Source organism: Streptomyces sp. NPDC029164, from assembly GCF_055563995.1.
Map to the genome: position 1 here is coordinate 1 of NZ_JBVHWW010000050.1, position 44,804 is coordinate 44,804.

Below are 44,804 nucleotides of genomic sequence, written 5' to 3' on the forward strand. Positions count from 1 at the left end.
CCCCCCCCCCCCCCCCTCCTCCCCCCCCCCCCCCCCCCCCCCCCCCCCCCCCCCCTCCCCCCCCCCCCCCACCTCCCCCCCCCCCCCCCCCTCGGCCCCCCCCCCCCCCTCCGGCGTACGCGGTGTGGCCCGGTCAGTCGCCGACCTTCTTGGCCGCGCCGAAGGCGGCGAAGCCGCCGAGCCCGAGGAAGACGAAGGACATGAAGTCCGCGCTCTCCTTCCACAGGTCGTTCAGGCCGCCGACGCCGACCTCGCTGAGGACCTCGCCCACGCCGACGTTGCCGTAGTCGGCGATCGCCAGCGCGATGAAGAAGACCTGGCCGAGGTAGACGGCGCCGATGGAGAGCACCGCGGCGATCCCGGGCAGGATCGCGTTGCGGCCGCCCACCTTGCCGGCGGCGAGACCGACGAGGAAGCCGACGCCGATCGCGGCGTAGCCGATCTCGCGGTCGATGGCGTTCATGATGCCGCCGTACGCGCCCGCCGCGACGAGGGCCGCGACGACGGCCGCGACGATGCCGAGACCGAAGTTGCCGGTGCGGGCCGGGGCGGGGGCGGGCGCCGGGCTGAAGGAGTCGGGCGCGGGCGGCGTGAAGTTCTGGCTCATGCGGGAAATCCCCCCCAGGGATTCGTGGGGCACACGTGTCCTGGGGACGTATGTGCGAGATAAGTGACGCCGCAGGCTAGCAGTCCCGTCGGACATTCACAGGGAGGATTTCCCGGCGGTCAGAGGCGGTGGGCCGCGCCGACCGGGCTGGCGCCGCGCGTGTCCAGCAGCAACTGTGCCTTCACGGCGAGACCTTGCAGGTCGTAGGTGCGGTGGTGCTGGAGCAGGATCGTCAGGTCGGCGTTGGCCGCCGCCTCGTACAACGATTCGGCGCGGGGGACCGGCTGGTCCCGGACCCGCCAGCCCGTGATGTACGGGTCGTGGTAGCTGATCAGCGCCCCCAGGTCGAGCAGGCGGCTGGCGATCTCGCGGGCCGGGGAGCCCTCCTGGTCGGCGAGGTCGGGCTTGTAGGTGACGCCCAGGAGCAGGACGCGGGCGCCGCGGGCCGACTTGCCGTGCTCGTTCAGCAGGGTGGCCGAGCGCTGGATGACGTACTGCGGCATCCGGTTGTTGATCTCCTGGGCCAGGCCGACCATGCGCAGGGGGTGGCCGGGGGTGCGGGTGGTGTGGGGGAGGTAGTTCGGGTCGAGGGGGACGCCGTGGCCGCCGACCCCGGGGCCGGGGCGGAAGGCCTGGAACCCGTACGGCTTGGTCTCGGCGCAGCGGATGACGTCCCACAGGTCGACGCCCAGGTCGTGGCAGAGGACCGCCATCTCGTTCATGAGGGCGATGTTGACGTGCCGGTAGTTCGTTTCGAGGAGCTGGACGGTCTCGGCCTCGCGCAGCCCGCGGGCGCGGACCACCTTCTCGGTGAGACGGGCGTAGAAGGCGTGCGCGGACTCGGTGCAGGCGGGGGTGAGGCCGCCGATCACCTTGGGGGTGTTGGCGATGCCGTGGGTCCGGTTGCCGGGGTCGTGGCGGCTGGGGGAGTAGGCCAGGTGGAAGTCCCGGCCGGCCCGCAGGCCCGAGCCCGCTTCGAGGATCGGGCGCAGGCAGTCCTCGGTGACGCCCGGGTGGACGGCGGATTCGAGGATCACGGTGGTGTGCGGGCGCAGCCGCGCGGCGAGCGCGTGGCCGGCCTCGCCGATGGCGGAGAGGTCCAGTGCGCGGTCGGCGCCGAGCTGGGTGGGGGCACAGATGACTGCCGTGCGGACCCGGCCGAGCTCGGCGGGGTTGGTGGTCACCCGGAAGCCGGCCGCCGACATGCGGCGGATCTCGGCGGCGGTGAGGGTGGAGTCCGTGACCGGACCGCTGTCGTAGCCGACCGTCTCGATCCCGGCGGCTACGGCCGCCTGGGCGAGTGGGAGGCCGAGATGGCCGAGTCCGATGACGGCGAGATCTGCGGGCATGGGGGTGCCGTCCCTTCCCTGACATGAGGGGGCTGCCGCGCAAGTTCTCCAGGGGGCAGGGGAGCTGGCGCAATGTCAGACTAGGCGTATATATGACAGATATGTCGCATTCCGGGGTGAAGGTCATCGTTGTGTTGTCCACAGGCGGTGGCTGATGTGGGTGCGGGCGGTCAGAATCATGAAACGGGGGCATGTGAGCGGGATCTCACCCGCACCAACGGGAGGCAGCCGTGAGGACAGCGACACTGGGGCCGGCGCAGCGGGCCGAGGCCCTGGCCCTGATGGCCGAGCGCGAACTGGACGTGCTGGTGGTGGGCGCGGGCGTGGTGGGCGCCGGCACCGCCCTCGACGCGGTCACCCGGGGCCTGTCGACCGGCCTGGTGGAGGCGCGGGACTGGGCGTCGGGCACCTCCAGCCGGTCCAGCAAGCTGATCCACGGCGGCCTGCGGTACCTGGAGATGCTCGACTTCGCCCTGGTACGGGAGGCGCTCAAGGAGCGCGGCCTGCTGCTGGAGCGGCTCGCCCCCCACCTGGTGAAGCCGGTGCCCTTCCTGTACCCCTTGCAGCACAAGGGCTGGGAGCGGCTGTACGCCGGCTCGGGCGTCGCGCTGTACGACGCGATGTCGGTCTCCAGCGGGCACGGGCGCGGCCTGCCCGTGCACCGGCACCTGTCGCGCAAGCGCGCCCTGCGGGTGGCTCCGGCGCTGCGCAAGGACGCGCTGGTGGGGGCCCTGCAGTACTACGACGCCCAGATGGACGACGCGCGGTACGTCACCACCCTGGTGCGCACGGCCACGGCGTACGGCGCGCACTGCGCCAACCGGGCGAGGGTGATCGGCTTCCTGCGCGAGGGCGAACGGGTGGTCGGCGCGCAAGTGCGGGACGTGGAGGGCGGCGGTCAGTACGCCATCCGCGCGAAGCAGGTGGTCAACGCGACGGGGGTGTGGACGGACGACACCCAGGCGCTGATCGGGGAGCGCGGGCAGTTCCACGTACGGGCCTCGAAGGGCATCCACCTGGTCGTGCCGAAGGACCGGATCCATTCCAGCACCGGGCTGATCCTGCGGACCGAGAAGTCGGTGCTGTTCGTCATCCCGTGGGGGCGGCACTGGATCGTGGGGACCACGGACACCGACTGGGACCTGGACAAGGCCCACCCGGCGGCGTCCAGCGCGGACATCGACTACCTGCTGGAGCACGTGAACTCGGTGCTGGCCGTGCCGCTGACACGCGATGACGTCCAGGGCGTGTACGCGGGCCTGCGGCCGCTGCTGGCCGGGGAGTCGGACGCGACGAGCAAGCTCTCGCGCGAGCACACGGTGGCGCACCCGGTGCCGGGGCTGGTGGTGGTGGCGGGCGGCAAGTACACGACGTACCGGGTGATGGCGAAGGACGCCGTCGACGAGGCCGTGCACGGGCTGGACCAGCGGGTGGCGGAGTGCGTGACGGAGGACGTGCCGCTGGTGGGGGCGGAGGGGTACCGGGCGCTGTGGAACGGGCGGGCCAGGATGGCGGCCCGGACGGGGCTTCACGTGGCGCGGGTGGAACACCTGTTGAACCGGTTCGGCTCGCTGACGGAGGAACTGCTGGACCTGATGACCGCCGATCCGGGACTGCGCGAGCCGGTGACCGGGGCGGAGGACTACCTGCGGGCCGAGATCGTGTACGCGGCCTCGCACGAGGGGGCGCGGCACCTGGACGACGTGCTGACGCGGCGGACGCGGATCTCGATCGAGACCTTCGACCGGGGGACGCGGTCGGCGCGGGAGTGCGCGGAGTTGATGGCTCCGGTGCTGGGCTGGGACGAGCAGCAGATCGAGAAGGAAGTGGAACACTACGAGAAGCGGGTGCAGGCGGAGCGGGAGTCGCAGCGCCAGCCGGACGACCAGACGGCGGACGCGGCGCGGCTGGGGGCGCCCGACATCGTTCCGTTGTAACTCCGGAATGCCGGAAGGGGAACCGCGGACCCGGGGGGCCCGTCCGTTGCGGAGTGAGGAACAATGAGGGTTCTGCCGGGGCGGGTTACCGCGGGCCCCGGCCGCCGGGTCGCTCAGCCGCCGGGGCAGGCGGAGCAGTGGCAGGATCGCAGAGGGGACGCATGTCGAAGCCGGAGCACACCGAGTCACCTGCGGGGTCGCCTGCGGCGGCGCCTGACAGTGCGAAGTCTTCGGCTGGCCGCGTGCCTTCCGGGGCGCCTGTGGCGAAGCCTGGCAGGGGGAAGGCCGGGACGCCTGCCGAGTCGCCTGCGGCGAAGCCTGATGCTGCCGGGTCGCCTGCGGCGGGGCCTGATGCTGCCGGGGTGCCGGCGGCGGAGCCTGACGCTGTGAAGGCCGAGCCTTCCGGCGTACCTGCCGAGGCGGCCAAGCCGGGCAGTGAGAAGGCGGAGGCCGGGGGCGCGGCTGCGGCGAAGGCCGAGCCGGAGGACGCGAAGCCCGCGTTGAGCAAGGCCGAGGGCGACCAGCCGGCGGCCGCGAAGCCGAAGCTGAGCAAGGCCGCGCCTGCGGCGAAGGCCGCGCCCGAGCCTGAGGACGCGAAGCCGGCCGCGGCCGAGCCCGAAGACGTGAAGCCCGTGGCTGCCGGGGCCCCGGCTGCGAAGCCGGGGTTGGGGAAGGCCGCGCCCGCCAAGGCGGGCGAAGGGGTCAATCCCGTCGTCGAGAAGGCGGATGCCATGGCGGCCGCCGTCAAGGCCGCGGCGGCGAAGGCGGCCGGGGACGGGCAGGACGAGGGGCGTCTGCTGGCCGGGCGCTACCGGCTGGGTGCCGTGCTCGGCAAGGGCGGGATGGGTACCGTCTGGCGGGCCCAGGACGAGACCCTGGGCCGCACGGTCGCCGTCAAGGAGCTCCGCTTCAGCACCGGGGTCGACGAGGACGAGAAGCGCCGCCTCATCACCCGTACCCTCCGCGAGGCCAAGGCCATTGCCCGGATCCGCAGCGGCGGCGCCGTCACCGTCTACGACGTCGTGGACGAGGACGGCCGGCCGTGGATCGTCATGGAGCTCATCGAGGGCCCCTCGCTCGCCGAGTTCGTACGGGAGAACGGTCCGCTGACGCCCCGTCGCGCCGCCGAGGTCGGCCTCGCCGTGCTCGACGTGCTGCGCGCCGCGCACGGCCAGGGCATCCTGCACCGCGACGTCAAACCCTCCAACGTGCTCATCGCCGGCAACGGCCGTGTCGTCCTCACCGACTTCGGCATCGCGCAGGTCGAGGGCGACCCCTCCGTCACCTCCACCGGCATGCTCGTCGGTGCCCCCTCCTACATCTCCCCCGAGCGTGCCCGCGGCCAGAAGCCCGGCCCGCCCGCCGACATGTGGTCGCTGGGCGGCCTGCTGTACGCCTCCGTCGAGGGAGTACCCCCGTACGACAAGGGGTCCGCGCTCGCCACCCTCACCGCGGTGATGACCGAGCCCGTGGACCCGCCGAAGAACGCCGGCCCGCTGGCCGAGGTCATCTACGGCCTGCTGGTCAAGGACCCCGCGCTGCGGCTCGACGACGCCCGGGCACGGGCCCTGCTCACCGCCGTGATCAACGCGCCCGAGCCGGTGCCGGCCCCCGTGGCCGCCCCGGCCGCCGCCGAGGAGACCCGGCAGATATCGCTCGCGGACGCCAAGGCGGCCGCGGAGAAGGCCGCCGCGGAGAAGGCGGCCGAGAAGGCGGCCGAGAAGGCGGCGAAGAAGGAAGGCGAACGCCGCGAGCGCGAGCAGCGCGAACGCGCCCGCGCCGCACTGAAGTCGGCCCGCAAGGCCGCCACCGTCGCGGCGGCCACGACGGCCGTCTCGGCCGCGGAGCCGCCGAAGGCCAAGCCGTCCCCCGTCGCGGCGCCGCTCACCGACGTCATGCCCCGGCGCACCATCGCGCTCGCGGTAGCCGCCGTGGTCGTGGTGCTGGCGGTGGTCGGCTCGCTGATCGCCTACGCCATGAGCGGTGACGACACGGGCGGCAAGAACGAGGGCAAGGGCGGGCAGCCGAGCGCCTCCACCCCCAACAAGCAGGCTTCCCCGAAGCCCTCGGGGAACACCGGCGATTCGGCCGGCGACAGCAGTGCGGGCACCGGTGCCACAGCCGGTGCCGGCACCGGCACCACCACCGGTACGGGCGGCGAGCCCGGCCAGGGCCAGCAGTCCCCGGCCGCCAGCGCGGGACAGGGTGGCAGCGCGGGCCAGGGCGCCACTTCCGGCGGCGCCGGCGGCGCCGCGCTCCCGGCGGGATACGCCCTGGTGCAGGACTTCGGGTTCCATTTCTCGATGGCGATGCCCGAGGGCTTCAAGCAGATAGACATAGCGGGCGACAACTCCGGCGGCATATACGCCCGCGAAAGCGGCGGTTTCCCGCGGATCCAGGTCGACTACACCAACAAGCCGGGCGACGACGCGCGCCTCGCCTGGACCAACGCGGTCGCCGGTGTGGCCGGCAGCAGCAAGGGATACCGGCAGCTCCGGATCGACCTGGTGGACTACCGGGGCTATCCGACCGTCGCGGACTGGGAGTTCGAGCGGGAGCAGAAGGGGATGAAGGTCCGGGTGCTCAACCGCGGCTTCAAGCTGGACGCGACGCACGGCTACGCCATCATGATCAGCTGCGCCGCCGACCAGTGGGACGGCGCCGAGTGCACCCAGATGCGCAACACCGCTTTCGAGACCTTCCAGCCGCTCGGCTGACCCTGGGACGCGGGCGCCCCCGGCGACGTATCGTGTCAGCGGGGCCATGGGGGGCCCGCCGCACTCGGGGGAGGCGATGTGGAGGAGTACGCGGGCCGGATCCTGGCCGGCCGTTACCGTCTGCCGCTGCCGCCGTCCGACGAGTACGAGCTGGTCGAGACGCGGGCCTTCGACACGCGCAGCGGGCAGGAAGTCCTGGTCCGGCAGGTGCCGTTGCCGGAGGTCGTGGACGCCGAGCTGCTGGACGGGCCGCGGCCCGTCCCGTCGTCGGCGCGCCGCTCGCCCGCCGATCTGCCGGCCGTACGGCGTGCCATCGAGGCGGCGCAGGCGGCGGCCGCGATTCCGGACCATCCCCGGCTGGACCAGGTCTTCGACGTGTTCGCCGAGGGCGAGTCGCTGTGGATAGTGAGCGAACTCGTCCCGGCCAGGCCGCTGGCCGCGCTGATAGCCGATGAACCGCTCAGCCCCTACAGGGCGGCTGAGGTGGCGTCGGACGTCCTGACCGCGCTGCGGGTGCTGCACGCGCACGGCTGGACGCACCGGAACATCACCGTCCGGACCGTGCTGGTGTGCGACGACGGCCGGGTCGTGCTGACGGGCCTGGCGGCCGGCGCGGCGGAGGAGGCCCTGTGCGGCTACGACCCCGTCCCGAGCGCCGCCGACGCCGGCGGCGGAGGGGGCTGGGGTACGGCTCCCGCCCCCGCCCCGAATCCGGCTCCGGGACCGGGGCCCGCCACTCCCTCGGCTCCGGCCCCGACGACCCCGACGGCCGCGACGACCCCGATGCCCGCGCCCGCGCCCCCCGCCCCCGCGCCCGGGCCCGCCCCCGAAGCCTCCGCCGGGTACGCCCCGCTCGTGGCTCCCGGGTACGACACCGGGCCCCGGTACACCGATCACATCACCCCCGGCCGACCGCAGGACCGCCCCGACCTCCAGGCCGCCGCACGGGCCGGGGCCATCGCCGCCTACCGGGCCGGGGCGCGGGCCGCCGCGGCCAAGGCCGGCGAGCAGCGCCAGGCCGATCCCATCGTCGTGCCGGAGCAGCGGCCGCACGGGTCGACCCTCCCGCAGGGGTACTCGTACCCGTACGGCGGCCCGGAGGCGGCCGCACCCGCCCCCTGGCACGGCGCGACCCCCCGCAACCGCCCGGCGCTGCCGGCCCCGCAGGAGCCGGACCCGCAGAATCTGCCGCAGCCACGGGAGTCGCCGGAGCCGGTCCGGCAGGCCCCGGCGGGGCAGGAGCCCCCGGCAGGACCGCAGCCCGGGCCCGGCCCGGAGGCGCACCGCCGGGCCGAAGCCCCGGCGCCGCCGCCCGCGCTGCCCGCCCAACTCGCCCTGCCGCAGGGCTACCACCAGGCCGAAGCCCCGGACCGGCCGGCCCGGGCTCCCGCGCCGGCCGCAGCGCCCGCGGACCCGGACCATCCGCAGCCGGACCGTCCCGGTGCCGGTGCCGGTCCCGGTCTCGCCCCCGCCGCGGGCGGCTGGGCCGGGCCCCGCACCGGGCTGGACGCCGAGCGGGCGCGCCAGACGCGCATGGCCGTCGTCGGCGCCGTCACCGAGCGCTGGGCTCCCGAACAGGCCGGTCCCGTCCTCGGACACTGGCAGCTGGCGCCACCCGTCGGGCCCGCCACCGACCTCTGGGCGCTCGGCGCCCTGCTGTACCGCGCGGTGCAGGGCCACGCCCCGTACCCCGAGGACAGCGTCGCCGAGCTCGTCGACATGGTCTGCGCCGAACCGCCCGCCTTCGCCGAGGAGTGCGGGGCGCTGCGCCCGGTCGTGGAGTCGCTGCTGCGTCAGGACCCGACCGAGCGGCCCGACTTCGAGGAGCTCCGCGGCTGGCTGCGCTCGCTCGTACGGTCCGCCCCCGAGCCGGACGCCGGGTTCGGGGTGCTCCCGATGCCGGAGCCGGATCCCGCGCGGCTGCCCGTCGTACGCCGTCGCGGCGAGGTCCACGGGAGGCACCGCAATCCCGCGGCCGCCCGCAAGCCGCGCGCCCTCGGCCGGACCCTGCTCGTCGGGATCCTCGTCCTGCTGGCCGGTGCCGTGGCGTACGCGATGCTGTTCATGCCCCGCTCCGGCGCTCCGGAGCCACAGGGCGACGCCCGGGGGAGCACCGCGCGGCCGTCGTCGAAGCCGAGCCCCTCGCAGGTGCCCACCGGTACGCCCGAGTCCAAGCCCGCGCCGCAGACCACCGCGCCCGCCTCGTCATCGGCCGCCCCCGCTTCCGCCCCGCCCGGCTACACCACGCAGCAGGACCCGGAGCACTTCGAGATCGCCGTCCCCGAGGGATGGGAGCGGCGCGGGATCAACGAGGCGGGGCAGGTGCGGTACACGAACGGGCCGTTCGTGCTGACGGTGGTCCCCGGCCGGGACAAGGTCCAGGGCAATCCCGACCCGGCGGCATACCAGAAGGACAAGGAGCCGGAGCTGACCCCGTACCGGACGTCCACCTGGTCGACCGTCGGGGACGTCAAGACCACCAAGGTGGGTCAGCAGCTCCAGGCCACGGGCCGGTACACGTGGATCGACGGGACCGGCCGCAACGTCTTCGCCCGCAACTTCGTCGTCGCGCTGGGCGGCAGCTATCACGTCGTCCTGGTCACGGGACCGGAGGACGAGCAGTCCAAGGTCACCGAGGTCTTCGAAAAGGCCACGGCGAGTTACAAGTCGGGCGGATGAGCGGATACTGACGACGGATCAGTACGGCGATTGCGTCACAGTGCCGTCTTTCGGCGGCCGGGCGGTTCCGGCAGCCCCCGTGGGCTCCGTAATCTGGCCTGAAGTGCAGAGAGCGGCGGGATTTCGTGGAACAGCAGACAGGTGGGGGCGCCGTGCTGGCGGGCCGGTACCGGCTCGTCGAGCCGATCGGCCGGGGCGGCATGGGCAAAGTGTGGCGCGCGCATGACGAGCTGCTCCACAGGACCGTCGCGGTCAAGGAACTGACGGCGGGTCTGTACGTCGCCCAGGCGGACCGCGACGTCATGCACGCCCGGACGCAGAAGGAGGCCCGGGCCGCGGCCCGGATCCAGCATCCGGCGGTGGTCGTCGTCCACGACGTGCTGGAGCACGACGACCGGCCGTGGATCGTCATGGAGTACATCGACGGCCCCTCCCTCGCGGAGGCGGCCAAGGCGGCCGGGCGGATCGAGCCCCGCGAGGCGGCCCGGATCGGGCTGCACGTGCTGGGCGCGCTGCGCGCCGCGCACGCGGTCGGTGTACTGCACCGGGACGTGAAGCCGGGCAACGTGCTGCTGGCCAAGGACGGCCGGGTGCTGCTCACGGACTTCGGGATCGCGGCGATCGAGGGCGACTCCTCGATCACGCGGACCGGTGAGATCGTCGGCTCCATCGACTACCTGGCTCCCGAGCGGGTCACCGGTGGGATCCCCGACCCGTCCTCCGACCTGTGGTCGCTGGGCGCCACCCTCTACACGGCGGTGGAGGCCCGCTCGCCGTTCCGCCGTACGTCGCCCATCTCCAGCCTGCAGGCCGTGGTGAACGACGAGCCGCCGGCGCTGCGCCAGGCCGGGGCCCTGGGGCCGGTGATCACGGCCCTGCTGCGCAAGGACCCGGTGCAGCGGCCCACGGCCGACGAGGCCGAGCGGATGCTGCTGGAGGCGATGGAGGGCCGGGCGCCGAAGGCGGCGCAGGCGTACGTGCCGACGCGCGCGGTGACCCAGGACGAACTGGCCCCGGTGCAGGAACCGTTCGCCGGGCAGGCCGCGCCTGCCGCGCCGGCGGAGCGCGGGCACCCGGCCCCGCAGACGACCTCGCAGACGGCCCCGCTGCCGGAACCCGCCGAGACCGCGCCGGTACCCGCACCCGAGGATCCGGGGAACGGCTGGCTCAAGCGGGCCGCGGGCATCGCCCTGGTGGCGGCGCTGCTCGGCGGCGGCGGTGTGTTCGGGGTGCTCAAGTACACCGGTGACTCCGGGAACGGCGGGGGAGCGGACAAGAACGTCAGCGCCCCCGAGGTGAAGGACGGGAACGGCAAGCCGCAGGCGGCGGCCCCGCCGGCCGGCTACAACAAGGTCACCGACCCCCTCGTCGGCTTCACCCTGTTCGTCCCGGAGGGCTGGACGCGCAAGGCCAACGGCGACCAGATCGACTACACCCCGGACGACGGGAAGCACTTCATCCGGATCGCCGCCGACTCCACCCCGGACTACCAGGACCCGTACGCGCACCTGCTCGACCTGGAGAAGCAGGTGGCGAAGCGGACCGACTACAAGAAGGTGCGGCTGAACCAGAACACCTTCCGGGACAGCACCCGGGCGGCGCTCTGGGACTTCAGCTGGACGGAGAAGCAGAACCACCCGGGTCCGCGCAGGGCCAAGGAGCAGATGTACGTCGCCCCGGACGGCACGGAGTACGCCATCTACATGTCGAGCCCGGTCACCGACTGGGCCACGACCGAGCAGCAGTTCGACATCGTGCTCAGCGGCTGGGAGCCGCCCGCCGCGAAGCCCTGATTCCGTCATCCTGCCAGCGATCACTGGCGGAAATGACAAAATCCGGTTACCGGCGGGTACCCAAAGGCTGTCCGGCGCAATACGCTCACCGGCATGACGGACTCGCAGGCCCCGGCCCCCCTCCGCACCGCACCGGAACCCACCAACCCGGTCGCCCCGGCCCCGGCCGGTGCCCGCACCGCCGCCGACGTGGTGACCCCCGACCTGGTCGCCCGGCTGACCCGCGGAGTGCTCGGCTCCGGGCGCACCGCCAACCACACCCCCTTCACCGGGGACCGGCTGGCGGAACTCCCCGAGGCCACCCCCGAGGACGTGGCCGAGGCCTTCGAGCGGGCCCGCGCCGCCCAGCCCGCCTGGGCGGCCGTCCCCGTCGCCAAGCGGGCGGCCGTGCTCCTGCGCTTCCACGACCTGGTCCTGGACCGGCAGGCCGAGGTCCTCGACCTGATCCAGCTGGAGACCGGCAAGGCCCGCCTGCACGCCCACGAGGAGGTCCAGGCGGTCGCCGTCTCGGCCCGCCACTACGGCCGCAAGGCCCCCGGGTACCTGCGCCCCAAGGGCCACACGGGCGCCATGCCCACCCTCACCAAGGTCACCGAGCTGCGCCAGCCCCGCGGGGTCGTCGGCCAGATCGCCCCCTGGAACTACCCCCTGGAGCTGTCGGTCGGCGACGCCCTGCCCGCCTTCGTGGCGGGCAACGCCCTCGTCATGAAGCCCGACACCGAGACCGCCCTGACCGCCCTGTGGGCCCGCGACCTGCTCATCGAGGCCGGGCTGCCCGCCGAGGTCTTCCAGATCGTCCTCGGCGAGGGCCCGGTCGTCGGCCCCGAGGTGGTCCGGCACGCCGACTACGTCTCCTTCACCGGCTCCACCCGCACCGGCCGCGAGGTCGCCCGGGGCGCGGCCGACCGCCTCGTCGGGGTCTCCCTCGAACTCGGCGGGAAGAACGCCATGCTCGTCCTGCACGACGCCGACGTGGAGAAGGCCGCCGCGGGCGCCGTCCGCGCCTGCTTCTCCTCCGCCGGCCAGCTCTGCATCTCCATCGAGCGGCTCTACGTCCACGCCTCGATCGCCGACGCGTTCGTCGAGCGGTTCGCCGCCCGCACCAAGGCCATGCGGCTCGGCAGCTCGCTGGCCTACGGCGCCGACATGGGCTCCCTGGTCGGCGAGCGCCAGCTGGAGACCGTACAGCGGCACGTGGACGAGGCCGTCGCCAAGGGCGCCACCCTCGTGGCCGGCGGCACCGCCCGCCCCGACATCGGCCCGCTCTTCTACGAGCCCACCATCCTCGACGGCGTCGAGGCGCCGATGGCGGTCTGCGGCGAGGAGACCTTCGGCCCGGTCGTCTCGATCTACCGCTTCACCGACGAGGACCAGGCCATCGCCGAGGCCAACGCCACCGCCTACGGCCTGAACTCCAGCGTCTGGACCAAGGATGCCCGCCGCGGCCACTCCGTCGCCGCCCGCCTGCGCACCGGCACCGTCAACATCAACGAGGGCTACGCCCCCGCCTACGGCAGCGCCCAGGCGCCCATGGGCGGCATGAAGGACTCCGGCCTCGGCCGCCGCCACGGCTCCGAGGGCATCCTCAAGTACACCGAGGCCCAGACCGTCGCCCACCAGCGGCTGCTCCCCATGGCGCCCTCGCTGGGCATGGACGACGAGAAGTACGCGGCGTTCATGACCCGCAGCCTCAAGATCATGAAGGCCCTCCGACTGCGCTAAGGGGTATCCGTGTCGCACGACGACGCATCCGACGCCGCATACGACTACGACGTCATCGTCATCGGATCGGGCTTCGGCGGCTCGGTCTCGGCCCTGCGCCTGACCGAGAAGGGCTACCGGGTCGGCGTCCTGGAGGCAGGGCGCCGCTTCACCCGCGAGAGCCTGCCGAAGAACAGCTGGGACCTGCGGAACTACCTGTGGGCCCCGGCCCTCGGGCTGTACGGGATCCAGCGGATCCACCTGCTCGGCAACGTCATGGTCCTCGCGGGCGCCGGCGTGGGCGGCGGCTCGCTCAACTACGCCAACACCCTCTACGTGCCGCCCACCGCCTTCTTCGAGGACCGGCAGTGGGCGTCCATCACCGACTGGCGCGACGAACTCGCCCCGTACTACGACCAGGCCCAGCGGATGCTCGGGGTGCGCCTCAACCCGACCATGACCCCCTCCGACGTCCACCTCAAGGCCGCCGCCGAGCAGATGGGCGTGGCCGACTCCTTCCACATGGCCCCGGTCGGCGTCTTCTTCGGAGACGGTGACGACGCCGAGGGGCACACGAAGGCCCGTCCCGGCCAGGAGGTCCCCGACCCGTACTTCGGCGGCGCCGGCCCGGCCCGCAAGGCCTGCACCGAATGCGGCGAGTGCATGACCGGCTGCCGGCACGGCGCGAAGAACACCCTCAACGAGAACTACCTGCACCTCGCCGAGCGCGCCGGCGCCGTCATCCACCCCATGACGACCGTCACCGCCCTGGCCGACCACCCCGAGGGCGGCTACCGCGTCCGCACGGTCCCCACCGACGGCCGCCGCCGCGGGAAGGCCAAGGTGCTCCGCGCCCGGTACGTGGTCGTCGCGGCGGGCACGTACGGCACGCAGACCCTGCTGCACACGATGAAGGACCGCGGGGAGCTCCCGCGCCTGTCCGAGCGGCTCGGGGAACTGACCCGGACCAACTCCGAGGGCCTGGTCGGCGCGCAGACCGACGACCGCCGCTACCGCAGACGGCACGGCGACGGCCCCGGCAAGGCGCGGCGGGCCGACTTCACCCGGGGCGTGGCGATCACCTCCTCCGTGCACCCCAACGCCGACACCCACATCGAGCCGGTCCGCTACGGCAAGGGCTCCAACGCCATGGGGTTCATGACCATCCTCCAGGTCCCCCACAGCAGGCACCGGGTCCGCGCCTGGCTGGCCCGGACCGCGAAGCACCCCGTGCAGCTGGCCCGTTCGCTGTCCAACCGGCGATGGTCGGAGCGGACCATCATCGGCCTGGTCATGCAGTCCCTGGACAACTCCCTGACCACGTACCGCAAGCCGGGCGGGATCGGGAAGGGCCTGCTCACCGCCCGCCAGGGCCACGGCGCCCCCAACCCGGTGCAGATCGCGGAGGCCACCCAGGCCGCGACCCTGCTGGCCGAGGAGATCAACGGCTTCCCGGGCAGCAACATCGGCGAGCTGATGGGGACCCCGCTGACCGCGCACTTCCTCGGCGGCTGCCCGATCGGGGCGTCGGCGCAGGAGGGCGTGGTGGATCCGTACCACCGGCTCTACGGGCACCCGGGCATCTCGGTGGTGGACGGCTCGGCCGTCTCGGCGAACCTCGGGGTCAATCCGTCGCTGACGATCACGGCACAAGCGGAACGGGCGATGTCGTACTGGCCGAACAAGGGCGAGCAGGATCCGCGGCCCGGACAAGGGGCGGCGTACGTCCGCCTGGAGGCGGTGGAGCCGGCCCGTCCGGCGGTCCCGAAGGAGGCCTTCGGCGCGCTGCGCCTGCCGTTCCTGGCGGTTCCCGAGATCCCGCCGCGCCGGTCATGACAGCGGCGGGTACCGCGCTCCCCCTCCGAGCGCGGTACCCGCCGCGGTACATAGGTGACAGATGTTCAGCCTTGATGGTTGTACCGGAATCTGTCAGGCCGGTCTGTGGCGTCGATCACACAGTGAAGTGTGCAACTGCGACTGATCTTCGTCAGTCAACGGCTGCATGAGAAAGCGCATCTCCTTGCTGGCTGTCTGCGGCCTCGCGGCCGTGGCGCTGGCCACCACTCCCGCACACGCCGCGGACCCCGAATTCCGGCTGGCCGGCCCGGCCGAGACCGGCCTGCGCCCCCACCCCGGCGCCGGCGGCCAGCCGCAGAAGACCTCGGTCGGGTTCCGGGTCCTCAACACCACCGACAAGACCTTCGACCGCCAGAGCACCTTCACGATCGACCTGACCCCGCTCAAGGGCGTCGCCGACGTCACGCTCGCCGAGCACCAGAGCACGGACTGCACGCTCACCGCCACGGCCGTCACCTGCAAGCGCTGGGCGCTGTGGACGGGCGACTCCACCGTCGTGGACCTGAAGCTCAGCGCGGCCAAGGACAGCACGGTCGGCGCGACCGCGGACCTCACGCTGACCGGCAAGGCCGAGGGGGCCACCTTCAAGGCCGCCACCACCAAGGTCCGGGTCGGCGGCCCCGACCTGGTGCTGGAGCCCGCCGCGCTCAAGGCGGAGCAGAAGCCGGGCGACAAGCAGGACCTGCCGGTCATCTTCGCCAACAAGGGCACGGAGCCCGTCCGGGGCGTGGTGCTCGAAGTGCGCACCACGCACGGCATCGGCCTGGTGGAGCGGTACGACAACTGCTCCTACTCCGAGGACACGGGCAGGGACCGGCCGTGGAACACGGGCTGGACCACGGCGCAGTGCCTGCTCGAAGGCGAGTACCTGCCGGGCAAGGTCTACGGGGTCGAGGGCGCGCTGACCCTCAAGGCCGCTCCGCACGCCTTCGTCGACGCGGTGACCTACGCGGTGTACGCGAACGGCGACCAGCCGAAGGCCGACAAGCTCCGCAAGCCGGCCGCCGGCAAGCAGCTGACCCTGAAGGAGCGGGCGCCCAAGGCCTCCGCGCAGGTGGTGGACCTCGACCCCTGGAACAACTTCCAGGAGTTCGACTTCGCGACGCGCAACACCGCCGACCTCGTGGCCACGCCCGTGTCCCTCAAGGGCAAGGCCGGCGAGACGGTGCGGGCCGAGTTCGGCTTCCGCAACAACGGCCCGGCGTGGGTGGCCCACCTGCGTTCCGGTGAGGACGTCGCCCGCACGGACATCGTGATCCCGGCGGGCGCGAGGGTCACCAAGGTGCCGGAGCGCTGCCAGGGGGTCAACGCCGACGGCACCCACCGCGAGCAGACCCTGGGCGCGCCCCGCTACTTCTGCTCCACCGGTCACGTCGTGGGGGAGAAGGAGAACTTCGCCTACCCGTTCGAGCTGAAGATCGAGACGGTCGTCGAGGACGCCAAGGGCTCCGTCTCGGTCGGCCAGTGGACGCCGGGCGGCACCCAGCCCCAGCGGTGGGACCCGAACCACGCCAACAACAAGGCGACCCTCGTGATCAACGCGAAGGGCGGCGGTGCCTCGCCGAGCCCGACGCCCACGGCCTCGGCGACCCCGAGCGCCTCGGCCACCCCGACCGCGACCGCGAGCGCTTCGGCTGCCCCGGGCAGCGGCACCGGCGCGAAGGCGAACGGCAACCTGGCCTCCACCGGCACCTCGGCCGAGACGGTCGCCTTCGGCGGCGCGGCGCTGGTGGCCGCGGGCGGCGCACTGGTCCTGGCGTTCCGGCGCAAGGCCGCCGGGCGCGCGTAACCGCGTACGAAGAAGAACGGCCGGCCCGGGGCGTCCCCAGGGCCGGCCGTCCTCCAAGGGGTGACCGGGCTGCTGTCCCCTGCCGTCCGGTCACGCGAAGGAGCGAGGTCCCACGACGCACGCTCCACGGGGCGTACGTCTCATCGCTCCGGCGGAGCCACGCGTGGTGATGCGGTTCCACGGCTGGCTGCCGCGGTCATCCTCACCAACGAAGCGCCCTGGGGGCGGTCACGGCCCGGACGGGTGACGAACAGCCGTCACACGCGGCCCCGGCAGAGCTCCAGCAGGGTCATGGCGAGGGCGGTGCCGGGCTTTCCGAGAGCATCGCTCCAATGCGAGAGCACCTCCATCTCGCGGGTCAGGTGCACCCGGCGTCCGCCCGACGCGATCCGGGCGTCCTGGATGACCGTCGAGACGGCCATCCGCTCCTGGATCAGCCCGATGATCCGGTCGTCGATGGCGTCGATGCGCGTCCGGGAATCGGCGATCAGCTGCTCGGGGGTGGTGGCGATCGTGGTCATGGTCTTCTCTCCTGTCGGGTGGGGCCCGCAGGTCCGGAGAAACGCCAGAGCGCCCCGGTCCTGTCGGACCGGGGCGCTCTGGGAAGTCAGCGGCTCAAGCGAGCATCACGAGGACCCATGGCGACCGGACCGGCCGGTGCCATAGGTAAAGAGGAAGCTCAGCTGCTTGCGCATGGAACGGATTATTGCCCTTCCGTCCCGCTCCACGCCAACCCGATTCGGATGGTGAGACGAAGAGGGGCTGACGTCCCCCGTTAGAATCGACAAAACAGCCACCTCTTCCGCCGGAAGGCCGCCCCGTGCCAGAAGCACCCTCCGCCGCCCACGACAGCGCCCCGGACACGGTTCTCGTCGTCGACTTCGGCGCCCAGTACGCCCAGCTCATCGCCCGCCGCGTCCGCGAGGCACGGGTCTACAGCGAGATCGTGCCGAGCTCGATGCCCGTCGACGAGATGCTGGCCAAGAATCCCAAGGCGATCATCCTCTCCGGCGGCCCGTCCTCCGTGTACGAGGAGGGCGCCCCGCAGCTCGACCGCGCGATCTTCGAGGCCGGTGTCCCCGTCTTCGGCATGTGCTACGGCTTCCAGCTGATGGCGGTCACCCTCGGCGGCCAGGTCGACAACACCGGTGCCCGTGAGTACGGCCGCACCCCGCTGGCCGTCTCCAAGGCCGGCTCCACCCTCTTCGAGGGCACCCCCGAGAACCAGTCGGTGTGGATGTCCCACGGCGACGCCTGCTCCGGCGCCCCCGAGGGCTTCCACGTCACCGCGTCGACGAACGTCGTCCCGGTCGCGGCCTTCGAGAACGACGAGAAGAAGCTGTACGGCGTGCAGTACCACCCCGAGGTGATGCACTCCACGCACGGCCAGCAGATCCTGGAGCACTTCCTCTACCGCGGCGCCGGCCTCGCCCCCACCTGGACCACCGGCAACATCGTCGAGGAGCAGGTCGCGGCCATCCGCGAGCAGGTCGGCGACAAGCGCGCCATCTGCGGCCTCTCCGGCGGCGTGGACTCGGCGGTCGCCGCGGCCCTCGTGCAGAAGGCCATCGGCAAGCAGCTCACCTGCGTGTACGTCGACCACGGTCTGATGCGCAAGGGCGAGACCGAGCAGGTCGAGAAGGACTTCGTCGCCGCCACCGGTGTGCAGCTGAAGGTCGTCGACGCGCAGGAACGCTTCCTGAACGCGCTCGCCGGCGTCTCCGACCCGGAGACCAAGCGCAAGATCATCGGCCGCGAGTTCATCCGCGTCTTCGAGCAGGCACAGCTGGAGATCCTCCAGGAGGAGGGCCCCGCGGTCGCCTTCCTCGTCCAGGGCACCCTGTACCCGGACGTGGTCGAGTCCGGCGGCGGCACCGGCACCGCGAACATCAAGTCCCACCACAACGTCGGCGGGCTCCCCGACGACATCGAGTTCGAGCTCGTCGAGCCGCTGCGCCAGCTGTTCAAGGACGAGGTCCGGATGGTCGGCCAGGAGCTCGGCCTGCCGGACGAGATCGTCCAGCGCCAGCCCTTCCCGGGCCCCGGCCTCGGCATCCGCATCGTCGGCGAGGTCACCAAGGAGCGCCTGGACCTGCTGCGCGAGGCCGACGCCATCGCCCGCCACGAGCTCACCGCGGCCGGCCTGGACCGCGAGATCTGGCAGTGCCCGGTCGTGCTGCTCGCGGACGTCCGCAGCGTCGGCGTCCAAGGCGACGGCCGCACCTACGGCCACCCGATCGTGCTGCGCCCCGTGTCCTCCGAGGACGCGATGACCGCGGACTGGACGCGCATGCCGTACGAGGTCCTCGCGCGGATCTCCACCCGCATCACCAACGAGGTGCCGGAGGTGAACCGGGTGGTCCTCGACTGCACGAGCAAGCCCCCGGGCACCATCGAGTGGGAGTAGTCCCCACCACCGCCTGAACCGAAGCCGCCGCTCCCTCCGGAGCGGCGGCTTCGTCATATGTATGGCCACTTCGCGGGGGCGCCGGTACTTTGCGCCGCGACCCGAAGGCGACCGTAGGCGAACCCAGGCGAACGTAAGGAGGGCCCCATGCCGGACCGGCCGGTACCCGTGCCCGTGGAGCGGCTCGGTTTCGAGATGCCGCCCGTGCACGCCACCGTCGAGGGGGCGCGCGCCCACCGCAAGGAGCGGCTCGCCGGGGCGCTGCGGCTGCTGGGCCGGCTGGGGTACGAGGACGGGGTGGCCGGGCAGATCACCGCGCGGGATCCGGAGTTCGAGGACTGCTACTGGGTGAACCCGTTCGGGCAGCCCTTCGCCGCGCTCACCGCCGGCGACCTGCTGCTGGTGGACGGGGACGGGCGGGTGGTCCGCGGGGAGCGCCGGGTCAACGAACTGGCCTTCGCCGTGCACGCGGCGGTCCACCGGGAGCGCCCCGAGGTGGTGTCCGTGGTCCGCGCGCAGGCCCCGTACGGCCGCGCCCTCGCGGCGCTGGGCGAGCTGCTGGCCCCGATCACCGAGGAGGCCTGTGCGTTCTACGAGGACCACGCGCTGCTGGACGAGTACGCGGGGGCCGAGTCGGCCGGCCGGATCGCGCTCGCGCTGGGCCCGTACAAGGCGCTGATCCTGCGCAACCGGGGGCTGCTGACGGTCGGGGACTCGGTGGACGCGGCCACGTGGTGGTTCATCGCGGCGGAGCGGGCCGCGCAGGTGCAGCTGATCGCGCGGGCGGCCGGGAAGCCGGTGCTCATCGACCACCGGGCCGCGGTCGCCACCCGGGGGCGGTTCGGGTCCGATCTGGCCGCGTGGGTGAGCTGTCAGCCGCTGCTCCGCGAGGGGGACACGCCGGTGGCGTCAACATCATGAACCGTTAATCACCTGCTCTGACATCGTGCGCAATCCGGAGCACTGCCGCAGTGGTGCACAATTCGCTGGCATCGCACCGTAGTTCAGAGAGGCGGCACGTTCGTGGCTGTCCAAGAGATGTCCAGAGGTATCCATACCACGGCCTGCACCTGCGAGGAGTGCGCACGTGAGGGCCACCGCCGCGCGGTCGCCGCGTTCTTGGAGAAGCGCGACGAGTTCGCCTCCGGGCTGGGCGTGCCCGCCGCCGTGGCCCACTCGCTCGGCGCCTCCCGCCAGTGGGTCTCCGACGAGCTGACCCTGTCGGCCCGTACCGTCGCCGACCGGGGCCGGGAGGCCGGGAACTCCTGGCTGTACCTGTTCTCGCGGCGGGCCGTCCTCGCCGTGTGGATCGCCGCGGGGGTGCTGCTGGTGGTCCAGGTCGCCGCCGCGCTCGGCACCGGCTGGTCCACGGCGCGCACCGCCGGGCTGCTGGCGGCCGTGGTGCTGGCCGGGCTGCTCACGGTCGCCGCCCGCGCCCAGTCGGTGCGCGGCGGGCTGCTGGCCCCGCTGGTCGGTGAGGACAACCGGCTCTCCACGTCCAAGACGGTGCCCACCGCCTGGGTGGTGCTGACGGCGTTCGCCACGCTGCTGCCCGCGCTGCGGCTGGCCGCTTCGGCGCCGGGGCCCGAGCGGCAGGCGCTGTACGCGGGCCTCGCGCTGGACCGGGCGCTGCCGCTGCTGGCGGTGGTGTCGCTGACCTCGGGGGTGGCGGTGCTCGTACGCCGGGTGGTGTCCGTACGGATCATGGGCCAGCGGCTGCAGAAGCTGCCGGCGGACCGGCCGCGCGGAGTGGACCTGCTGACGGACGACGCGGGCCGCGGGAGCTTCCCGGACGCGCAGTACGTGCTCGTCTCGACGGTGGTGCTGGTCTACGCGGCGGCTTCGCTGGCCCGCTTCCCGGACCGGCTGCCGCAGCTGCCCTGGGCGCTGGCCCTGCTGGTGGCGCTGTCGGCGGCGGTGTACCTGGCGGCGAAGTACGCGGAGGGCACCCGCCCGCTCGTGCTGTCGGTGGTGCGCAGACGGGAGCCCGGGGATCTGGACGCGGCCGTCCGCCCCGGGGACGACATCGAGATCCGGGGCGTGGGCTTCGTGCCGCCCGGGGCACAGACGCCGGAGATGCTGGCCCGGCTGGTGGTGCGGATCGGGGCGGTGCACGTGCACGTGCCGCTGGTCCCGGTGCCGGGCGGGTTCACCAACCCCTCCGACACCGTGCTGACGGTGCCGGTCCCGGCGGAAGTGGAACCTGGCCGCATCGAGATTCAGGTGGTCACGGCCGCAGGAGTGGAATCCAACCGCTGCACCGTCGACGTTGCCGAGTGATCGGGGTACACATGTTCCGTGACCCGAACCGATGTTCTTGAAGCCGAAGCCCCTCGTGACACGGTGGGCCTGCGCGAGCTGGCGTCCCGGCACGCGCTGCTGCCCCTGCGGATCTTCCTGGGCGTGACCTTCGTCTACGCGGGGCTGGACAAACTGACCGACTCCGCGTTCCTCTCCGCCAGCGGTGACGGATCCATCGGCGATCTGATGCGCGGGGTGCGCGACACCTCCGCCGTCCCCGCCCTGGTGGACCTGTCGCTGAACTCTCCCGTTGGCTTCGCCGTGGCCCTGGCCATCGGGGAGATCCTGGTGGGCCTCGGGACCCTGGTCGGACTGCTGACCCGAGTCGCGGCCCTCGGCGGAGCGCTGATCGCGCTCAGCCTGTGGCTCACGGTGTCGTGGGCGGTGACCCCGTACTACTACGGCAACGACCTCGTCTACCTGATGGCCTGGATCCCGCTGATCCTCGCCGGGGCCCCCTACCTGTCCCTGGACTCCGTGATCCGCTCGCGCCTGTCCCGGCGTACGGCGTAGGTCACCATCCCGACCAGGGCGGCGAACGAGAGACCGCCCAAGGTCATCGGGACGACGAGGAACCACGGCAGATCGGCCTCGCCGCCCGCGTCGAGGAGGTACAGCACGCCCGCGGCGATGAGGACCAGCCCCGCGAGGAGCCGTCCGGGCTGGAACTCATGACGCCGCACGGGCCACCTCCACCTGTCCGACACCCGTGTTCAGGTGCAGCTCGATCGTTCCCCCGGCTTCGGTGCCGGCGGCGGGCGGCAGCGTCGCCCGCTGGTGTTCGCCACCGCTGCGGATCCGTACGTCCCGGCTCGTCTCCCCGGGCATGTGGATGTCGCCCAGCCGGACCGAGACGTCGGCCTCGGCCGTCACCTCGCGCGGCAGGATCACCTTGAGCTGCCCCGCGTCGAGGGAGGCGCGCACCGGGACGGTCGTGCCCTTCGGCACGTCCAGGCGGCTCAGGTCCAGGACGGCGAGCCCGGTGCCCGCCCGGTACGAGGGCCGTACGTCGGCCACCGCGGCGGGCCGCCATTCGGTCCGCCGCCAGTCGGTGCCGATCTCGCTCGGCAGCGCCGAGGCCACGGCGAGGAGCCCGGCGGTGACGACCGCGAGCAGGATGGTGCCGAAGCCGGTGCGGCCCTTGACCGAGCTGACGGCGAGGCCCAGGCCGAAGACGGCCAGCGCGCCGGCGAGCCCGACCTGCAGGGCGTGGCCGAGGGTGCTGCCCTCCCACACCGAGGCGGTGGAGACGAGCCCGGCCAGCAGGGCCAGTACGAACACCCGGCCGCCGATCCCGCCACGCGGGCGGGGCGCCGCCGGGACGGTCTGGGGAGCCGCCGCGGCGACCGGGCCCGGTACGCCGGCGACGGCGTCGTCGTCCGGTCCCCACAGGTAGCCGGTCGACCCGACGGGGCCGGTGGTGCCGTCCTTGACGAGCGGGTCCCGCCACCACGACGGCCCGCCGGGCGTCGGCGGGGCCTGGGTCTCGGGCGTCGGCGGGCGGTGGCCCGCCGCGTCCTCCGCCTTCGGCGGGACGGTGTGCCGGTGCCGCTGCGACCAGTACGCCGCCCCGCCGAGGGCGAGGGCGGCCAGCACCGAGAAGACCGCCAGCCCGCCGTTGTCCAGCATCGACAGGAACAGCGCGCAGCCCACCAGGGCGGCGAACACCGCGGCCAGCGTGGCGCCTTCGACCCGGCCGGTCAGCAGCTTCTTCGCCTCGCTGTCCTCCTCGCCCTCCTGGGGGAGCAGCAGCCACGCGAAGCCGTAGAAGATCAGGCCGACGCCGCCGGTGACCGCGAGGACACCGAGGACGATGCGGAAGATCACCGGGTCCAGGTCGAAGTACCGGCCCAGGCCGCCGCACACGCCCGCGAGGACCTTGTCGCGCTTGCTGCGGCGCAGGGGCGGCCGGACGTCGGCTGCCGGTGGACCCCCGGCAGCCGCCGCCGGGGCTTCGTGTACTTCGGTCATGGGTCCATGGTGACGGGCCGCGGTGGCGTGCGGCACCGGGCCCTACCCTGGCGCAACCCTGATATCCCCCGTACAGAAGTGGGGGGATGCCCTGATGCCGGGCCGCGGCCGCGCGTGTGACCCTTGGTGACATGCCCGTAGCCGCCGCTCCTCGTACCCCGCACGCACCGGACGTCGACGAACCACCGCACCGCAAGCTCTACCGCAGCGCGGACGGCCGGATGCTCGGCGGCGTCGCGCGCGGTCTCGCGGGGCACCTCGGGCTGCCCGTGATCTGGGTCCGGCTGGCGTTCCTCGGCCTGTTCATGTGGGGCGACGGGCTGGGCGTGCTGCTGTACGCCGCGTTCTGGGTCTTCGTACCGCTCGGCGTCGGCGGCCGCAGCGGGCACCGCTCCTTCTTCGAGACGCTCCCCGACGGCAGCCGCCGCCTGCGCAAGCCCGACCGCGGGCAGATCGCCGCCCTGATCGCCCTGTCCGTCGGCGCCGGCATCTTCATCTCGAAGGTCCAGGACGGCGGCGCCTCCGGCCGGTACGTGTGGCCGACGCTGCTGGTCGGGGCCGGTGTGGTCCTCGTATGGCGGCAGGCCGACAACGCCCGCCGCGCCCACTGGACCACGGCCGCCGGGCGGCACGGGCGTCTGTTCCAGGTGGCCCGCGCGCTCGCCGGAGTCGCCCTCGTCGGTGTGGGCCTGACCGTCTTCATCGTCGTACGGGGCTCCGCGGCGCAGCTCGGCAACGTCCTCACCGCCACCCTCGCCGTCCTCGTCGGCGTCGCCCTGCTCGCCGGACCCTGGCTGATCCGGATGACCCAGGACCTCTCCGAGGAACGCCTGATGCGCATCCGCGCCCAGGAGCGTGCCGAGGTCGCAGCCCACGTACACGACTCGGTGCTGCACACCCTCACCCTGATCCAGCGCAACGCGGAGGACGCCGGCGAGGTGCGCCGGCTCGCGCGGGCGCAGGAACGGGAGCTGCGGAACTGGCTCTACAAGCCCGAGGGCACCGGCAAGGAGGAGGCGGAGGAGCCCGCCACCCTGGCGGAAGCCGTGAAGAAGACCGCCGCCGAGGTGGAGGACCACCACGGCGTCCCCATCGAGGTCGTCGTCGTCGGCGACTGCCCGCTCGACGAGAGGCTGGCGGCACAGATCCAGGCCGCGCGCGAGGCGATGGTCAATGCCGCCAAGTACGGTGGCGAGGGCGGGCCCGTGCAGGTGTACGCGGAGGTGGAGGGGCGGACGGTCTTCGTGTCCGTACGGGACCGGGGACCGGGGTTCGACATCGACGCGGTACCGGACGACCGCATGGGCGTACGAGAATCGATCATCGGCCGGATGCAGCGCAACGGCGGGACCGCGCGGCTGCGGTCCGCGCCCGACGGCGGCACGGAAGTCGAGCTGGAGATGGAGAGGGCGGCGAACGCAGGATGACCGAGGACAGCGCTGTGACGGAGACCAGGAGGGTCCGGGTGGTCCTCGTCGACGACCACCGGATGTTCCGCACCGGAGTGCAGGCCGAGATCGGCGAGACCGCGCGGACGGGGGTCGAGGTCGTCGGCGAGGCCGCCGACGTCGACCAGGCCGTCACCGTCATCACCGCCACCCGGCCCGAGGTGGTCCTGCTCGACGTGCACCTGCCCGGCGGCGGCGGGGTCGAGGTGCTGCGGCGCTGCGCCCCGCTGATGGCGGCGGCCGAGAACCCGGTGCGGTTCCTCGCGCTGTCGGTGTCCGACGCGGCCGAGGACGTCATCGGCGTCATCCGGGGCGGCGCGCGCGGGTACGTCACCAAGACCATCACCGGCACCGACCTGGTGGACTCGGTCTTCCGCGTGCAGGACGGGGACGCGGTGTTCTCGCCGCGGCTGGCGGGCTTCGTGCTCGACGCGTTCGCCTCGACGGACGCGCCGCCGGTGGACGAGGACCTGGACCGGCTCACCCAGCGCGAGCGCGAGGTGCTGCGGCTGATCGCGCGCGGGTACGCGTACAAGGAGATCGCCAAACAGCTCTTCATCTCGGTGAAGACGGTGGAATCGCACGTCTCGGCCGTGCTCCGCAAGCTCCAGCTGTCCAACCGCCACGAGCTGACCCGCTGGGCGACGGCCCGCCGGCTGGTGTGACGCAGGGCCCGTTCCGACCTGCGGGTGTGACCCACACCGCAGGTCGGACGGGCAACCGGGGCAGGTCACGCCGCCCTCTACGGTGGCGTGATGAGCTTGACGGGCACCCCCTTCTTCGTGACCGTGATCGCGCTGACCGCGATCGCCGTCGTCCTGCCGCTGGCCGTGTGGAGCAAGGTGCGCGGGCCCGCCGTCGTGCGCACCGCCGTGCGGGCGCTGATGGTGGTGTTCGCGCAGGTCACGGCCGTGGCAGTGGTGTTCGTCGCGGTCAACAGGGCCGAGCACTTCTACGCGTCCTGGGGTGACCTGTTCGGCACCGGGCAGTACGTCACCGCCGCCCCCGACCTCGGCCCGGACGGGCTCGGCGGGAAGAAGGTCGAAGAGGCCCCGAAGGTCAAGCAGCAGTTCCAGCCCGTCGAGGGCCTCGGCGGCCGGGTCCAGAAGACCGAGCTCGACGGCAAGATATCGGGGGTCAAGGGCGACGTCATGGTGTGGCTGCCGCCGCAGTACGACGACCCGGCCTACAAGGACAAGAAGTTCCCGGTGGTCGAGCTGATCCCGGGCATACCGGGGACGGGCAAGTCCTGGTTCCAGGGGGTCAAGGCGCACGAGGTGCTGGAGCCGCTGATGAAGAGCGGCAAGGTGCAGCCGTTCATCCTGGTCTCGCCGCGCGCCATGCTCGTCGGCAACGGCGACACCGGCTGCGCGAACATCCCCGGCAAGGTCAACGCGGACAGCTGGTTCAGCGTCGACGTCCGCAAGATGGTCGTCGACAACTTCCGGGCCTCGGAGGAGGCCCGCACCTGGGGCGTGGCCGGGTACTCGGCCGGCGCCTACTGCGCCGCCAAGCTGGCGATCCTGCACCCCGACCGCTACAGCGCGGCCGTCTCCCTGTCCGGCTACAACGACCCCGGCCAGGAGCCCTCCTCACTCGTCGCCCAAGACCCGCAGCTGCGCACCACGCACAACCTGAAGAACCTGCTCAAGGCCGCGCCCACGCCGCCGGCGGTCTCGCTGTGGATGTCGGGGGCCGAGCAGGACGGCTACCTGTCCGGCATGGACCTGAAGGGTCTTGCGCAGAAGCCGACGGTCGTGCACGCGGAGAAGGTGGTTGGCGGCCACAACCTCGAATCGTGGTCCAAGCAGCTGCCGCAGACCTTCGGCTGGCTGAGCGGCATCGTCAGGGCCCCGTAGGCGGTCAGCGGGCGGTAGGCCGGCAGGGCGCCGTAGGCCGCGCCGGGCCCGGCGCGGTCACGCGGGGCGGGAGGCGCCGGCCCAGGGCATCGAGTCGACCGGTGCCAGGCGGACCGTCGACCCGGGGCGCGGGGCGTGGATCATCTGGCCGTTGCCGATGTAGAGGCCGACGTGGGTCACCCCGGAGTAGAAGAACACCAGGTCCCCGGGGGCCAGCTGGTCGCGGGACACGCGCCGGCCGGCGTTGATCTGGGTGTAGGTGGTGCGGGGCAGGGAGACCCCGGCCGAGCGCCAGGCCGCCTGGGTCAGGCCGGAGCAGTCGAAGGACCCCGGGCCCGTCGCGCCCCAGACGTACGGCTTCCCGATCGCGGTGTACGCGAAGGCCACGGCGCGGGCCGCGCGGGAACCGTCGGAAGGCGGCGCGGGCGTGCTGCGGTTCGGGGCGGCGGCGGGTGCGGGGGAGGCGGCGGGCGTCTGGGCCTCGTAGGCGGCGCGCTCCTCGGCGGTGAGCTTGGCCAGCAGGCGCTTGGCTGCGGCGAGCTTGTCCTCGATCACGGCCTTGTGCGCGGAGAGTTCGTCCTGCTTGGCGCGGAGGTCGGCGAGCTGTCCCGCGGCCTGCTCCCGGAGTTTGCCGACCTCGTCGAGGCGTCGGCGCACGGTGGTGATCCCGGCGGCGTTGCGGTCCCCGGCGCGGGTGATGAAGGAGGCCTGGGAGAGGTACTCCTGCGGGTCGGCCGCCAGCGCGAGCTGCACGGCCGTGCCCAGGGACCCGCTGCGGTACTGGGAGGCGGCGAGGGTGCCGAGCGCGCTGCGGGCGGTGTTGAGCTGGTCGGTCTTGCGGGCGGTCTCGTCGCGCAGGCCGGTCAGCGCGCGCTCGGCCTCGTCGGCCTTCTCCTTCGCCCCGTTGTACTGCTCGGTCGCCGCCTCGGCCTCCTCGTAGAGCCGGTCCACCTCCGACTTGACCTGGGAGGGGGTGGGCCGGGGATCGGCCTGGGAGGTGCCTTCGAAGGCGGTGGCGGTGGCAGCGCCCGCGAGGGCGAGGGTGGCGGCGGTCGTCCGTGCCGTGCCGCCGGAGAGCGGGCGCTGCCTGGGCTTTCGATGACTGGCCACGAGGGCCTCACGTCCTTCCCCTGTCGCTGACGCTGGGTCTTGGGGGAGGACGCTAAACCTGAAAGTAACGGGCCGATGTCGAGATGGTCCGAACTGATCGGATGTGGCGGATCGGTATCCGTCAGTGCCAGAGGACGGCGATAAAAATATTGATCATGGTCAGTCCGCCGACCGCGCCGAACATCGCCTTCTCGACCTTCTCCTCGTCGCGCTTGACGTAGACGAGGGCGAGGATCACGAAGAGGATCGCGAGCTTCACGCCCACCTTGACGTTGTTGACCGGCGTGCCGTCCATCTCGTTGAAGCCGACCAGCAGGACGCCCGTCACGAGCATGGTGAGCGCGCCGTGCAGCATCGCCGGCGTGAAGCGGGCGGTGCCCGCGCTCATCGCCTTCATCTGGGTCAGGAAACCGCCGAGCAGCGAGGCGATCCCGATGATGTGCAGGCCGACGAAGACATTGATGAGTACGTCCATGCGGACGAGCGTACGGGGCGAGATCTTCGAACAGTCGGGCGAGGTCCGGCCGGGATCGGCGTACGGCCGAACGAGGTCCGTACGAGATCTGCGTACAGTTGGGGCATGGCTGCCGCAGCTGACCTGACCCACCCCGCCGCCGACCGCATCGAGCTGGTCGAGGTGCTGGCCGCGCTCGGGCATCCCGTCCGGCTGGAGATCGTCCGCAAGCTGGCCTCCGGCGAGGAGGCGTTCTGCGGCGAGGTCGTGCCCGACCTGCCCAGATCCAGCGTCACGCACCACCTCAAGACGCTGCGCGAGAGCGGAGTGATCCGCCGGCGGCCCAGCGGCCGCAAGCTCTACCTCGCACTGCGCCGCGACGATCTGGACGAGTGCTTCCCCGGTCTCCTGGAACTCGTCCTGGCCTGTCGGTCCCGCCCCCTAGACTCGGAATGCGATGAGCAGCCTCTTTGACGACAGTTTCCTGGCGGACCTCACCCCCTCCCACGAGGTCCCGCCGCCGCCCGAGGATCACGGCGCCCCGGAAGCGGGCGCGGACGATCTCTTCGGGGGGCGCTTCGACGTGCCCATGAGCGGGGACGCGTACTACCGGGACGGCGCCCCCAGGCCCGTCATCGACCCGGCGACGCTCCTGCACGGCCTGAACGAGCAGCAGGCCGCGGCCGTGGTGCACGCGGGCTCCCCGCTGCTCATCGTGGCCGGCGCCGGCTCCGGCAAGACCCGGGTGCTGACCCACCGCATCGGACACCTGCTGTCCGCGCGGAACGTGCACCCCGGCCAGATCCTGGCGATCACCTTCACCAACAAGGCCGCCGGAGAGATGAAGGAGCGCGTCGAGAGCCTGGTCGGCCCGCGCGCCAACGCCATGTGGGTCTCCACCTTCCACAGCGCGTGCGTCCGCATCCTGCGCCGCGAGTCCAAGCGGCTCGGCTTCACCTCATCGTTCTCGATCTACGACGCGGCCGACTCGAAGCGCCTGATGGCGCTCGTCTGCCGCGACCTGGACCTGGACCCGAAGAAGTTCCCGCCGAAGGCCTTCAACGCCAAGATCTCGAACCTGAAGAACGAGCTGATCGACGAGGAGGCCTTCGCCGACCAGGCCGTCGACGGGTTCGAGAAGACCCTCGCCCAGGCGTACGCGATGTACCAGGGGCGGCTGCGCGAGGCCAACGCGCTCGACTTCGACGACATCATCATGACCACGGTGCACCTGCTCCAGGCGTTCCCCGACGTCGCCGAGCACTACCGGCGCCGCTTCCGGCACGTCCTCGTGGACGAGTACCAGGACACCAACCACGCCCAGTACACGCTCGTGCGCGAGCTGGTCGGCACCGGCTACCCGGACCTGCCGCCGGCCGAGCTCTGCGTCGTGGGTGACGCCGACCAGTCGATCTACGCCTTCCGCGGCGCGACCATCCGCAACATCCTCCAGTTCGAAGAGGACTACAAGGACGCGACGACGATCCTGCTGGAGCAGAACTACCGCTCCACGCAGACGATCCTCTCCGCCGCCAACGCGGTCATCGAACGCAACGAGAACCGCCGCGCCAAGAACCTGTGGACCGAGGCCGGCACCGGCGCCGTCATCACCGGCTACGTCGCGGACACCGAGCACGACGAGGCGCAGTTCGTCGCCGACGAGATCGACCGGCTGACGGACGCGGGCGACGCCAAGGCCGGCGACGTCGCGATCTTCTACCGGACGAACGCCCAGTCGCGCGTGTTCGAGGAGATCTTCATCCGGGTCGGGCTGCCCTACAAGGTCGTCGGCGGCGTCCGCTTCTACGAGCGCAAGGAGGTCCGCGACGTTCTCGCGTACCTGCGCGTCCTCGCCAACCCGGAGGACAACGTCCCGCTCCGCCGGATCCTGAACACGCCGAAGCGCGGCATCGGCGAGCGCGCCGAGGCGATGATCGACGCCCTCGCGATGCGCGAGAAGATCACCTTCCCGCAGGCGCTGCGGCGCGTCGACGAGGCCTTCGGCATGGCCGCCCGCTCGACGAACGCGGTGAAGCGGTTCAACGTGCTGATGGAGGAGCTCCGCACGATCGTCGACTCGGGCGCGGGCCCCGCGGTGGTCCTGGAGGCGGTCCTGGAGCGGACCGGGTACCTCGCCGAACTGCAGGCGTCGACCGACCCGCAGGACGAGACGCGGATCGAGAACCTCCAGGAGCTGGCGGCGGTGGCGCTGGAGTTCGAGCAGGCGCGGGAGGCCGCGACCGCCGAGGCCGCCGAGACGGGAGCCCCGGCTCCCGGGCCCGGCACCCTGGCCGAGTTCCTGGAGCAGGTCGCGCTCGTCGCCGACTCCGACCAGATCCCCGACGAGGACACCGAGGGCACGGGCGTCATCACGCTGATGACCCTGCACACCGCCAAGGGCCTGGAGTTCCCGGTGGTCTTCGTGACCGGCATGGAGGACGGGGTCTTCCCGCACATGCGCGCGCTGGGACAGACCAAGGAACTGGAGGAGGAGCGCCGCCTCGCCTACGTCGGCATCACGCGGGCCCGCGAGCGGCTGTACCTCACCCGGTCGAGCATGCGCAGCGCCTGGGGCACGCCCTCGTACAACCCGCCGTCGCGGTTCCTGGAGGAGATCCCCACGGAGTACCTCCAGTGGAAGCGGACGGGCGCCACGCAGAAGCCGGCCGGTCCGATGCGGAGCTCCGGCTACGGGTCCTCGTCCTCCGGTTCGGGGAAGGCGACCTTCGGCACCTCGCCCGAGGCGTTCCTGTCCTCGTCGCGTACGAAGTCGGGCCCGTCCGGGTTCGCGACGCGGCGGGCCGCGGACAAGCCGGTCATCGCCCTGGTGGTCGGGGACCGGGTCACGCACGACCAGTTCGGGCTCGGCACCGTCATGGAGGTCAAGGGAGCGGGCGCGGACGCGCAGGCCACCGTCGACTTCGGGGACGACAAGCCCAAGCGGCTGCTGCTGCGTTACGCGCCGGTGCAGAAGCTGTAGGGCGGGGGAGTACGGCGGGCGGCCGCGCGGCCTTGGGGCCGCGCGGCGGTTACGTCGGGTCCAGGCCCTTGCTGCGCAGCCACGCCAGCGGGTCGATCGCCGAGCCGCCGCCGGGGCGCACCTCGAAGTGGAGGTGCGGGCCGGTGGAGTTGCCGGAGTTGCCGGAGTAGGCGATGACGTCGCCCGCCTTGACCTTGCCGCCGCGGATCTTGGTCGAGCTGAGGTGGCAGTACCAGGTCTCGGTGCCGTCGGGCGCGGTCACTATCGCCATGTTGCCGTAGGCGCTGTTGTACTGGGTGCGCACGGTGCCGTCGGTGGCCGCCATGACCGGGGTCCCGTAGGAGACCGGGAAGTCGATGCCGGTGTGCACCGACATCCACATGCCGCCGGCCTGGCCGAAGTTGGCGCTGAGGCCTTGCTGGTTCACGGGGATGGCGAACTTGGGGCGGGCGGCCTCCTTGGCCGCGGCCTCCTCCGCCTTCTTCTTCTTTTCCTCTTCCTGGCGTTCGCGCAGGTCGATGCGCTCCTGCGTGCGGCTCGCGCGGTCCGCGAAATCGCCCGCGTCGGCGCTGAGCGCGACCAGTTGGGTGTCGAGCTTGGTGTTCGCCGCGACGGGCTTCACCGAGGCCGGGTCGGGCGCGGCCATCGTGGTGGTGTCCTGAGCGGGCTTGTCCGTGTCGGTGAGCCCGCCGACGGAGGCGGCCGCCACGCCCGCGACGCCCATCACGCAGGCGGAGGGCACGGCCACGGTCAGCAGGGCGGAACGCTTCGCCGGGGTGCGGCGACGGCTGTTGCCGGCGGCCTTGGTGTTGCCCTTGGTGTTGCCCTTGGCGGCGGTCCGGCGCGCGGCGCGCGGAGCGGCGGTCACGGGCATGGCCTGCGTGGGGAGGTCGTGGACCTCGGGCGCGGAGTGGAGTTCGTGGACCTCGGGCAGCTCGTGGACCTCGGACGCCAGGGAGGCCTCAGGGGTCTCGGGGCTCGCGTCGGAGAGCACCTCGAAGACCGCGGTCTCGCTGTAGGTGCCGGCGTACGCGTCGGTTCCGGCCTGGGTTCCGGCGTCGTAGCCGACGGAGGCCGTCCCGTACGCGTACTCCTGTGCCTGTGCCTGCTGCTGCGCGGGCTGGTACTCGTACTCGTACGGGTAGGCGGCCTCGGGCTGGGGCTGGACCGGGGTCTGCGTGACGGTGTTCCAGGCGGTGGCGTCGTAGGCGCCGGTCTCGGTGCCGGTGGTGCCGTAGCCCGGCATCGCCCAGTGCCCGGTCTGCTCGCCGGAGGCGTCGTAGCCGAAGGAGGCGGGCTGGTACTCGGTGTAGGCGGAGTAGTCCGCGCCCTGCGTGTTCCAGGCGCTCGCGTCCCAGGTCCCGGAGGTGTCCCCGGGTGCGGCCTGGGTCGGGATCGTCGACAGGTAAGGGTCCTGTGAGGTCCACGCGGTGGTGTCGTACGCGCCGGTCTCGTAGGAGCCGTAGGCGGCGTAGTTGACCCCCTGGCCCTGCGTTTCATAGGAAACGTAGGTCGAGTCACCAGCGAAAGTGGTGGTGGCAAGGCCGTCATACCCGGCATCCGGGTACTGGCCCGACGAGGGGCGGTCGTTCACCAACTTCTCTTTCGCCTCGGCAGTGGGGCCTGGGTGGCCGGGAACGCGTGGTTCACCGGAGGAGAGCAGTGGCGTGACTGTACCCGTCGGTTACTCGCAACGACAATCTTCGCCGGGTCTCGAGATTGCCGGAACCGGGCATTCGGCCGTCTTTCGGTCGCCGAAAGACGCACCCTTGGCCTTGAGTTCGAAATTCGTTCGACTGGAGGTCGCTTGGCGGCTAGGCGACGGACGCGGCCTCCGAGCCCGCGACGGCGGCCAGACCGGGCCCGTCGAGGGCGCGCCGGACCGCCGCGATGACGGCGGGGTGCGCGGGCAGCGCGAGGTGTCCGATCCCCGTGACCTGCACGTTCTCCACGTGCAGGTCCGGGTGCTCGATCCGCGCGGTCCCGACCGGAGTCATCAGCGCGTCGAACTCGCTCCAGAACGCCACGCACCGGGTGGCACATCCGGGCGCGGGCGCGGCCAGTTCGGCGAGCACCTCGGAGTCCGGGCGCATCTGCCGCACCAGCGGGTGCGCGTCCATGAAGGGCGCGACCCGCGTGCCGGAGTGCGGGGTGCCGAGGGTGACGAGGGTCCGGACGCGGGCGTCGCCGCCGAGGCGCTGTACGTAATACCGGCCGACCAGGCCGCCCAGGCTGTGCCCGACCAGGTCCACCCGCTCCTGTCCGGTGCGCTCGCACAGTTCCTCGACACGCCGGGCGAGATGGCGGGCGGTGACGCGCAGGTCGAGGGTGAAGGGCGAGTAGTTGTACGCCTCCACGTGCCGCAGGCCGCCCGCCCCGAGGGCGCGGCGCAGGAGCACGAAGACGGACCGGTTGTCGGTGAATCCGTGGAGGAGGAGGGCGGGCGGGCGTGTCGCGCGGGCGGCGGCGGTGGCCTTTTCCTGGCACACTCCGGTCGGATAGAGGAGGAGGTGCCCGCCGAGCACCATCACCTCGAGCGCGCCGGCCCGCAGGGCCGCACCGGACAAGGGCATGGACACGGGTATGTACAGCCCCATCGACGGCCTCCCCTGAGCCTCTTGGGACCCGGGGCTCTTGCGCCACCGTGCCGTGCGGCTGTCGGCGCGGTGGCGCAATGCCGTCCCACGTGTGATTTCCCCCTCGTGATGGACCGCGAAACGGCGGCGTGCGCGATGCTGTACTTAACGTTCGTTCACTCGGGAGGCAGTGCGATGGGTGTGACCGGTCCGATCCGTGTGGTGGTGGCCAAGCCGGGTCTCGACGGCCACGACCGCGGGGCCAAGGTGATCGCGCGGGCGCTGCGGGACGCGGGCATGGAGGTCATCTACACCGGCCTCCACCAGACCCCCGAGCAGATCGTGGACACCGCCATCCAGGAGGACGCCGACGCGATCGGCCTCTCGATCCTCTCCGGCGCCCACAACACGCTGTTCGCGCGCGTGCTGGAACTCCTCAAGGAGCGCGACGCGGAGGACATCAAGGTCTTCGGCGGCGGGATCATCCCGGAGGACGACATCGCCCCGCTCAAGGAGAAGGGCGTGGCCGAGATCTTCACCCCGGGCGCGACGACGACGTCCATCGTGGACTGGGTCCGAGCGAACGTCCGACCTGACAGCCCCGCCGGCGTTTGAGCCCCCGCCCCATCCAGCCCCGCCGGCGTTTGAGGCGCGGGGTCTGGGGCGGAGCCCCAGGTCTGTGAGCCGCACCGGACCGCCGGCCCACCCCCCCGGGAGGGATCAGGCGGCCGGCGCCAACTCCGCAAGCATGGCCGCGCGCAGCCGAAGCGTGGCCACCAGCCGCTGAAAGGCCTCGGCCCAGTACGCGGCCGCGCCGGGAGCCGCGTCCGGCGGCTCCTCCGTGGCCGCGGTCAGGGCCTCCAGGCGGCCGGCCTCCGCGGGATCGAGGCAGCGTTCGGCCAGGCCCATCACCCCGCTGAAGCTCCACGGATAGCTGCCGGCCTCGCGGGCCATGTCCAGCGCGTCCACCACCGCCCGGCCCAGGGCCCCCGCCCACGGCACGACGCACACGCCGAGCAGCTGGAACGCCTCCGACAGCCCGTGGGCCCGTATGAACTCGGCGACCCACTCCGCCCGCTCCGCATCCGGCAGGGTCTCCAGCAGCTTGGCCCGCTCCGCGAGCGAGGCCGTGCCCGGACCCGCCGCGGGCGATGCGGACGGCGGGCCGAGCAGGGCCCGCGACCACGCCGCGTCGCGCTGCCGCACCGCCGCCCGGCACCACGCCGCGTGCAGTTCCTCCGTCCATCCCTCGCCCTCGGCGAGCGGCAGCGCCACGATCTCCGCCGGGCCGAGCCCCCCGAACCGCTCCCGCCAGCACGACAGCGGCGCCGCCTCCACGATCTGGCCGAGCCACCAGGCCCGCTCCCCGCGCCCGGCGGGCGGCCGCTTGACCACCCCGTCGCGGAGCATCCCCGCATCGCACTCGGCCGGCGGGGTCACGCCCTCCGGGCCCACGCAGGCCAGGGCGCGCTCCGCCATCCGGCCGGCCAGGGCCGATCGCGGCAACGCCGACAGCAGTTCGGCGGCCGTCGCGCGGACGTTGCGGCTGCGGTCGCCCAGTGCCGCCTCCAGGAAGGTCTCGTCCCCCTCCGACAGCCCCACCCGCAGCGAATCGAGGAACATCAGCCGGTCCTCGGCCCGTTCGGTGGCCCAGGTCGTCGCCAGCAGCCGCGGCGCGGCCGCCGCCTCGTGGGCCCGTACGGCGCCGAGCAACGCCACCCGCTCCGCGAACAGTCCCTCCTGCCACAGCCGTTCGACCCCGGCCGGGTCGGTCACCTCGGGCAGGTCCCCGGTACCGCCCGCCCCGCCGCGCAGGGCGAACCGCCAGTCCGGGTTCAGCCGGGCCAGCCACAGCCCGCGCGTGCCGGCCAGGGCCAGCGCCTGCGGCCGCAGGTCCGTACGGGCCCGGGCCGCGTCCAGCAGCGCCGGGACCAAGGCGGCCGGCGCGCGGTAGCCGTGCCGGCCGGCCGCGGCCAGCCACTGCGGCAGCAGTTCCGTCAGGTCCGGGGCGGCTCCGCGCCGTCCGCCGCCGCTGCCCGCGGCCGTCCGGCCGGCCAGCAGCTGGGCGAGCCGCCGGCCGGCTGCCTCCGGTGGCGCCGGGCGCGGATCCCGGGGCGCGGGCCGCGGATGCGGGCCCGCCGCGGCCGGCCGCAACCCGGCCCGGCGCCGTACGGCGTGCACGGCCGCCGCGTCCAGCAGCGCCTCCGGCGAGCGGGCCGGGCCCCCGCCGCGGCGCCGGTCGGTGCCCAGCAGCGCGGCGCCGACCAGCTCCTCCCACTCCCCGTACCCCTCGTCACCCTTGCTCATCGGGCCCCTCCCTCGCCGCTCGTCCTCTTCGCGTCCTGCGCCCCGGTCCCGCCCCCTCCGCGGGACCGGGGCTGTCGTGCGTTCGTGTACCAGTGCTCAACTGGCGTGGTTGTCGTTCATGCAAGCCCCCCGGCTTCTCGTCGTCACAGCGCCGGCGCCCCCGCGCCGCCGCCACCTGCTCGTGCCGCGTGCGACGCCCCCCGGCGCCCCCGCGTTCCCTCCCCGCCGCCCGTCTGACGGCATACGTCCCCCCAGGCCCCCTGCGGTGTGTGGTGTTGTCCGCCCGCGCTCAGGACAGGGCGACCGGCTCGGGAGAGTCCGGCTGCCAGGCCGTCAGCGGGGTGAAGCCGCGGTGGCCGCACTCGCCGAACACCGTCACCGGGCCCCCGCCCGACAACGCGGCCAGCTGCCACAGGCCCGAGCGGGAACGGCTGCCGGACCCGGTGAGCGGCACCGGCAGGGCGCAGGTGCCCTCCGCGTCCGCCAGCTGCCAGCCGAGCTCGCCCGGTATCGGGACCACCGGGCCGAGCACCACCGGCCAGGACTCCAGCCACGGGTCCTCCCGCAGCGCCGCCCCGTACGCCTCCAGTGCCGCCCCCGTGCTGACCCCGGCCGGAACCGCGGCGCACGGAACGGCCGCCGAGGGTCTCTCCCCGAGGTCCGCCCGCAGCCCCGCCGATCCGGGCCGGAAGCGGAGCTCCGCCTCCAGCGCCAGCCCGACCGGCAGCGACAGACCCGGCGACCGCCCGGGCGGTCCGAAGTCCAGTACCAGGGCGGGCCGTCCGCCCTGCAGTCCGCGCAGCCATATCCGGCGGGTGGTGAGCCGGCCGTCCGGTGACACCGAGTCGTACTGGGCCAGCACCAGCCAGCGGTCCCGTACGGCCTCCCCCTCCCCGGAGGCCGGCAGTCCCACCCGGCTGCGCACCGTCGCCGCCAGCTGTTCCGGCAGCCCCGCCACCCCCAGCCAGGCCCGGTCCAGCAGGTGCAGCAGCGCCGCCTCCTCCAGCATCCGGGCGGGCCAGCCCGGGCCGCAACTGGGTATCGTCCCCAACTCCCGCACCCGCGAGGCCAGTCCGGGTGCCTGCGCGTCGACCATCCGGGCCGCGGTCTCCTCCCACCCCGCGTAACCGGCCTGCTCCTGCCCCGCGAGGCCGCCGCGCACCATATCGGCCAGCCGCTGCTCCAGCTCGGTGACCCCCGCGCCGACACGGCCCGCCCGCCGCTCGGCCCGCTTGCGCGCCGCCTCCTCGTCCACCGGCCCGCCCGCCCCCGCAGCGGGACGCGCGGCCTTGGCCGCCCGGTCCGCCAGCCACTGCGCGGCCCAGTCCGGCGCCTCGCCCGGCTCGCCGACCCCCTCGGCCGACCAGAGCAGCAGCAGCCCCAGCGCGTGCTTGCACGGGAACTTCCGGCTCGGGCAGGAGCACTTGTAGGCCGGTCCGGCCAAGTCCACGACCGTCCGGTACGGCTTGCTGCCGCTGCCCTTGCACAACCCCCAGACAGAACCGGAAGCGGAACCTCCGATCTGCGACCATGGACCCGCCCCGCCGAGTCTGCTCCCCGCTTTGCGTGAGGCGTCGTCAGGAGCCAGAGCCAGTACCTGTTCCGCTGTCCAGCGGACCCCCTGCTCAGTCATGTGTTCCACCGTAGAGACCCCCACTGACAATCGCCCTGACCTGCAACAAAACCGTGAGCAGGGGGCGTTGTCAGTGGCGTGGTGCACCGTGGATCCAGCAGTCGGAAGCGGCTGCCGAGCCTTGGAGGGGGACCATGACCACGCCCGAGAACGAACGCCCGGCCGAAGCGCTGCGACCGCACGCCGAAGACGCTTTCGCCCACGAACTGAAAGCCCTCGCGGCCGCCGACGACCGGCCCCGCCCGGCCCGCTGGAAGCTCTCCCCGTGGGCCGTCGCCACGTACCTGCAGGGCGGCACGCTCGACGACGGCACGGTCATCACGCCCAAGTACGTGGGACCGCGCCGCATCGTCGAAGTCGCCGTCACCACCCTGGCCACCGACCGCGCCCTGCTCCTGCTCGGCGTCCCCGGCACCGCCAAGACCTGGGTCTCCGAACACCTCGCCGCCGCCGTCAGCGGGGACTCCACCCTCCTCGTCCAGGGCACCGCCGGCACCCCCGAGGAGGCCATCCGGTACGGCTGGAACTACGCCCGGCTCCTCGCCCACGGCCCCAGCCGCGAGGCCCTCGTCCCCAGCCCCGTCATGCGGGCCATGGCCGAGGGCATGACCGCCCGCGTCGAGGAGCTCACCCGCATCCCCGCCGACGTCCAGGACACCCTCATCACCGTCCTGTCCGAGAAGACACTGCCGATACCGGAGCTCGGCGAAGAGGTGCAGGCCGTGCGCGGCTTCAACCTCATCGCCACCGCCAACGACCGCGACCGCGGGGTCAACGAGCTGTCCAGCGCGCTGCGCCGCCGCTTCAACACCGTGGTCCTGCCGCTGCCCGCCAGCGCCGACGCCGAGGTCGACATCGTGGCCCGCCGCGTCGACCAGATGGGCCGCGCCCTCGACCTGCCGGCCGCGCCCGAGGGCCTGGAGGAGATCCGCCGCGTCGTCACCGTCTTCCGCGAGCTGCGCGACGGGGTCACTGGCGACGGCCGTACGAAGGTGAAGTCGCCCAGCGGCACCCTGTCCACCGCCGAGGCCATCTCCGTCGTCACCGGCGGCCTGGCCCTGGCCGCCCACTTCGGGGACGGCGTGCTGCGCCCCTCCGACGTGGCCGCCGGGATCCTCGGCGCCGTGGTCCGCGACCCGGCCGCCGACAAGGTGGTCTGGCAGGAGTACCTGGAGGCCGTGGTCCGCGAGCGCGACGGCTGGAAGGACTTCTACCGGGCCTGCCGGGAGGTGACGGTATGAGCCCGAGCCCGCGGGGCCCCCTGCTGCTGGGCGTACGGCACCACGGGCCCGGCTCGGCCCGCGCGGTGCGGGCGGCACTGGACGCGGCCCGCCCGGCGGCCGTGCTGATCGAGGGCCCGCCCGAGGGGGACGGGCTGCTCGCGCTCGCCGCCGACCCCGCGATGCGGCCGCCCGTGGCGCTGCTCGCGCACGCCGCGGACGACCCCGGCCGGGCCGCGTTCTGGCCGCTCGCCGACTTCTCCCCGGAGTGGGTGGCGATCCGCTGGGCCCAAGAGACCGGCGTGCCGGTGCGGTTCATGGACCTGCCCGCCGCGCACTCGCTGGCGGGGGCGGAGCCGGGCGCGGACCACGCCGAGCCCGATGCGGTCCGCGTGGACCCCCTCGCGGTGCTGGCCGAGACCGCCGGGTACGACGACCCCGAACGCTGGTGGGAGGACGTGGTCGAACACCGGGGCGCCGACGGCACCGGGGGCGCGGGGGAGGAGGTGCTCGGCGCGTTCGAGGCGCTCGGCGAGGCCATGGGAGCCCTGCGCGAGGCGTACGGCGACGGCGGCCACCACCGCGACCTGGTGCGCGAGGCGTACATGCGGCAGCGGATGCGGGCCGCCCGCCGGGAGTTCGGTGACGCGTACGCCGTCGTGTGCGGCGCCTGGCACGTCCCGGCGCTGCGGGCGAAGACCACCGTGGCCGCGGACAAGGCACTGCTGAGCGGCCTGCCCAAGGTCAAGGTGGAGACCACCTGGGTGCCGTGGACCCACCGCCGGCTCGCCCGGGCCGGCGGGTATGGCGCCGGGATCACCTCGCCCGGCTGGTACGCCCACCTCTTCGAGGCCCGGGACCGGCCCGTCGAGCGGTGGCTGACCAAGGTCGCCGGCCTGCTGCGCGCGGAGGACCGGCAGGTCTCCTCGGCGCACGTCATCGAGGCGGTCCGGCTGGCCGAGACCCTCGCCGCGATGCGGGGACGGCCGCTGCCCGGCCTGACCGAGACCCTCGAAGCGGTCCGGGCGGTGATGTGCGACGGCTCCGACATACCGCTCGCGCTGATCGAGGACCGCCTGGTGGTCGGCGACGTGCTCGGCGAGGTCCCGGACGAGGCCCCCGTCGTACCGCTCCAGCGGGACCTGACGAGACAGCAGCGCTCGCTGCGGCTCAAGGCCGAGGCGCAGGACCGCGAACTGGAACTCGACCTGCGCAAGGAAACCGACGCGGCGAAGTCCCTGCTGCTCCACCGGCTGCGGCTGCTCGGCATCGGATGGGGCACCCCGGCCGCCTCCCGGGGCAGCACCGGGACCTTCCGCGAGACGTGGCGGCTGCGGTGGGAGCCCGAACTGTCGGTGCGGGTCGCCGAGGCCGGGATCTGGGGCACCACCGTCCTCGCGGCGGCCACCGCCAAGGCCGAGGCCGACGCGGCCGGCGCCGAGGAGCTGGGCGAGGTGACGGCGCTCGCCGAGCGCTGCCTGCTCGCCGGGCTGTCCGAGGCGCTGCCCGCCGTACTGCGGGCCCTCGCGGACCGGGCCGCACTGGACACCGACGTGGCGCGGCTCGCCAAGGCGCTGCCCGCGCTGGCGCGTTCGCTGCGGTACGGGGACGTGCGCGGCACCGACGCGACGGCGCTGGGCACGGTCGCGGCCGGGCTCGCGGAGCGGATATGCGTGGCGCTGCCGCCCGCCTGCGCGGCCGGCCTGGACGCCGACGCGGCGGCGGAGCTGCGCGGCCACGTGGACGGGGTGCACGGGGCGGTGGCGCTGCTGGCCGACGCCGACGAGGGGCTGCGGGAGCGCTGGTCCGCGGTGCTGCGGACACTGGCCGGCCGGGACACCGTGCCGGGCGTCATCCGCGGCCGGGCGGCCAGGCTGCTCCTCGACGACGGGCGGCTGCCGGCCGAGGAGACGGCGCGGCTGATGGGGCTCGCGCTGTCCCCGGCCGCCGCTCCGGCCGACGCGGCGGGCTGGATCGAGGGCTTCGCGGGCGGGAGTTCGGGCGGGGGCACGCTGCTGGTCCACGACGAGCGGCTGCTGGGGCTCATCGATGCCTGGCTGGTGGGGGTGCCGGAGCGGGCCTTCACCGACGTACTCCCGCTGCTGCGGAGGACCTTCGGGGCGTACGAGTCGGGGGTGCGGCGGAGCCTGGGCGAGCTGGTGCGGCGGGGGCCGGGCCGTTCCGCTGCCGCGAGCTCGGCCTCCTCGGCACCCGAGGGCTTCGCCCCGGACCTGGACCCGGAGCGGGCGGACGCGGTGGTGGGGCTGGTGCGGATGCTGCTTGCGGGTTAGGGCGCGGCGCCGTTGCCGGGGGCGCTGCCCCGGACCCAGCGCCTCAAACGCCGACGTTGGATCGGTGCGGCGGGGCTGGACTCGGCGGGGCTGGAATGTGCGGAAACGACTGGTGGAGGGGGACGGACGGATGAGCGGGACGGACATGGGCACGGCCGGAGGCGAGCGGTTGCGGCGGTGGCGGATGGTGCTGGGCGGGGGCGAGGCCGAGGGGACCGGGTGTGCGCTCGCCGGGCGGGATGCGGCGATGGACGCCGCGCTCGGCGCGTTGTACGGGGGCGACGCCGGGTCCCGTAGGGGATCGGGGGCGCGGTCGGCGGGGCTCGGCGGGTCCGCGCCGAACGTGGCTCGCTGGCTCGGGGACATCCGTACGTACTTCCCCAGCTCGGTCGTCCAGGTGATGCAGCGCGACGCGATCGAGCGGCTCGGCCTGTCCACGCTGCTGCTGGAACCGGAGATGCTGGAGGCGGTGGAGCCGGACGTGCACCTCGTGGGCACGCTGCTCTCGCTGAACAAGGCGATGCCCGAGACGACCAGGGAGACGGCGCGGGCCGTGGTCCGCAAGGTGGTCGAGCAGCTGGAGAAGAAGCTCGCTGCGCGGACCCGGGCGACGCTGACCGGAGCTCTCGACCGGTCCGCGCGGATCAGCCGGCCCCGCCACCACGATATCGACTGGGACCGCACGATCCGGGCCAACCTCAAGAACTACCTGCCCGAGTACCGCACCGTCGTCCCCGAGCGGCTGATCGGGTACGGCCGTGCGGCCCAATCGGTGAAGAAGGAGGTGATCCTCTGCATCGACCAGTCGGGTTCCATGGCGGCCTCCGTCGTCTACGCCTCCGTCTTCGGCGCGGTGCTGGCCTCGATGCGCTCGATCGCGACCCGGCTCGTCGTCTTCGACACCGCCGTCGTGGACCTCACCGATCAGCTCGACGACCCGGTCGACGTCCTCTTCGGGACCCAGCTGGGTGGCGGCACGGACATCAACCGCGCCCTCGCCTACTGCCAGTCGAAGATCACCCGGCCCGCCGACACGGTCGTCATCCTGATCAGTGATCTCTACGAGGGCGGCATCCGCAACGAGATGCTCAAGCGGGTCGCCGCGATGAAGGGGTCGGGGGTCGAGTTCGTGACCCTGCTGGCGCTGTCCGACGAGGGCGCTCCGGCGTACGACCGCGAGCACGCCGCCGCCCTCGGCGCGCTCGGCGCGCCGGCCTTCGCCTGCACCCCCGACCTGTTCCCGGAGGTGATGGCCGCGGCGCTGGAGAAGCGGCCCCTGCCGACACCCTGACGGCCCGGTTCCCGCCTCCTCCCGGCCCCGTCCCGGTCCCTCGTGTGAATCGGTGAAACACACGAACTTCCAGTTCAACCGTGAGGCGATCTGTGACAGGTATCACCGCTCAGGTGTGATCTGCGATTTAGGGACCCACGGCCCTCGGGGATAACCTGCGGGACGGACATGCCGCGTCCACGGTCACCGTGTGCGCCTTCCTTGTGACAGCGCCGTCACGTTGCCCTCCGCGGCACGCCCACGCAGATAGCAGACAACCGCGAATCACTGCGAATCTTTAAAAAGACAAGGGACGGACGCGCGTGGACCTGTTCGAGTACCAGGCGAGGGACCTCTTCGCCAAGCACGGTGTACCGGTGCTGGCCGGTGAAGTCATCGACACGCCTGAGGCGGCTCGCGAGGCCACCGAGCGGCTGGGCGGCAAGTCGGTCGTCAAGGCGCAGGTGAAGGTCGGCGGCCGCGGCAAGGCCGGTGGCGTGAAGCTGGCCGCCACCCCGGACGAGGCCGTCGCCCGGGCGACGGACATCCTCGGCATGGACATCAAGGGCCACACGGTCCACAAGGTGATGATCGCCGAGACGGCTCCCGAGATCCTCGAGGAGTACTACGTCTCGTACCTCCTCGACCGCACCAACCGCACCTTCCTCGCCATGGCGTCGGTCGCGGGCGGCATGGACATCGAGCAGGTCGCCGAGGAGACCCCGGAGAAGCTCGCCAAGGTCCCGGTGAACGCCAACGAGGGCGTGACCATCGAGAAGGCCCGCGAGATCGTCGCCCTGGCGCAGTTCCCGGCCGAGGTCGCCGAGAAGGTCGCCGAGGTCCTCGTGACCCTGTGGGCGACCTTCATCGCCGAGGACGCGCTCCTCGTCGAGGTCAACCCGCTCGCGAAGGTCGCCAACGGCGACGTCATCGCGCTCGACGGCAAGGTCTCGCTCGACGAGAACGCCGAGTTCCGCCAGCCGGGCCACGAGGAGTTCGTGGACCACGCGGCCGCGAACCCGCTCGAGGCCGCCGCCAAGGCGAAGAACCTCAACTACGTCAAGCTCGACGGTGAGGTCGGCATCATCGGCAACGGCGCGGGTCTCGTCATGAGCACCCTCGACGTCGTCGCGTACGCCGGCGAGAACCACGGTGGCGTCAAGCCCGCCAACTTCCTGGACATCGGCGGTGGCGCCTCCGCCGCCGTCATGGCCAACGGTCTCGAGATCATCCTCGGCGACCCGGACGTCAAGTCCGTCTTCGTCAACGTCTTCGGTGGCATCACCGCCTGCGACGAGGTCGCCAACGGCATCGTCCAGGCGCTCCAGCTGCTGAAGGACAAGGGCGAAGAGGTCACCAAGCCCCTCGTCGTCCGTCTCGACGGCAACAACGCCGAGCTGGGTCGCAAGATCCTCTCGGACGCCAACCACCCGCTGGTCCAGCGCGTGGACACCATGGACGGCGCGGCCGACAAGGCCGCCGAGCTCGCGGCTGCGAAGTAAGGGCAGAGGTCACAGACTCACATGGCTATCTTCCTCAACAAGGACAGCAAGGTCATCGTCCAGGGCATGACCGGTGCCACGGGCATGAAGCACACCAAGCTGATGCTGGCTGACGGCACCAACATCGTCGGCGGCGTGAACCCGCGCAAGGCCGGCACCACCGTCGACTTCGACGGCACCGAGGTCCCGGTCTTCGGCTCCGTCGCCGAGGCGATGGAGAAGACGGGCGCCAACGTCTCCGTCCTCTTCGTCCCGCCGGCCTTCGCCAAGGCCGCCGTGGTCGAGGCGATCGACGCCGAGATCCCGCTGGCCGTCGTCATCACCGAGGGCATCGCGGTGCACGACTCCGCCGCCTTCTGGGCGTACGCGACCGCCAAGGGCAACAAGACCCGGATCATCGGCCCGAACTGCCCGGGTCTGATCACCCCCGGCCAGTCCAACGCCGGCATCATCCCGGGCGACATCACCAAGCCCGGCAAGATCGGTCTCGTGTCCAAGTCCGGCACGCTGACCTACCAGATGATGTACGAGCTCCGTGACATCGGCTTCACCTCCGCCGTCGGCATCGGTGGCGACCCGGTCATCGGCACCACGCACATCGACGCCCTGGAGGCCTTCGAGGCCGACCCGGACACCGAGCTGATCGTCATGATCGGCGAGATCGGCGGCGACGCCGAGGAGCGTGCGGCGGACTTCATCGCGAAGAACGTCACCAAGCCGGTCGTCGGTTACGTCGCGGGCTTCACCGCCCCCGAGGGCAAGACCATGGGCCACGCGGGCGCCATCGTCTCCGGCTCCTCCGGCACCGCGCAGGCCAAGAAGGAGGCCCTTGAGGCCGCCGGCGTGAAGGTCGGCAAGACGCCGACCGAGACCGCGAAGCTGGCGCGCGAGATCCTGAACGCCGCTCAGTAAGCAGTCCCCGTACGGACGCACGTACGGACGCACGAACGCACGGGCGTGGGGGGGGGGGGGGGGGGGGGGGGGGGGGGGGGGGGGGGGGGGGGGGGGGGGGGGGGGGGGGGGGGGGGGGGGGGGGGGGGGGGGGG

The 44,804-nt window shown here is 72.9% G+C and carries 33 protein-coding genes; 22 read left to right on the forward strand and 11 right to left on the reverse strand.

Going from position 1 to position 44,804, the window contains the following annotated elements:
• Positions 1-133: 133 nt before the first annotated feature.
• Together ACZ4VT_RS33940 and ACZ4VT_RS33945 are read right to left on the reverse strand one after the other, a co-directional pair.
• Complete coding sequence (locus ACZ4VT_RS33940; RefSeq protein WP_467955245.1) at positions 134-607, reverse strand: hypothetical protein; 474 nt, start codon at positions 605-607, stop codon at positions 134-136.
• 119 nt (positions 608-726) lie between these two features.
• Positions 727-1,956 carry a nucleotide sugar dehydrogenase gene (locus ACZ4VT_RS33945; protein ID WP_467955246.1) on the reverse strand — a complete coding sequence of 410 codons (1,230 nt, stop codon included), beginning with the start codon at positions 1,954-1,956 and terminating at the stop codon, positions 727-729.
• 230 nt (positions 1,957-2,186) lie between these two features.
• Here ACZ4VT_RS33945 and ACZ4VT_RS33950 point away from each other — a divergent pair, with 230 nt between their 5' ends.
• The 7 genes from ACZ4VT_RS33950 (at position 2,187) to ACZ4VT_RS33980 (ending at position 16,429) form a co-directional block, all read left to right on the forward strand.
• Complete coding sequence (locus tag ACZ4VT_RS33950) at positions 2,187-3,893, forward strand: glycerol-3-phosphate dehydrogenase/oxidase (RefSeq protein WP_467955247.1); 1,707 nt, start codon at positions 2,187-2,189, stop codon at positions 3,891-3,893.
• A gap of 386 nt (positions 3,894-4,279) precedes the next feature.
• A complete protein-coding gene (locus tag ACZ4VT_RS33955; RefSeq protein ID WP_467955248.1) occupies positions 4,280-6,610 on the forward strand; it encodes a serine/threonine-protein kinase in 2,331 nt (776 codons plus the stop codon).
• A 78-nt stretch (positions 6,611-6,688) separates the two neighbouring features.
• Positions 6,689-9,289 carry a protein kinase gene (locus tag ACZ4VT_RS33960; RefSeq protein WP_467955249.1) on the forward strand — a complete coding sequence of 867 codons (2,601 nt, stop codon included), beginning with the start codon at positions 6,689-6,691 and terminating at the stop codon, positions 9,287-9,289.
• Positions 9,290-9,414: 125 nt separating this feature from the next.
• On the forward strand, positions 9,415-11,082 hold the full coding sequence (locus ACZ4VT_RS33965) for a serine/threonine-protein kinase (RefSeq protein ID WP_467955250.1): 1,668 nt from the start codon (positions 9,415-9,417) through the stop codon (positions 11,080-11,082).
• A gap of 93 nt (positions 11,083-11,175) precedes the next feature.
• Complete coding sequence (locus ACZ4VT_RS33970; RefSeq protein ID WP_362800635.1) at positions 11,176-12,804, forward strand: succinic semialdehyde dehydrogenase; 1,629 nt, start codon at positions 11,176-11,178, stop codon at positions 12,802-12,804.
• Positions 12,805-12,813: 9 nt separating this feature from the next.
• Positions 12,814-14,619 (forward strand): GMC oxidoreductase, encoded by a 1,806-nt coding sequence (locus ACZ4VT_RS33975; RefSeq protein ID WP_467955251.1) that lies wholly within the window; start codon positions 12,814-12,816, stop codon positions 14,617-14,619.
• A gap of 166 nt (positions 14,620-14,785) precedes the next feature.
• The gene (locus tag ACZ4VT_RS33980) at positions 14,786-16,429 is read left to right on the forward strand and encodes an LPXTG cell wall anchor domain-containing protein (protein WP_467955252.1); all 1,644 of its coding nucleotides are present in this window, start codon (positions 14,786-14,788) and stop codon (positions 16,427-16,429) included.
• A gap of 257 nt (positions 16,430-16,686) precedes the next feature.
• On the opposite strand, the gene ACZ4VT_RS33985 is transcribed toward ACZ4VT_RS33980, so the two are convergent.
• On the reverse strand, positions 16,687-16,950 hold the full coding sequence (locus ACZ4VT_RS33985) for a chorismate mutase (RefSeq protein WP_467955253.1): 264 nt from the start codon (positions 16,948-16,950) through the stop codon (positions 16,687-16,689).
• A 299-nt stretch (positions 16,951-17,249) separates the two neighbouring features.
• Here ACZ4VT_RS33985 and guaA point away from each other — a divergent pair, with 299 nt between their 5' ends.
• The 4 genes from guaA (at position 17,250) to ACZ4VT_RS34005 (ending at position 21,650) form a co-directional block, all read left to right on the forward strand.
• Complete coding sequence (guaA, locus tag ACZ4VT_RS33990; protein WP_467955254.1) at positions 17,250-18,836, forward strand: glutamine-hydrolyzing GMP synthase; 1,587 nt, start codon at positions 17,250-17,252, stop codon at positions 18,834-18,836.
• A gap of 147 nt (positions 18,837-18,983) precedes the next feature.
• A complete protein-coding gene (locus ACZ4VT_RS33995; RefSeq protein WP_467955255.1) occupies positions 18,984-19,757 on the forward strand; it encodes a class II aldolase/adducin family protein in 774 nt (257 codons plus the stop codon).
• A 102-nt stretch (positions 19,758-19,859) separates the two neighbouring features.
• On the forward strand, positions 19,860-21,116 hold the full coding sequence (locus ACZ4VT_RS34000; RefSeq protein ID WP_467955256.1) for a hypothetical protein: 1,257 nt from the start codon (positions 19,860-19,862) through the stop codon (positions 21,114-21,116).
• An 18-nt stretch (positions 21,117-21,134) separates the two neighbouring features.
• Complete coding sequence (locus tag ACZ4VT_RS34005) at positions 21,135-21,650, forward strand: DoxX family membrane protein (protein ID WP_351293403.1); 516 nt, start codon at positions 21,135-21,137, stop codon at positions 21,648-21,650.
• Here ACZ4VT_RS34005 and ACZ4VT_RS34010 read toward each other — a convergent pair.
• Both ACZ4VT_RS34010 and ACZ4VT_RS34015 read right to left on the reverse strand, forming a co-directional pair.
• Positions 21,596-21,820: a hypothetical protein gene (locus tag ACZ4VT_RS34010; RefSeq protein ID WP_467955257.1), complete on the reverse strand. Its 225-nt coding sequence runs from the start codon at positions 21,818-21,820 to the stop codon at positions 21,596-21,598. The two genes, ACZ4VT_RS34005 and ACZ4VT_RS34010, sit on opposite strands and share 55 nt — an antisense overlap.
• Positions 21,807-23,108 (reverse strand): PspC domain-containing protein, encoded by a 1,302-nt coding sequence (locus tag ACZ4VT_RS34015; RefSeq protein ID WP_467955258.1) that lies wholly within the window; start codon positions 23,106-23,108, stop codon positions 21,807-21,809. The genes ACZ4VT_RS34010 and ACZ4VT_RS34015 overlap by 14 nt, the downstream gene beginning before the upstream one ends.
• A gap of 131 nt (positions 23,109-23,239) precedes the next feature.
• On the opposite strand from ACZ4VT_RS34015, the gene ACZ4VT_RS34020 reads away from it, so the two are divergent.
• The 3 genes from ACZ4VT_RS34020 to ACZ4VT_RS34030 all read left to right on the forward strand — a co-directional run bounded on the left by ACZ4VT_RS34020 (position 23,240) and on the right by ACZ4VT_RS34030 (position 26,415).
• A complete protein-coding gene (locus ACZ4VT_RS34020) occupies positions 23,240-24,535 on the forward strand; it encodes an ATP-binding protein (RefSeq protein WP_467955259.1) in 1,296 nt (431 codons plus the stop codon).
• Positions 24,532-25,221, forward strand: a complete 690-nt coding sequence (locus ACZ4VT_RS34025) for a LuxR C-terminal-related transcriptional regulator (protein ID WP_388831290.1) — start codon at positions 24,532-24,534, stop codon at positions 25,219-25,221. Before ACZ4VT_RS34020 ends, ACZ4VT_RS34025 begins: the two co-directional genes overlap by 4 nt.
• A gap of 90 nt (positions 25,222-25,311) precedes the next feature.
• Entirely contained in the window at positions 25,312-26,415 is a 1,104-nt protein-coding gene (locus tag ACZ4VT_RS34030) for an alpha/beta hydrolase (RefSeq protein ID WP_467955260.1), read from the forward strand.
• Between the two features lie 57 nt (positions 26,416-26,472).
• Here ACZ4VT_RS34030 and ACZ4VT_RS34035 read toward each other — a convergent pair whose 3' ends face one another.
• Together ACZ4VT_RS34035 and ACZ4VT_RS34040 are read right to left on the reverse strand one after the other, a co-directional pair.
• Entirely contained in the window at positions 26,473-27,525 is a 1,053-nt protein-coding gene (locus ACZ4VT_RS34035; RefSeq protein ID WP_467955261.1) for a C40 family peptidase, read from the reverse strand.
• 121 nt (positions 27,526-27,646) lie between these two features.
• Entirely contained in the window at positions 27,647-28,000 is a 354-nt protein-coding gene (locus tag ACZ4VT_RS34040; protein WP_030710454.1) for a hypothetical protein, read from the reverse strand.
• 105 nt (positions 28,001-28,105) lie between these two features.
• Between ACZ4VT_RS34040 and ACZ4VT_RS34045 the strand changes: the two genes are divergently transcribed.
• The gene (locus tag ACZ4VT_RS34045; protein ID WP_467955262.1) at positions 28,106-28,453 is read left to right on the forward strand and encodes an ArsR/SmtB family transcription factor; all 348 of its coding nucleotides are present in this window, start codon (positions 28,106-28,108) and stop codon (positions 28,451-28,453) included.
• Positions 28,437-30,959: a DNA helicase PcrA gene (gene pcrA / locus ACZ4VT_RS34050; protein ID WP_467955263.1), complete on the forward strand. Its 2,523-nt coding sequence runs from the start codon at positions 28,437-28,439 to the stop codon at positions 30,957-30,959. The genes ACZ4VT_RS34045 and pcrA overlap by 17 nt, the downstream gene beginning before the upstream one ends.
• Positions 30,960-31,008: 49 nt before the next feature.
• Here pcrA and ACZ4VT_RS34055 read toward each other — a convergent pair whose 3' ends face one another.
• Together ACZ4VT_RS34055 and ACZ4VT_RS34060 are read right to left on the reverse strand one after the other, a co-directional pair.
• On the reverse strand, positions 31,009-32,553 hold the full coding sequence (locus ACZ4VT_RS34055; protein WP_467955264.1) for a M23 family metallopeptidase: 1,545 nt from the start codon (positions 32,551-32,553) through the stop codon (positions 31,009-31,011).
• A 220-nt stretch (positions 32,554-32,773) separates the two neighbouring features.
• Positions 32,774-33,556 carry an esterase/lipase family protein gene (locus ACZ4VT_RS34060; RefSeq protein WP_467955265.1) on the reverse strand — a complete coding sequence of 261 codons (783 nt, stop codon included), beginning with the start codon at positions 33,554-33,556 and terminating at the stop codon, positions 32,774-32,776.
• 174 nt (positions 33,557-33,730) lie between these two features.
• Between ACZ4VT_RS34060 and ACZ4VT_RS34065 the strand changes: the two genes are divergently transcribed.
• Positions 33,731-34,150: a cobalamin B12-binding domain-containing protein gene (locus tag ACZ4VT_RS34065; protein WP_467955266.1), complete on the forward strand. Its 420-nt coding sequence runs from the start codon at positions 33,731-33,733 to the stop codon at positions 34,148-34,150.
• Between the two features lie 105 nt (positions 34,151-34,255).
• On the opposite strand, the gene ACZ4VT_RS34070 is transcribed toward ACZ4VT_RS34065, so the two are convergent.
• Together ACZ4VT_RS34070 and ACZ4VT_RS34075 are read right to left on the reverse strand one after the other, a co-directional pair.
• Positions 34,256-35,842 (reverse strand): DUF5691 domain-containing protein, encoded by a 1,587-nt coding sequence (locus ACZ4VT_RS34070; protein ID WP_467955267.1) that lies wholly within the window; start codon positions 35,840-35,842, stop codon positions 34,256-34,258.
• 289 nt (positions 35,843-36,131) lie between these two features.
• Positions 36,132-37,475, reverse strand: a complete 1,344-nt coding sequence (locus ACZ4VT_RS34075; protein WP_467955268.1) for an SWIM zinc finger family protein — start codon at positions 37,473-37,475, stop codon at positions 36,132-36,134.
• Positions 37,476-37,609: 134 nt separating this feature from the next.
• Here ACZ4VT_RS34075 and ACZ4VT_RS34080 point away from each other — a divergent pair, with 134 nt between their 5' ends.
• The 5 genes from ACZ4VT_RS34080 (at position 37,610) to sucD (ending at position 44,670) form a co-directional block, all read left to right on the forward strand.
• Positions 37,610-38,716 carry an ATP-binding protein gene (locus ACZ4VT_RS34080; RefSeq protein WP_362852019.1) on the forward strand — a complete coding sequence of 369 codons (1,107 nt, stop codon included), beginning with the start codon at positions 37,610-37,612 and terminating at the stop codon, positions 38,714-38,716.
• Complete coding sequence (locus ACZ4VT_RS34085; protein WP_467955269.1) at positions 38,713-40,986, forward strand: DUF5682 family protein; 2,274 nt, start codon at positions 38,713-38,715, stop codon at positions 40,984-40,986. The genes ACZ4VT_RS34080 and ACZ4VT_RS34085 overlap by 4 nt, the downstream gene beginning before the upstream one ends.
• 130 nt (positions 40,987-41,116) lie before the next feature.
• Positions 41,117-42,277, forward strand: coding sequence for a VWA domain-containing protein (locus ACZ4VT_RS34090; protein WP_467955270.1), 1,161 nt, complete (start codon positions 41,117-41,119; stop codon positions 42,275-42,277).
• Between the two features lie 302 nt (positions 42,278-42,579).
• Entirely contained in the window at positions 42,580-43,758 is a 1,179-nt protein-coding gene (sucC, locus tag ACZ4VT_RS34095; RefSeq protein ID WP_361771006.1) for an ADP-forming succinate--CoA ligase subunit beta, read from the forward strand.
• A gap of 21 nt (positions 43,759-43,779) precedes the next feature.
• A complete protein-coding gene (gene sucD / locus ACZ4VT_RS34100) occupies positions 43,780-44,670 on the forward strand; it encodes a succinate--CoA ligase subunit alpha (RefSeq protein WP_362056576.1) in 891 nt (296 codons plus the stop codon).
• The last annotated feature ends 134 nt before the right edge of the window (positions 44,671-44,804 follow it).

Coding starts and splice junctions, on each gene's coding strand:
- ACZ4VT_RS34090 (WP_467955270.1), top strand. CDS start 41,117: ATGAGCGGGACGGACATGGGCACGGCCGGAGGCGAGCGGTTGCGGCGG.
- ACZ4VT_RS34045 (WP_467955262.1), top strand. CDS start 28,106: ATGGCTGCCGCAGCTGACCTGACCCACCCCGCCGCCGACCGCATCGAG.
- ACZ4VT_RS34015 (WP_467955258.1), bottom strand. CDS start 23,108: ATGACCGAAGTACACGAAGCCCCGGCGGCGGCTGCCGGGGGTCCACCG.
- ACZ4VT_RS34025 (WP_388831290.1), top strand. CDS start 24,532: ATGACCGAGGACAGCGCTGTGACGGAGACCAGGAGGGTCCGGGTGGTC.
- ACZ4VT_RS33945 (WP_467955246.1), bottom strand. CDS start 1,956: ATGCCCGCAGATCTCGCCGTCATCGGACTCGGCCATCTCGGCCTCCCA.
- ACZ4VT_RS34065 (WP_467955266.1), top strand. CDS start 33,731: ATGGGTGTGACCGGTCCGATCCGTGTGGTGGTGGCCAAGCCGGGTCTC.
- ACZ4VT_RS34080 (WP_362852019.1), top strand. CDS start 37,610: ATGACCACGCCCGAGAACGAACGCCCGGCCGAAGCGCTGCGACCGCAC.
- ACZ4VT_RS33980 (WP_467955252.1), top strand. CDS start 14,786: ATGAGAAAGCGCATCTCCTTGCTGGCTGTCTGCGGCCTCGCGGCCGTG.
- ACZ4VT_RS34040 (WP_030710454.1), bottom strand. CDS start 28,000: ATGGACGTACTCATCAATGTCTTCGTCGGCCTGCACATCATCGGGATC.
- ACZ4VT_RS34070 (WP_467955267.1), bottom strand. CDS start 35,842: ATGAGCAAGGGTGACGAGGGGTACGGGGAGTGGGAGGAGCTGGTCGGC.
- ACZ4VT_RS34020 (WP_467955259.1), top strand. CDS start 23,240: ATGCCCGTAGCCGCCGCTCCTCGTACCCCGCACGCACCGGACGTCGAC.
- ACZ4VT_RS34030 (WP_467955260.1), top strand. CDS start 25,312: ATGAGCTTGACGGGCACCCCCTTCTTCGTGACCGTGATCGCGCTGACC.
- ACZ4VT_RS34075 (WP_467955268.1), bottom strand. CDS start 37,475: ATGACTGAGCAGGGGGTCCGCTGGACAGCGGAACAGGTACTGGCTCTG.
- ACZ4VT_RS33985 (WP_467955253.1), bottom strand. CDS start 16,950: ATGACCACGATCGCCACCACCCCCGAGCAGCTGATCGCCGATTCCCGG.
- ACZ4VT_RS33940 (WP_467955245.1), bottom strand. CDS start 607: ATGAGCCAGAACTTCACGCCGCCCGCGCCCGACTCCTTCAGCCCGGCG.
- ACZ4VT_RS33995 (WP_467955255.1), top strand. CDS start 18,984: ATGCCGGACCGGCCGGTACCCGTGCCCGTGGAGCGGCTCGGTTTCGAG.
- ACZ4VT_RS33970 (WP_362800635.1), top strand. CDS start 11,176: ATGACGGACTCGCAGGCCCCGGCCCCCCTCCGCACCGCACCGGAACCC.
- ACZ4VT_RS34060 (WP_467955265.1), bottom strand. CDS start 33,556: ATGGGGCTGTACATACCCGTGTCCATGCCCTTGTCCGGTGCGGCCCTG.
- pcrA (WP_467955263.1), top strand. CDS start 28,437: ATGAGCAGCCTCTTTGACGACAGTTTCCTGGCGGACCTCACCCCCTCC.
- sucD (WP_362056576.1), top strand. CDS start 43,780: ATGGCTATCTTCCTCAACAAGGACAGCAAGGTCATCGTCCAGGGCATG.
- ACZ4VT_RS34085 (WP_467955269.1), top strand. CDS start 38,713: ATGAGCCCGAGCCCGCGGGGCCCCCTGCTGCTGGGCGTACGGCACCAC.